4 protein-coding genes and 1 pseudogene (1 of these 5 running past the window's edge) are annotated in these 57,671 nt (G+C 77.5%); all 5 read left to right on the top strand.

Annotated features, from left to right (window positions below; all coding sequences use genetic code 11):
- Positions 1-9,452: the 3' portion of a type I polyketide synthase gene (locus tag BJP25_RS36160; RefSeq protein ID WP_075974854.1), read on the top strand. 6,088 nt of this gene lie to the left of the window's left edge; 9,452 of the gene's 15,540 nt are visible here — the last part of the coding sequence; its start codon lies off the left edge, out of view; it ends in the stop codon at positions 9,450-9,452.
- 7 nt (positions 9,453-9,459) lie between these two features.
- Positions 9,460-18,126, top strand: a complete 8,667-nt coding sequence (locus tag BJP25_RS11435) for a type I polyketide synthase (protein ID WP_075974853.1) — start codon at positions 9,460-9,462, stop codon at positions 18,124-18,126.
- A 146-nt stretch (positions 18,127-18,272) separates the two neighbouring features.
- Positions 18,273-30,578: pseudogene (locus BJP25_RS35445) on the top strand (type I polyketide synthase); the annotation flags it as partial.
- Between the two features lie 330 nt (positions 30,579-30,908).
- Complete coding sequence (locus tag BJP25_RS35440) at positions 30,909-45,083, top strand: type I polyketide synthase (RefSeq protein ID WP_143219010.1); 14,175 nt, start codon at positions 30,909-30,911, stop codon at positions 45,081-45,083.
- A 30-nt stretch (positions 45,084-45,113) separates the two neighbouring features.
- The coding region (locus tag BJP25_RS33275) for a type I polyketide synthase (RefSeq protein WP_075974851.1) at positions 45,114-57,671 on the top strand (12,558 nt) is incomplete at its 3' end.

Below are 57,671 nucleotides of genomic sequence, written 5' to 3'. Positions count from 1 at the left end.
CGACCCTGCACGCCGACCAGGCCAGCCCGCACGTGGACTGGTCGGCGGGCGCGGTGTCGCTGCTGACCGAGCCGGTCCCGTGGCCGCGCGCCGCGGTGCCGCGCCGGGCGGGCGTGTCGTCCTTCGGCGTCAGCGGCACCAACGCCCACGTCGTCATCGAGCAGGGCGACCCCGAGCCCGCGCCCGCCGCCGAGGCGCCCACCGAGGTGCCGCTGGTGCTCTCCGCCCGGTCCGAGGCCGCGCTGCGCGCCGCCGCGGCCCGGCTGGCCGAGGCGCTGCCCACCCTGCCCGTGGTCTCGGCCGCCTACTCCCTGGCCACCACCCGGGCCCGGCTCCCGCACACCGCGGTGGCGCTGAGCCCGCAGGCGCTCGACGCGCTCGCCGCGGGCGGGCAGGACCCGATGCTGGTGCGCGGGGTGGCCCGCGACCCCGGCGCGGTCGCGTTCGTCTTCCCCGGGCAGGGGTCGCAGTGGGTCGGCATGGCCCGCTGCCTGCTCGTCGACTCCCCGGTCTTCGCCGCGCGGATGGCCGAGTGCGCCGAGGCGCTGGCCCCGTTCACCGACTGGTCGCTGACCGACGCGCTCGGCGACGCCGACCTGCTCGACCGGGTCGACGTGGTGCAGCCGGCGCTGTGGGCGGTGATGGTGTCCCTCGCCGCCGTCTGGCGCTCCTGGGGCGTCGAGCCCGCTGCGGTGGTCGGCCACTCGCAGGGCGAGATCGCCGCCGCGGTGGTGGCAGGCGCGCTGTCGCTTGAGGACGGTGCCCGCGTGGTCGCGCTGCGCTCGCGGGCGCTGCGCGGGCTGGCCGGGCGCGGCGGCATGGTGTCGGTCGCGCTGGGCGAGGACGACGTGCGCGCCCGGATCGCCCCCTGGGGCGAGCGGATCTCGGTGGCCGCGGTCAACGGCGCCACCGCCGTGGTCGTCTCCGGCGAGCCCGACGCCCTCGCGGAGCTGATCGCCGCCTGCGAGGCCGACGACGTGCGCGCGCGCCGCGTCCCGGTCGACTACGCCTCGCACTCCGCCCAGGTCGACGACCTGCGCGCGGAGGTCATGGCCGCGCTGGAGCCGATCCGGCCCCGCGCGGGCGAGATCCCCGTCTACTCCACGCTCACCGGCCAGGTGGAGGACGGGTCGGGCATGGACGCGGGCTACTGGTTCGCCAACCTGCGCTCCACCGTGCAGTTCGCCGACGCCGTCGACCGGCTGCGCGCGGACGGGGTCGGGGTGTTCGTCGAGTGCTCCCCGCACCCGGTGCTCACCGTGGCCATGCCCGAGGACGTCGTGGCGGTCGGCTCGCTGCGCCGCGACGACGGCGCGCTGACCAGGATGCTGCTCTCGCTCGGGGAGGCCGTCGTCGGCGGCGTCGTCCCGGACTGGGCCGCGGTCATCCCCGGCGGGCGCCGCGTCGACCTGCCCACCTACCCCTTCCAGCGCACCCGCTACTGGTTGGAGCCCGGCCCGCAGGCCCCCGCGGGCGACACCGAGTTCTGGGCCGCCGTCGCCCGCGGCGACCTCGACGCCCTGGCCCCCGCGGGCCCCGAGCGCGACGCGCTGCGCACCGCCCTGCCCGCGCTGGCCGCCTGGCACGGCCGCAGGCAGGACCGCGAGGCCATCGACTCCTGGCGCTACCGCCTCGACTGGGAGCCCGTGCACGCCACGGGCGGGCTGCCCGCGGGCGACTGGCAGGTGCTCGTCCACGCCGAGCAGGCCGAGCACCCCTGGCCGCGCGCCGCCGCCGAGGCCCTGGGCGCCGAGGTCGTCACCGCCGACGACACCGACGACCGCGCGAGCCTGGCGGCCAGGCTGCGCGGCGACGGCGTGCTGTCCTTCCTCGCCCTCGCCGAGCACCCGCACGCCGAGCACCCCGACCTGCCCGCGGGCCTGGCCCTGACCCTGGCCGCGGTGCAAGCCCTGCACGACACCGGCGCCACCGCCCGGTTCTGGGCCGCCACCAGCGGCGCGGTCTCCACCGGCGCCGACGACCCGGTCCGCGCGCCCGCCCAGGCGCAGGTCTGGGGCCTGGGCAAGGTCGTCGCGCTGGAGCACCCCGCCCTCTGGGGCGGCCTGGTCGACCTGCCCGCCGACCCGGCCGACCCGGCCGCCGCACTGGCCGTCCTCACCGGCGAGGAAGACCAGGTCGCGGTGCGCGCTGACGGCGTGCGCGCCGCCCGGCTGCTGCGCTGCGCCCCCACCGCGGCCGACCCGTGGCGGCCCACGGGCACCGTGCTGCTCACCGGTGGCACCGGCGCGCTCGGCCCGCACGTCGCCCGCTGGCTGGTCGCCGCGGGCGCGCCCCGGGTCGTGCTCACCAGCAGGCTCGGCGCCGACGCCCCCGGCGCGGCCGAGCTGACCGCCGAGCTCGACGGCGCGGTGGAGTTCGCCCGCTGCGACGTCACCAGCGCCGCCGACGTGCGCGCGGTGGCCGACCGGCTCGCCGCCGAGGGAGCCCCGGTGCGCTCGGTGCTGCACGCCGCCGCGTTCATCAAGCTCGACCCGGTGGCGGCCACCACGCCCGCGGAGTTCGCCGCGGTCGTGCGCCCCAAGGTCGGCGGTGCCCTGGTGCTCGACGAGGTCTTCGGCGACACCGTCGAGGACTTCGTGCTGTTCTCCTCCATCGCCGCCACCTGGGGCAGCGGCGACCACGCCGCCTACGCCGCGGCCAACGCCCACCTCGACGCCCTCGCCGCCGCCCGCCGCGCCCGCGGCGCCGCGGGCACCTCGATCGCCTGGGGCGTGTGGGCCGCGGCCAACGAGTGGGACGACGGCCACGTCCACGAGGGCGTCGACCCCGAGCGCGTGCACCGGCAGGGCCTGCCCTTCCTCGACCCCGCCCGCGCGCTCACCGCGCTGGGCGAGGTCGCCGCCGGGCCCGACGCCGTGCCCGCCGTGGCGGACGTCGCCTGGGACCGGTTCGTGCCCGTGTTCACCTCGCTGCGCCCGAGCCCGCTGCTCTCGCGCCTGCCCGAGGTCGCCGCCCTCACCGAGGCCGACAGCGGCGCGGGCGGCGCGGCCGGGGGCGGGCTGCGGGCCGAGCTGGCCGGGGTCGCCCCCGCCGACCGGCTGCGCCGCCTGGTCGCCGTCGTGCGCGAGCACGCCGCCGCCGCGCTGGGCCACGGCGGTGCCGACGGGGTGGACCCGCGCACCGCCTTCCGCGACCTGGGCCTGGACTCGCTCACCGCCGTGGACCTGCGCAACCGGCTCACCGCCGCCACCGGCCTGCGCGTGCCCACCACGGTCGTGTTCGACCACCCCACCGCCACCGCGCTCGCCGAGCACCTCGACGCCGAGCTGTTCGGCCGCGCCGCGCCCGCCCAGGTCGTCGTCCGGGAGGCCGTCGACGAGCCCATCGCCATCGTCGGCATGGCCTGCCGCTTCCCCGGCGGGGTGGCCTCGCCCGCCGACCTGTGGCAGCTGCTCGACGCGGGCGGCGACGCCATCGGCCCGCTGCCCACCGACCGCGGCTGGCCCGCCGACCTGCACCACCCCGACCCCGACCACCCCGGCACCACCTACGCCGCCGCGGGCGGGTTCCTCGACCGGCTGGCCGACTTCGACCCCGCCTTCTTCGGCATCTCCCCGCGCGAGGCCGCCGCGATGGACCCGCACCAGCGGCTGCTGCTGGAGGTGTCCTGGGAGGCCCTGGAGCACGCGGGCGTCGACCCGACCACGCTGCGCGGCACCCGCGCGGGCGTGTTCGCGGGCGTCAACTACCAGGACTACGCCGCCCGCCTGACCGGCGCGGACGACCTGTCCGAGGGGCACCTGCTCGTCGGCAGCGCGGCCAGCGTCGTCACCGGCCGCGTCTCCTACACCCTGGGCCTGGAGGGGCCCGCGGTCACCGTCGACACCGCGTGCTCGTCGTCGCTGGTCGCCCTGCACCTGGCCGCACGCTCGCTGCGCTCCGGGGAGACCGACCTGGCGCTGGCGGGCGGGGTCGCGGTGATGTCCAGCCCCGGCGCGCTCATCGGCTTCTCCCGCCAGCGCGGCCTGGCCGCCGACGGCCGGTGCAAGGCCTTCGGCGCGGGCGCGGACGGCATGTCGCTGGCCGAGGGCGCGGGCATGCTGCTGGTCACCCGGCTCTCCGAGGCCCGCAGGCGCGGGCTGCCCGTGCTCGCCGTCGTGCGCGGCACCGCCACCAACCAGGACGGCGCGTCCAACGGCCTCACCGCCCCCAACGGGCGCTCGCAGCAGCGCGTCATCCGCGAGGCGCTGGCCGAGGCCGGGCTCGGCGCGGCCGAGGTCGACTACGTCGAGGCGCACGGCACCGGCACCGCCCTGGGCGACCCCATCGAGGCCGACGCCCTGCTGGCCGCGTACGGCCAGCGCCGCGACCAGCCGCTGCTGCTCGGCTCGGTGAAGTCCAACATCGGCCACACCCAGGCCGCCTCCGGCGTCGCCGGGGTGATCAAGGCGGTGCTGGCGCTGCGCCACGCCCACCTGCCGCGCACCCTGCACGCCGACGAGCCGACCCCGCACGTCGACTGGACTGCGGGCGCGGTGCGGCTGGTGCAGGAGCCGACGGCGTGGCCGCGGACCGGCCGCGCCCGCCGCGCCGCGGTGTCCTCCTTCGGCATGAGCGGCACCAACGCGCACGTGGTGCTGGAGCAGGGCGACCCGCTGCCCGAGCCCACCGCCACCCCGTCGGCGGCGCCGGTGCCGCTGCTGGTCTCGGCCCGCACCCCGGCCGCCCTGCGCGACCAGGCCGCCCGGGTCGCCGCCGCGCTGCCCGCGCTCCCGGCGGCCTCGGCCGCGTTCTCCCTGGCCACCACCCGCACCGCCTTCGACCACCGGGCCGTCGCGCTCACCCGGGACGCGCTCGCCGCGCTCGCGGGCGGCACCCCGCACCCGCTGCTGGTCGAGGGCGTCGCGGGTGACCCGGGCGGGATCGCGTTCGTCTTCCCCGGGCAGGGCTCGCAGTGGGTCGGCATGGCCCGCGCCCTGCTGGCGGGCTCGCCGGTGTTCGCCGAACGGATGGGCGAGTGCGCCGCCGCCCTGGCCGCGTTCGTCGACTGGTCGCCCGCGGCGGCCCTCGACGACGCGGAGCTGATGGGGCGCGTGGACGTCGTGCAGCCGCTGCTCTGGGCGGTCATGGTGTCGCTGGCCGAGGTGTGGCGGTCGTGGGGCGTCGAGCCCGCGGCCGTCGTCGGCCACTCCCAAGGGGAGATCGCCGCGGCCGTGGTGGCCGGTGCGTTGTCCCTGGAGGACGGTGCCCGCGTGGTCGCGCTGCGCTCGAAGGTGCTGCGCAGGCTGGCCGGGCGCGGCGGCATGGTGTCCGTCGCGCTGCCGCAAGACCAGGTCGCCGCGCGGATCGCCGCGTTCGGGGAGCGGCTGTCGATCGCGGCCATCAACGGCGCGTCGGCCGTGGTGGTCTCCGGCGAGCCGTCCGCCTTGGACGAGCTGGTCGCCGGCTGCGAGGCCGAGGGTGTGCGCGCCAAGCGGATCCCGGTGGATTACGCGTCGCATTCGGCTCAGGTGGATGAGCTGCGCGACGAGTTGATGGCGGTGCTGGAGCCGGTGCGCCCGCGTGTGGGCGAGGTTCCGGTGTACTCGACGTTGACGGGTCGGGTGGAGGACGGCTCGGTGATGGGGGCCGGGTACTGGTTCGACAACCTGCGGTCCACTGTGGAGTTCGCTGGTGCGGTGGAGCGGTTGGCGGCGGACGGGTTCGGCACGTTCGTCGAGTGCTCCCCGCACCCTGTGCTGACGATGGCCCTGCCCGAGGACGTCCTCGCGGTCGGGTCGCTCAAGCGCGACGACGGTGGGCTCTCGCGGATGCTGCTGTCCCTGGGAGAGCTGGTCGTGCGCGGTGTCCAGCCCGACTGGGCCGCCGTCGTCCCCGACGGCGAGCGCGTCGAGCTGCCCACCTACGCCTTCCAGCACGAGCGCTACTGGCTCGACGCCCCGCGCCGCACCGGCGCGACGGGCAGCCACCCGGTCCTGGGCGACGCGGTGGAGCTCGCCACCGGCGCCGGGCTCGTCCTCACCGGCCGCGTCGGTGTCGGCTCGCACCCCTGGACCGCCGACCACGCGCTCAGCGGACGCGTCCTGGTGCCCGGCACCGGCATGCTGGACCTGGCCCTGCACGCCGCCGACCAGGCCGGGTGCGCCCAGGTCGAGGAACTGCTGCTCACCGCACCGCTGGTGCTGCCCGCGCGCGGGGACCTGGACGTGCAGGCCACCGTGTCCGAGCCGGACGACGAGGGCCGCCGCGACCTGGCGATCCACTCCCGCCCCGCGGGCTCGACCGCGCCGTGGACCGAGCACGCGACCGGCGTGCTGAGCCCGCGGGCCCCGGCCGTGCCCGACGCCGACCCGGTCTGGCCGCCCGCCGGGGCCGAGCCGATCCCGGTCGACCCCGACCAGGTCTACGCCGCGTTCGCCGCCGCGGGCTTCGACTACGGGCCCGCCTTCCGCGGCCTGCGCGCCGCCTGGCGGGCGGGCGACGCGCTGTTCGCCGAGGTGGAGCTGCCGGAGGCGGCCCGCGACGGCGCGGCGGGCTTCGCCGCGCACCCCGCCCTGCTCGACGCCGGGCTGCACGCCGCGCTGCTCGACGCCCTCGACGGCCCCGGCGGCGGCCTGCCGTTCGCCTGGCGCGGCGCGGCCCTGCACGCCACCGGCGCCGTCGCCCTGCGCGTGGCCCTGCGCCCGGTCGGCCCGGACGCGATCTCGCTGGACTTCACCGACACCGCGGGCAGCCCCGTGCTGACCGTCGCGTCGCTGGTCTCGCGGAAGATGACCGCCCGGTCGCTGTCGTCCGCGCCCGACTCGCTCTACCTGACCCGGTGGACCCCGGTGCCCGCGGGCGACGACCAGACCGAGACGGTGGTCCTGCGCCGCACCGGTGCGAGGACCCAGCGCGACGCCGTCGTCGACACCATCACCGAGCTGCGCGCGCTGCTCTCCGGCGGCGACGCGCGCGTCGCCGTGGTCACCGAGCGGGCCGTGGCCGTCCGCGACGGCGAGGACGTGCTCGACCTGGCCCACGCCCCGCTGTGGGGCCTGGTCCGCTCGGTGCAGGCCGAGCAGCCGGGCCGGGTCGTGCTGGTCGACCTCGACCCGGCGGGCACCCCCGAGGCCGACCTGGCCGCCGCCCTCGCCGTGGTGGACGAGCCGCTGCTGGCCGTGCGCGACGGCGCGGTCCTGGCCCCGCGGCTGGCCAGGGTCGGCGCGAGCGCCTCGCTCGTCCCGCCCGGCCCGGTGTGGCGGGTCGAGGCCCCCGAGCCCGGCACGCTCGACGCGCTCGCCGCGGTCGACTGCGCCGAGGAGGTCGCCGAGCCCGGCCCGGGGCAGGTGCGGGTCGCGGTGCGCGCGTCCGGGCTGAACTTCCGCGACGTCATGATCGCCCTGGGCATGTACCCCGAGCGGGCGCAGCTCGGCGGCGAGGGCGCGGGCGTGGTCACCGCCGTCGGCGCGGGCGTCACCGGGTTCGCCCCCGGCGACCGCGTGCTCGGCATGTTCACCGGCGGCTTCGGCACGCACGCGCTGGCCGACGCCAGGATGCTCGCCCCGCTGCCCGCGGGCTGGGGCTTCGCGGAGGCCGCCGCCGTCCCCGTCGTGTTCCTCACCGCCTACTACGGCCTGCGCGACCTCGGTCGCCTCGCGGCGGGGGAGACCGTGCTCGTGCACGCCGCGGCGGGCGGGGTCGGCATGGCCGCCGCGCAGCTGGCCCGGCACTGGGGCGCGACCGTGCTGGCCACGGCGAGCCCGGCCAAGTGGGACGCCGTGCGCGCGCTGGGCGTCGAGCGGGTGGCGTCCTCGCGCGACCTGGCCTTCGCCGAGGAGTTCGGCGCGGGGTCGGTCGACGTGGTGCTCAACTCGCTGGCCGGGGAGTTCGTCGACGCCTCGGCGGGCCTGCTGCGCCCGGGCGGGCGGTTCGTCGAGATGGGCAAGACCGACGTCCGCGACGGCCTGCCGGGCGCCGAGTACCGGGCGTTCGACCTGCTCGCGGACGCGGGCCCGGACCGGGTCGGGGAGATCCTGCGCGAGGTGCTGGCGCTGTTCGACCAGGGCGCGCTGACCCACCTGCCGCGCACCGAGTTCGACGTGCGCCGCGCCCCCGACGCGTTCCGGTTCGTCAGCCACGCCAAGCACATCGGCAAGGTCGTGCTCACCACCCCCGCCCCGCTCGACCCCGACGGCGCGGTCCTGGTCACCGGCGGCACCGGCACGCTGGGCGCGCACGTGGCCCGCAGGCTGGTGGCCAGGCACGGCGTGCGGCACCTGGTGCTCGCCGCCCGCTCCGCGGGCACGGCCGTCGACCTCGCCGACGAGCTGCGCGCCGCCGGGGCCGAGGTCGTCCTCGCCGCCTGCGACGTCGCGGACCGGGCCGCGCTGGCCGACCTGCTGGCGGGGCTCGACCGCCCGCTGACCGCGGTGGTGCACGCGGCGGGCGCGCTCGACGACGGCACCCTCGACACGCTCACCCCCGAGCAGGTCGACGCCGTGCTGCGGGTCAAGGCGGACGCCGCCACGGCGCTGCACGAGCTGACCGGCGACCTCGCCGCGTTCGTCCTCTTCTCCGCCGCGGGCGCGACGCTGGGCAGCCCCGGGCAGGGCAACTACGCCGCCGCCAACGCCGCCCTCGACGCCCTGGCCGCCCACCGCCGCGCCCACGGCCTGCCCGCGGTGTCGCTGGCCTGGGGGCTCTGGGACGACGCCAGCGGGCTCACCGCGGGCGTCGACCGCGCCCGGCTCGGCCGCGGCGGCGTGCGCGCGCTGCCCACCGCCGAGGCGCTGGACCTGTTCGACGCCGCGCTGCTGGTCGACGAGCCCGTCCTGGTGCCCGTCGGCCTCGACCTCGCCCCGCGCGAGGTCGTGCCGCCGCTGCTGCGCGGCCTGGTCCGCACCACGGCGGCGCGGCGCGCGGCCGCCACCGCCGCGGGGGAGGTCCCGCTCGCGCAGCGGCTCGCCGCCACCGCGCCGCGGGCCCGCGCCGGGCTGGTGCTCGACGTGGTGTGCGACCACGTCGCGGCCGTCCTCGGGTTCACCCACCGGGCGTCGGTCGACCCCGAGCGGCCGTTCAAGGACGTGGGCTTCGACTCGCTGACCGCCGTCGAGCTGCGCAACCGGCTCACCGCGGCCACCGGGCTCAAGCTGCCCGCGACCCTGGTGTTCGACCACCCCACCCCCGCCGCGCTCGCCGCGCACCTCGTCGAGGGCCTGGGCGGCGAGGGCCTGGGCGCGCCTGCCCCCTCGGCACCGGCCGCCCGGGACACCGACGTCACCGCCGAGCTGGACCGGGTCGCGCTCGCGCTGGAGACCGCCGACGCGGGCGCCGCCGGGGCCCTCGCCGCCCGGTTGCGCGAGCTGCTCGACCGGGCGACCGCGGTGGCCGAGCCGTTCGACCCGTTCGAGCCCGAGGACCCCGCCTCGGCCACGGCGCTGGCCGACGTCGCCGACGAGGACATCTTCGACTTCATCGACCAGCGCTTCGGCCGCTCGGAAAGTGTGTGAGGCAGCGATGACCGACCAGCGAACGACCGACCAGCAGAAGACCGACCAGCAGAAGAAGCTGACGGACTACCTGCGCCGCGTCACCGCGGAGCTGGCGGAGACCGACGCCCGGCTGCGCGCCCACCAGGCCCGCGACGCCGAACCGATCGCCGTCGTCGCCGCCGCCTGCCGCTTCCCCGGCGGGATCGGCTCGCCCGAGCAGCTGTGGCAGTTGGTCGCCGACGGCGTCGACGCCGTCGAGCCGTTCCCCGAGGACCGGGGCTGGCCCGCCGACCTGCACCACCCCGACCCCGACCACCCCGGCACCTCCTACGCCCGGCACGGCGGCTTCCTGGCCGGGGCGGGCGAGTTCGACCCCGCCCTGTTCGGCATCTCCCCGCGCGAGGCGCTGGCCATGGACCCGCAGCAGCGCCAGCTGCTGGAGGTCACCTGGGAGCTGTTCGAGCGCGCCGGGCTCGACCCCGCCGCCCAGCGCGGCGCCGACACCGGTGTCCTGGTCGGCGCGGCGTACTCCGGCTACGGCTCGGCCGCGCACGAGGTGCCCGAGGGCGTCGAGGGGCACCTGCTCACCGGCAACGCGGGCAGCGTCATCTCCGGGCGCATCGCCTACGCCTTCGGCCTGGAGGGCCCCGCGCTCACCGTCGACACGGCCTGCTCGTCCTCGCTGGTGGCCCTGCACCTGGGGGTCAACGCGCTGCGCCGCGGCGACTGCTCGCTGGTCATCGCGGGCGGCGCGACCGTCATGCCCACCCCCGAGGTGTTCACCGCGTTCTCCCGCCAGCGCGGCCTGGCCCCGGACGGGCGCTGCAAGTCCTTCGCCGACGCCGCCGACGGCACCGGCATGGGCGAGGGGGTCGGCCTGGTCCTGCTCGAACGGCTCTCCGCCGCCCGCCGCAACGGCCACCGAGTGCTCGCCCTGGTGCGCGGCACCGCGGTCAACTCCGACGGCGCGTCCAACGGCCTGACCGCCCCCAACGGCCCGTCGCAGCGGCGGGTCATCCAGAAGGCCCTGGCCGCCGCCCGGCTCACCCCCGCCGAGGTCGACCTGGTCGAGGCGCACGGCACCGGCACCGTCCTCGGGGACCCGATCGAGGCCCAGGCGCTGCTGGCCACCTACGGCGCCGACCGCGCCGAACCGCTCTACCTGGGCTCGGTGAAGTCCAACCTGGGCCACACCCAGGCCGCCGCGGGCGTCGCCGGGGTGATCAAGCTCCTCGGCGCGCTCCAGCACGGCGTGCTGCCCAAGTCCCTGCACCTGGACCAGCCCTCCACGCACGTCGACTGGTCCGCGGGCTCGATCGAACTGCTCAGCGAGGCCCGCCCGTGGCCCGCCGTCGACCGGCCGCGGCGCGCGGCGGTGTCGTCGTTCGGCATCAGCGGCACCAACGCGCACGCGATCCTGGAGCAGGCCCCGGCCGTCGACGAGCCCGAGCGCGCCGCGGCCACCGGCGTGTTCGCCTGGCCGGTGTCCGGGCGCACGCCCGAAGCGCTGCGGGAGCAGGCTTCCCGGCTCGCGGCCCACCTGCGGGCCACCCCCGCCGACCCGCGCGACGTGGCCCGCACGCTCGTCGAGGGGCGCGCCGACCTGCCCGCGCGCGGGGTCGCCGTCGGCCGCACCGCCGAGCAGCTGATCGCGGGCCTGGACTCGCTGGCCATCCGGGGCACCGCCGCGCGCGGGCGGACCGCGTTCGTGTTCACCGGCCAGGGTTCGCAGCGCGCGGGCATGGGTGCCGGGCTCGCCGCCGAGTTCCCCGCGTTCGCCGAGGCGTGGGACGAGGTCCTGGGCCTGTTCCCCGCCGCGGTGCGGGAGGCGGTCGCGGACGGGTCGCGCATCGACGAGACCCAGTTCGCCCAGCCCGCGATCTTCGCGTTCGAGGTCGCGCTGGTGCGGCTGTTCGAGTCGTGGGGCGTGCGGCCGGACGTGGTCATCGGGCACTCGGTGGGCGAGATCGCCGCGGCGTGGGCCGCGGGCGTGTTCTCCCTGGCCGACGCCGCGCGGCTGGTCGTCGCGCGCGGCGCGCTCATGGGCTCGATCAGCGCGCGGGGTGCGATGGCCGCCCTCGACGTGCCGGAGTCGGGGTTCACCGCGCCCGCAGGTGTCGAGGTCGCCGCGGTGAACACCGCCGGGTCCGTCGTGGTGTCCGGTGACGCCGACGCCGTGGCGGCCGTGGTGGCCGAGCACAAGGCGCGCGGGGTCAAGGCGTCCCTGCTCAAGGTCAGCCACGCCTTCCACTCCGCGCACGTCGACGGGGTGCTGGCCGAGCTGCGGGCCGTGGTGGAGGGCATCGACCGCTCGCCCGCCCAGGTCGAGTTCATCGGCGTCGCAGGCGAGCAGGACCCCGCCGACGCCGGGTACTGGGTCGACAACGCCCGCCGCGCGGTCCGCTTCGCCGACGGCGCCGCCCGCCTCGACGCCGCGCACGTCCTGGAGGTCGGCCCCGACGCCGCCCTCACCCCGGCCGTCGCGGGCTGCGTCCCCGCCCAGGTCCGCGACCGCGACGAGGCCGAGACCGCCGTGCGCGCCCTCGCCGCCCTGCACGCGGGCGGGCGCGGCGTCGACTGGTCCGCCTTCACCGCCGGTGGCCGCGTGGTCGACCTGCCCACCTACGCCTTCCAGCACGAGCGCTTCTGGCTCGACCCGGCCCACCGCTCCGCCGACGACACCCCGGGCTGGCTCTACCGCACCACCTGGCAGCGCATCACCCCCGACCCCGCCGACCTGCCCGCGGACTGGGCCCCGCACAGCCCGGCCACCCCGGCCGAGGCGCTGGCCCTGCTGCAGGGCGCGACCGCGCCGCTGTGGTTCGTCCTGCCCGACGACGGCGAGCACACCGAGGCCATCGCCGCCCTCGGCCGCACCGCCGCGCTGGAGGTGCCCGAGCGCTGGGGCGGCCTGGTCCGGGTCACCGGCCCGGCCGACCTGGGGCCGGTGGTGGCCAGCGGCGAGCCCGAGACCGCGGTGCGCGACGGCGCGGTGTTCGCCCGCAGGCTCGTGCGCGTCTCCGGCCGCGAGCGCTGGCGCCCGCGCGGGACGGTGCTGATCACCGGCACCGGTGGCCTCGCCCGCGAGACCGCCCGCTGGTGCGCCGAGCAGGGCGCGGAGCGGGTCGTGCTGGTCAGCAGGCGCGGGCTCGACGCCGAGACCGCCGCCGCCCTGGGCGCCGAGGCGCGCGCCGCCGACGCCACCGACCGGGACGCCGTGGCCGCGCTCGTCAACGAGGTCCGCCCGACCGCGGTGGTGCACACCGCGGGCGTGCTCGACGACGGGGTGCTGGACCGGCTGACCCCGGACCGGCTCGCCACCGTCGCCGCGCCCAAGCTCGCCGCCGTGCGCGTGCTGGCCGAGGCCGTCGAGCGGGTCGGCGGGGTGGAGGCGTTCGTCGTCTTCTCCTCCGCCGCGGCGACCTTCGGCTCCGCCGGGCAGGGCAACTACGCCGCCGCCAACGCCGAGCTGGACGAGTTCGCCCGCCGCGCCCGCGCCGCCGGGACCCCGGTCACCTCGCTGGCCTGGGGCCCGTGGGCCGGGTCGGGCATGGCCGCCGACACCGCCGGGGCCGCCGACCGCACCGCCCGCGGCGGGTTCGCCGCGATGGACCCGGACCGCGCGCTCACCGCGCTGGCCGCCGCCGTGGGCACCGGGCTGCCCGCCGTCACCGTCGCGGACATCGACTGGGGCGTGCTCGGCGCCCGCCGGGCCCCGCTGTTCGCCGCGCTGCCCGAGGCCCGCCGCGCCGCCGCCCCCGCCCGCGAGACCTGGACCGACGAGGCGTCGGCGCTGCGCGTGGTCCGCGAGACCGCCGCCGCCGTCCTCGGCCACAGCGGGGTCGCCGCCGTGCCCGCCGACAGCGCCTTCCGCGACCTGGGCTTCGACTCGCTCACCGCCGTGGAGTTCCGCAACCTGCTCGCGGAGGTGGCGGGCAGTCCGCTGCCCGCCACGCTCGTGTTCGACCACCCGACCCCCGCCGACCTCGCCCGCCACCTCGCGGGCACCACCGCCGCCGCGGGCAGCACCGCCACCGCCGCCGGCGCCGACGAGCCGATCGCCGTCGTCGGCATGGCCTGCCGCTTCCCCGGCGGGGTCGGCAGCCCCGAGCAGCTGTGGCAGCTGCTCGTCGACGGCGGCGACGCGGTCGGCCCGTTCCCCCGCGACCGCGGCTGGGACCTCGACTCGCTGTTCCACGACGACCCCGACCACCCCGGCACGACCTACGTGCGCGAGGGCGGCTTCCTGGCCGACGCCACCGGGTTCGACGCCGACCTGTTCGGCGTGTCCCCGCGCGAGGCGCTGGCGATGGACCCGCAGCAGCGGTTGCTGCTGGAGACCTCGTGGGAGGCGCTGGAGCGCGCCGGGCTCGACCCGCGCGGGGTGCGCGGCAGCGCCACCGGGGTGTTCGTGGGCACCAACGGGCAGGACTACCTGTCGCTGATCACCAACTCCGGCGAGCCGGTCGACGGGCACATCGCCACCGGCAACGCGGCCAGCGTCGTCTCCGGTCGGGTGTCCTACGCCTTCGGCCTGCACGGCCCCTCGGTCACCGTCGACACCGCCTGCTCGGCCTCGCTGGTCGCCCTGCACCTGGCCGCCCAGGCGCTGCGCTCCGGCGAGTGCGACACCGCGCTGGCGGGCGGGGTCACCGTCATGTCGACCCCCGGCGCCTACGTGGAGTTCGCGCGCCAGCGCGGCCTGGCCGCCGACGGCCGGTGCAAGCCCTTCGCCGCCGCCGCGGACGGCACGGGCTGGGGCGAGGGCGTCGGCGTGCTGGTCGTGCGCAGGCTCTCCGACGCCCTGCGGCGCGGGGACGAGGTGCTGGCCGTGCTGCGCGGGTCGGCGGTGAACTCCGACGGCGCCTCCAACGGCCTGACCGCCCCGAACGGGCCCGCCCAGCAGCGGGTCATCCGGGCCGCGCTCGCCGCCGCGGGCCTCGACGGGTCCGATGTGGACCTGGTCGAGGCGCACGGCACCGGTACCGCGCTCGGGGACCCGATCGAGGCCCAGGCGCTGCTCGCGACCTACGGCGCAGACCGCGCCGAGCCGCTGTACCTGGGCTCGGTGAAGTCCAACCTGGGGCACACGCAGGCCGCCGCGGGCGTGGCCGGGGTGATCAAGGCGGTGCTGGCGATGCGGCACGGGGTGATGCCCGCCAGCCTGCACGTCGACGCCCCCACCCCGCACGTCGACTGGACCAGCGGGGCCGTGGAGGTGCTGGCCGAGGCCCGCCCGTGGCCCGAGCGGGACCGGCCGCGCCGGGCCGCGGTGTCCTCCTTCGGCGTCAGCGGCACCAACGCCCACGTCGTGCTGGAGCAGGGCCCCGCGCCCGAGCCCGTCGCCTCGGCGCAGCCGCCCGCGGTGCTGCTGCCGCTGTCCGCGGGGACGGCGGCGGGGGTGGCCGAGCAGGCCGCGCGGCTGCGCTCCGCCCTCGCGGGGGGCTTCTCGCCGGTCGACGTCGCCGCGACCCTGGCCGGGCGCGCCGCGCTCGCGCACCGGGCCGCCGTCGTCGGCCGCAGCGCCGAGGACCTGCTGGAGGGCTTGGCCGCGGTCAGCCGCGACGAGCCCGCCGCCGGGGTCGCGCGCGGCGAGGCGACCGAGGTCGACGGCGTCGTGTTCGTCTTCCCGGGGCAGGGTTCGCAGTGGGTGGGCATGGCCCGAGAGCTGGCTGCGGAGTCGCCGGTGTTCGCCGAGCGGCTTGCCGAGTGCGCCGCCGCGTTGTCGGAGTTCGTGGACTGGTCGTTGGACGAGGCGTTGGGCGATGCCGCGCTGTTGGAGCGCGTGGACGTCGTGCAGCCCGTCCTGTGGTCGGTGATGGTGTCGCTGGCCGAGGTGTGGCGGTCCTGGGGCATCCGGCCCGACGCGGTGGTCGGCCACTCGCAGGGGGAGATCGCGGCTGCTGTTGTGGCGGGCGCGCTGTCGCTCCAGGACGGTGCCCGGGTCGTCGCGCTGCGCTCGCAGGTGCTGCGGCGGCTGGCCGGGCGCGGCGGCATGGTGTCGGTCGCGCTGGGTGAGGCCGAGGTCCGCGAGCGGATCGCGCCGTTCGGGGAGCGGGTCTCGGTCGCCGCGGTCAACGGCGCGTCGGCGGTCGTCGTCTCCGGCGAGCCCGCCGCGCTCGACGAGCTGGTGGCCGCGTGCGAGGCCGACGACGTGCGCGCCAAGCGGGTGCCGGTCGACTACGCCTCGCACTCCGCCCAGGTCGACGAGCTGCGCGCGGAACTGCTCGACGTGCTCGCCCCGGTCCGCCCCCGCGCGGGCGCGGTCCCGGTGCGCTCCACCCTGACCGGCCGCTTCGAGGACGGCACGGCCCTCGACGCCGACTACTGGTTCGCCAACCTGCGCTCGACGGTCCAGTTCGCCGACGCCGTCACCGAGCTGGCGGGGCACGCGTTCATCGAGTGCTCCCCGCACCCGGTGCTCACCATGGCCCTGCCGGACGGGGTCGTCGCGGTGGGCTCGCTGCGCCGCGGCACCGGCGGCCTCGACCGGATGCTGCTGTCGCTCGGTGAGGGCGTCGTGCGCGGCCTGGCGCCGGACTTCGCCGCGGTGGCCCCCGGCAGGCGGGTCGACCTGCCCACCTACGCCTTCCAGCACGAGCGCTTCTGGCCGACCCCGGCCACCACCCCGGCCGCGGCGGGCTCGGCCGCCGACGCCGAGTTCTGGGCCGCGGTCGCGGGGCAGGACCCGGACGCGCTCGCCGCCACGCTGCGGGTCGACGCCGACGCCCGCCTCACCGACCTGCTGCCCGCGCTCGCCGCCTGGCGCGAGCGCGGCACCGTCCGCGACACCCTGGACTCCTGGCGCTACCGCGTCACCTGGGAGCAGCTGCCCGAGCCCACCGCCGCGCTCGGCGGCCGCTGGCTGCTCGTGGTCCCCGAGGGCGGCGCCGCCGACCCGTGGGTGGACCCGCTGACCCGCGCGCTGACCGCCCGGGGCGCGCAGGTCTCCCGGGTCGACCTCGCGGCGGGCCCGGCCGAGGTCGACCCGGCCGAGGTGGCGGGGGACTGGGACGGGGTGCTGTCGCTGCTGGCGCTCGACACCCGCCCGCTGCCCGACCACCCGGAGGTCAGCGCGGCCCTGGCCGGGACCACCGCCCTGCTGCGCGCCGGGATCGCCGCCCCGCTGTGGTGCCTGACCAGGGGCGCGGTCGCCACCCGCCCCGGCGAGGCCCCCGACGACCTCGCCGCCGCCCAGGTCTGGGGCCTGGGTCGGGTCGCCGCCCTGGAGCACCCCCGCCGCTGGGGCGGTCTGGTCGACGCCCCCGCCACGCCCACCGACCGGGCCGCCGAGCGCCTGGCGGGCGTCCTCGCGGGCACGGAGGACCAGGTGGCCGTCCGACCCTCGGGCGTCCACGCGCGCAGGCTCGTCCGCGCGCCGCTGGGCGGCGCGCCCGCCCCGGCTCAGTGGAAGCCGGAGGGCCGGGTGCTCGTCACCGGCGGCACCGGTGCGATCGGCGGCCACGTCGCCCGCTGGCTCGCCGCCCGCGGCGCGGACAGCCTGCTGCTGCTCAGCCGCCAGGGACCCGACGCCCCCGGCGCGGACGCCCTCGCCGCCGAGCTGCGGGCGACCGGTGCCGAGGTCGCGGTGGTGGCCTGCGACGCCGCCGACCGCGGCGCGCTCGCCGCCGTGCTCGCCGAGCACCCGGTCAGCGCCGTCTTCCACACCGCGGGCGTGCTCGACGACGGTGTCCTGGACGCGCTGACCCCCGCCAGCGCCGCCACCGTCCTGCGCCCCAAGACCACCGCGACGCAGAACCTGCACGACCTGGTGGGCGAGGTGTCCGCGTTCGTGCTGTTCTCCTCGCTGGCCTCGACCACCGGCGGCGCGGGTCAGGGCAACTACGCCGCGGCCAACGCCCACCTCGACGCCGTCGCCGAGCGCCGCCGCGCCACCGGGCTCCCCGCCACCTCGGTGGCCTGGGGCGCCTGGGGCGGCGGCGGGCTGGCCGAGCAGGGGACCCGGGCCGCCCGGATGCGCCAGGGCGGCCTCGCGCCGATGCCGCCCGAGCTGGCCGTCGCCGCGCTGGAGCAGGCCATCGACCACGGCGACACCGTCGTCACCGTGGCCGACGTCGACTGGGCGCGGTTCAGCGCCGGGTTCGCCGCCACCCGCCCCAGCCCGCTGATCGGCGCCATCCCCGAGGCCGCGGCCCCCGACCCGGCCGAGCGCCCGCAGGCCGCGACCGGGCTGCGCGCCCGCCTCGCCGGGCTCGACCAGCGGGCCGCCGCCGACGTGGTGCTCACCGAGGTGCGCGAGCAGATCGCCGCCGTGCTCGGCCGCTCCGGCGGCGGGGACGTCCCGGCGACCAAGCCGCTCAAGGAGCTCGGGTTCGACTCGCTGACCGCAGTGGACCTGCGCAACCGGCTCGCCGCCGCGTGCGGGCTGGACCTGCCCGCCACGCTGGTGTTCGACCACCCCACCGCCGAGGCCGTGGCCGCCCTGCTCACCGGGCGGCTGGTCGCCGGGGCCGATCCGGCCACCGACGCCCTGCGCGACCTGGCCGGGCTGGAGGCCGCGCTGGCCGCCGACGCCCTCGACGCCACCACCCGCACCCGGGTCCTGACCCGGCTGCGCGCCCTGCTCGACGACCCGGCCGAGGCCGGTCCCGGCGGTGACCCCGCCACCTTCGACGACGCGACCGACGACGAGATGTTCGACCTCCTCGGCACCAAGTTCGGCATCTCCTGAACCGGCCCAGGGCGACCGAAAGGACCACGCAGATGTCCCACCCCGGGCAGCAGCAGAGCACCGAGGCCAAGCTCCGGCACTTCCTCAAGCGCGCCACCGCGGAGCTGGAGACCGCGCACGAGCGGCTGCGCGCCGCCGAGGAGCGCGCCGGTGAGCCGATCGCGGTCGTCGGCATGGCCTGCCGCTTCCCCGGCGGCGTCGCCAGCCCCGAGGACCTGTGGGACCTGGTGGCCGCGGGCGGCGACGCCACCGGTGACCTGCCCACCGACCGCGGCTGGGACATCGACGCCCTCTACGACCCCGAGGGGGAGCGCGCGGGCACCTTCTACGCCGCGCGCGGCAGCTTCCTCGACGCCGCCGCCGAGTTCGACCCTGGCTTCTTCGGCATCTCCCCGCGCGAGGCCGTCGCCATGGACCCGCAGCAGCGGCTGCTGCTGGAGACCTCCTGGGAGGCCGTCGAGCGCGCCGGGCTGGACCCGGTGTCGCTGCGCGGCACCGAGACCGGCGTGTTCATCGGCACCAACGGGCAGGACTACACCAGCCTGGTCGTCGAGGCCGGGGACGCCGTGGACGGGCACCTGCTCACCGGCAACGCCGCCAGCGTCATCTCCGGCCGCGTCGCCTACACCCTGGGCCTGGAGGGCCCGACCGTCTCCGTCGACACCGCGTGCTCGGCGTCGCTGGTGTCGCTGCACCTGGCCGTGCAGGCGCTGCGCGCGGGGGAGTGCTCGCTGGCGCTGGCGGGCGGCGCCACCGTCATGGCCACGCCCGCGCTGTTCATCGAGTTCTCCCGCCAGCGCGGCATGTCCACCGACGGCCGCTGCCGGGCCTTCGCCGACGCCGCCGACGGCACCGGCTGGGGCGAGGGCGCGGGCATGCTGCTGCTCGAACGCCTCTCCGACGCCCAGCGCCACGGCCACCAGGTGCTCGCCGTCGTGCGCGGGTCGGCGGTCAACCAGGACGGCGCGTCCAACGGGCTCACCGCCCCCAACGGGCCCGCCCAGCAGCGCGTCGTGCTCAAGGCCCTGGACAACGCCCGCCTGGCCCCCGCCGACGTCGACGCCGTCGAGGCGCACGGCACCGGCACCCGCCTCGGCGACCCGATCGAGGCCCAGGCCCTGCTGGCCACCTACGGCCAGGACCGGCAGACCCCGCTGCTGCTGGGGTCGATCAAGTCCAACATCGGCCACACCCAGGCCGCCGCTGGCGTCGCCGGTGTGATCAAGATGGTGATGGCCCTGCGCCACGGCGTGCTGCCCGAGACGCTGCACGTCGACGCCCCGACGACGCAGGTGGACTGGTCGGCGGGCGCGGTGGAGCTGCTGACCGCTTCCCGCCCCTGGCCCGCGGTCGACCGCCCCCGCCGCGCGGGCGTGTCCGCCTTCGGCGTGAGCGGGACCAACGCGCACGTCGTGCTGGAGCAGGCCCCGCAGACCCCCGAGGTCGCCACGGCAGGCACCCCCTCGGCGCCCGCTGGCCTCGCGGTGTGGCCGTTGTCGGCGCGGTCGGAGAAGGCCCTGCGCGGGCAGGCCGCGGCGTTGGCCGAGCGCCTGGGCGCCGGGTTCTCGCCTGCCGACGTCGCCGTGTCGCTGGCGGGGCGCGCCGCGTTCGAGGAGCGGGCGGTCGTCGTCGGGTCGGCCGACGAGCTGGTGTCCGGGCTCGGGTCGCTGAGTGTGCGGGGAACCGCCACGTCCGGCCGGACGGCGTTCGTGTTCACCGGTCAGGGGTCGCAGCGCGCCGGTATGGGGCGTGAGCTGGCTGCCGCGTTCCCGGCTTTCCGTGCCGCGTGGGACGAGGTCGTGGGCTTGTTCCCGGCTGAGGTTCGCGATGCGATCGTTGAGGGTTCGCGGATTGATGAGACGCAGTTCGCCCAGCCTGCGATCTTCGCTTTCGAGGTCGCGATGGTGCGGCTGTTCGCGTCGTGGGGTGTGCGGCCGGATGTGGTGATCGGGCATTCGGTGGGGGAGATCGCCGCGGCGTGGGCTGCTGGGGTGTTCTCGTTGGAGGATGCTGCGGCGCTGGTGGTCAAGCGCGGCGCGCTGATGGGGGCGGTGAGTGCGCGCGGCGCGATGGCGGCCATCGGACTGCCGGAGTCGGCGGTCGAACTGCCGGAGGGCGTCGAGCTGGGCGCGGTCAACAGCTCGGATTCCGTTGTGGTGTCTGGTGACGCCGATGCGGTCGCGGCGATGGTGGACGAGCACAAGGCGCGCGGGGTGAAGGCATCGCTGCTGAAGGTGAGCCACGCCTTCCACTCCGCGCACATGGACGAGGTGCTGGCCGAGTTCGAGACCTTTGTGGACGGTGTGGAGCGCGGGCGGGCCCAGGTCGGGTTCATCGGCGTCGCAGGGGAGCAGGACCCGGGCGACACCGCCTACTGGGTCCGCAACGTCCGCCGCGCGGTCCGCTTCGCCGACGGCGCGGCCCGCCTGGACGCCGCGCACGTGCTGGAGGTCGGACCCGTCGCCGCGCTGACCCCGGTCGTCGAGGGCTGCGTCCCCGCCCAGCGCAAGGACACCGACGAGGTCCGCGCCGCCCTCCGGGCCGCGGGCGAGCTGTGGACGCGCGGGCGCACCGTGGACTGGGCCGCCCTCACCGGCCCCGGCACCCGCGTCGACCTGCCCACGTACGCCTTCCAGCGCAGCCGCTACTGGGTCAAGCAGACCCCCAAGGACATCACCGACAGCTGGCGCTACCGGGTCGACTGGACCCCCGTCGGCCTCTCCGCGGGTGACCCGGCGGGCGACTGGGCGGTCGTCGGTGACGACCCGATCGGCCTCGGCACCGTCGCGGTCGAGGACGCCACCGGCGTGCTCGCGGTCGACCCGACCCTGGACGAGCTGCTGGCCCTCGTGCAGCGGCTCGTCGCCGCGGGCAGCACCGCCCGGCTCTGGCTGGCCACCACCACCCCGGCCGCCGACGTGCACGGCTTCGGCCGCGCCGTCGCCCTGGAGCAGCCCGGCCTCTGGGGCGGCGGCATCGAGCTGCGCCCCGGCTACCGCGTCGCCGACCTGCGCGCCGCGCTCGCCCAGACCGCGGAGGACCAGCTCACCCTCGGCCCGGACGGCGCCAAGGCCCGCCGGGTCGTGCGCGCCGCCCCGCCCCGGTCCACGTGGAAGCCGCGCGGCACCGTCCTGATCACCGGCGGGCTCGGCGCCGCGGGCGCGGCCACCGCCCGGTGGTGCGCGGAGAACGGCGCGGACCACCTGCTGCTGCTCGGCAGGCGCGGCCTCGACACCCCCGGCGCCCCCGAGCTGCGCGACGAGCTGACCGCCCTGGGCACCCGCGTCACCGTCGCCGCCTGCGACGCCGCCGACCGCGCCGCCCTCACCGCCCTGTTCGACGAGCACGACGTGCGCGCGGTCATCCACACCGCGGGCGTGCTCGACGACGGGGTCGTCACCGCGCTCACGCCCGAGCGCGTCGCCGCCGTCCTGGCGCCCAAGGTCGACGCGGCCAGGCTGCTGGACGAGCTGGCGGGCGAGCTGGACGCGTTCATCCTGTTCACCTCGCTGTCCGGGGTCACCGGCAGCGCCGCGCAGGCGCACTACGCCGCCGCCAACGCCGCCCTCGACGCGCTCGCCGACGACCGCCGCGCCCGCGGCCTGCCCGCCACGGCGATCGCCTGGGGCGCCTGGGCCGGGGGCGGCATGGCCGCCGAGGGCCCCGCCGCGGGCCGGGTGGACCGGGGCGGGTTGACCCCGATGCCGCCCGCGCTGGCCGTCCGCGCGCTGGGCAAGGCCGTGGGCGACGGGCGGGTCATCCTCGCCGACCTCGACCTCGACCGGTTCGTGCCCGCGTTCACCGCGTCGCGCCCGAGCGCGCTGTTCTCCGAGCTGCACACCCCCGCCGCCGCGGACCCCGGCACCCCCGACGAGGTCGGGGACCTGGGCGAGCTGGTCCGCGCCTGCACCGCGGGCGTGCTGGCCTACCCCTCGGCCGCCGACGTCGCCCCCGGCAAGGCCTTCCGCGACCTGGGCATCGACTCGCTCACCGCGCTGGAGCTGCGCAACGCCCTGGCCCGCGCCACGGGGCTGGCGCTGCCCGCGACCCTCGTCTTCGACTTCCCCACCCCCGCCGCCCTGGCCGACCACCTCACCGGGCTCCTCGGCGGCACCGCGAAGACCGAGCGGACCAGGGCCGTCGCCGTGGCCGACGACCCCATCGCCATCGTATCGATGGCCTGCCGCTTCCCCGGCGGCGTCGCGTCCCCGGAGGACTTCTGGGCGCTGCTCACCGAGGGCCGCGACGCCCTGGGCGGCTTCCCCGCCGACCGCGGCTGGGACCTCGACGCCCTGTTCGACACCGACCCCGACCGCCCAGGCACCTCGCACACCGCCGAGGGCGGCTTCCTGGCGGACGTGGCCGGGTTCGACGCCGACCTGTTCGGCGTGTCCCCGCGCGAGGCGCTGGCGATGGACCCGCAGCAGCGGCTGCTGCTGCACACCGCCTGGGAGGCGTTCGAGCGCGCCGGGCTCGACCCGACCGCCGTGCGGGGGTCCGCGACCGGGGTGTTCGTCGGCACCAACGGGCAGGACTACGCGACCGCCCTGGGCGCCGACCTGTCCGAGCACGGCGGCTACCTCGCCACCGGCAACGCCGCCAGCGTCGTCTCCGGCAGGCTGTCCTACTCCTTCGGCCTGGAGGGCCCGGCGCTGACGGTCGACACCGCCTGCTCGGCGTCGCTGGTCGCGCTGCACCTGGCCGCCCAGTCGCTGCGCTCGGGGGAGTGCGACCTGGCGCTGGCGGGTGGGGTCACCGTCATGTCCACGCCCGCGGTGTTCATCGAGTTCTCCCGCCAGCGCGGCCTGGCGGGCGACGGCCGGTGCAAGGCGTTCTCCGCCGACGCCGACGGCACCGGCTGGGGTGAGGGCGTCGGCCTGCTGCTCGTGGAGCGGCTGTCCGACGCCGAGCGCAACGGCCACCCCGTGCTGGCCGTGCTGCGCGGGTCGGCGGTGAACCAGGACGGCGCGTCCAACGGCCTCACCGCCCCGAACGGGCCCGCCCAGCAGCGCGTCATCCGCTCCGCCCTCGCCTCCGGCGGGCTCGTCGCGTCCGATGTGGACGCCGTCGAGGCGCACGGCACCGGCACCGTCCTCGGTGACCCCATCGAGGCCCAGGCGTTGCTGGCCACCTACGGCCAGGACCGGGAGCGGCCGCTGTGGCTGGGGTCGGTGAAGTCCAACATCGGCCACACCCAGGCCGCCGCGGGCGCCGCCGGGGTCATCAAGTCCGTGCTGGCCCTGCGCCACGGCGTGCTGCCGCGCACCCTGCACGTCTCCGGCCCCAACGAGCACGTCGACTGGACCACCGGGTCGGTCTCCCTGCTCACCGAGCCGCAGCCCCTGCCCGCGGTCGAGCGGCCGTGGCGGATCGGCGTGTCCTCCTTCGGCGTCAGCGGCACCAACGCCCACCTGGTCGTCGAGCAGGTGCCCGCCCCGGCCCCCGCCGCCCCGCGCGAGCGGGCGCGGGTGGTGCCGCTGGTCGTGTCCGGGCACACCGCTGAGGCCGTCCGGGACCAGGCGGCGCGGCTTGCCCACGTCGAGGCCGACCCGGTCGACATCGCGTTCACGCTGCTCACGGCCCGCGCGGCGCTGGCGCACAGCGGGGTGGCCGTGGGCGACCGCACCTTCCTCCCCGTGGCCGCGGCGAGCGGTCGCGTGGCCTTCGCGTTCACCGGTCAGGGGTCGCAGCGCGCGGGCATGGGTCGTGAGCTGGCGGCGGTGTTCCCGGCGTTTGAGGCCGCGTGGGATGAGGTCATGGGCCTGTTCCCCGTCGAGGTGCGGGACGCGATCACCGAAGGCACGCGGATTGATGAGACGCAGTTCGCCCAGCCCGCGATCTTGGCTTTCGAGGTCGCGATGGTGCGGTTGCTCGCCTCCTGGGGCGTGCGCCCGGATGTGGTGATCGGGCATTCGGTGGGGGAGATCGCCGCTGCGTGGGCCGCTGGTGTCTTCTCGCTGGAGGATGCTGCGGCGTTGGTGGTCAAGCGTGGGGCGTTGATGGGGGCGGTGACTGCGCGCGGTGCCATGGCTGCCATCGCGCTGTCCGAGGACGAGGTGCAACTGCCCGCCGGGGTCGAGTTGGGCGCGGTCAACGGCCCGGATTCCGTTGTGGTGTCGGGTGACGCGGACGCGGTCGCGGCGATGGTGGACGAGCACAAGGCGCGCGGGGTGAAGGCGTCGTTGTTGAAGGTGAGCCACGCGTTCCACTCCGCGCACATGGACGAGGTGCTGGCCGAGTTCACCGCGTTCGTGGCGGGCATCGAGCGCGGCCCGGCCCGGGTCGAGTTCGTCGGCGCCGCCGGGGACGACGACCCGACCACCACCGCCTACTGGACGGCGAACCTGCGCGGCACCGTGCGCTTCGGCGCCGGGGCCGCCCGCCTCGCCGCCGGGCACGTGCTGGAGGTCGGGCCGGACGCCGCCCTCACCCCGTGGCTCGACGGCGCCGTCCCCGCCCAGCGCGGCGGCGACGAGGAGACCGCCGCCGTCCGCGCCCTGGCCACCCTGCACGCCCGCGGCGTGGCCGTGGACTGGGCCGAGTTCTTCGCCGGCCTCGACGCCCGCGTCATCGACCTGCCCACCTACCCCTTCCAGCAGCGCCGGTTCTGGCCCGCCGCCCGTGACACCGGCACGCGCGCGCTGCACTACGTCGAGGACTGGGCGCCGATCCCCGTCCCCGCCGCAACCGCAACCGACAGTGGGTGGCTGCTGGTGCACCCCGAGGGCGTCGAACCGCCGCTGCCGGGGATGCCCGCGCTCGCCGTACCCACCGGGACCGACCGCCACGGGCTCGCCGCCCTGCTGGCGGGCGCGGCCCAGCCGCTCGGCGCCCTGTCGGTCCTCGACGACGCCGCCGACGTCCTGGTCCTGTTGCAGGCCATGGGCGACGCCGACGTGCCCGGACGGCTGTGGGCCGTGGCCACCGACGCCGGGACCGCCGGGCTGGCCCGCACCGCCGCCCTGGAGCAGCCCGACCGGTGGGGTGGCGTCGTCCACCACGACGGCTCCGACTGGCACCTCGTCGCCCGCGCCCTCGGCGGTGCGGAGGACGAGGTCGCCGTGCGCGACGGCGTGCTGCTGGGCCGCCGCGTCACCCGCCCCGCCCCCACCGCGGGCGCGTGGCGGCCGACCGGCACCGTCCTGGTCACCGGCGGTACCGGGGCGCTCGGTGCGCACGTCGCCCGCTGGTTGCGCGACAACGGCGCCGACCGCATCGTCCTCGCCGGGCGCCGCGGCCTCGACGCCCCGGGCGCGGCCGCGCTGGCCGAGGAGACCGGCGCCGTCGTGCGCGCGGTCGACGTCACCGACCGCGCCGCGCTCGCCGCGCTGCTCACCGAGTTCCCGCCGAACGCCGTCGTGCACGCGGCCGGGCTGCTCGACGACGGCGTCGTCGACGGCCTGACCCCCGAGCGGATGCGCGCGGTCGACGGCCCCAAGGTCGACGCCGCCCGCCTGCTCGACGAGCTGACCGGCGACCTCGACGCGTTCGTGCTGTTCTCCTCGGCGGCGGCCACCTTCGGCGCCGCCGGGCAGGCCAACTACGCCGCCGCCAACGCCCGCCTCGACGCCCTCGCCCGCGCCCGGCACGCCGCGGGCAAGCCCGCCACCGCGCTGGCCTGGGGCCCCTGGGCCGAGGACGGCATGGCCGCCGACCTGGGCGAGCGCGCCGGGATGCGCAGGCTGCGCACCGGGCCCGCGCTGGCGGCGATGGCCACCGCCGTCGCCTCCGGCCACCCCGTCGTCACCATCGCCGACCTGGACTGGGCCACCTTCGCCCCGGCGCTGTCGGCGCTGCGGCCCAAGCCCGCCCTCGACGGCGTCGCGGAGGCCCGCGAGGCCCTGCGCGCCGCCGCCGAGCGGGCCCGCCCCGCCGACCTGGGCGGCAAGGAGCTGCTGGCGCTGGTCCGCGAGACCGCCGCCGCCGTGCTCGGCCACACCGGGGTGTCGGCGGTCCCCGCCGACAAGGCGTTCCGCGACCTCGGGGCCGACTCGCTGACCGCGGTGGAGATCCGCAACCTGCTCGGCGCGGCCACCGGCCTGCCGCTGCCCGCCGGGCTGGTCTTCGACCACCCGACCCCCGCCCGCCTGGCCGCCGAGCTGGCCCGCCTGCTCGGCCACGGCGAGGTCGAGCAGGCCTCGGGCCCGGCCAGGGCCACCGACGAGCCGATCGCCATCGTCGCCATGGCCTGCCGCTTCCCCGGCGGCGCCGACACCCCCGAACGCCTCTGGGACCTGCTGCGCGCGGGCGGCGACGCGGTCGGCCCGTTCCCGGCCGACCGCGGCTGGGACACCACCCTGCTGCACGGCGAGGGCGGCCTGTCGCACACCCGCGAGGGCGGGTTCCTGCACGACGTCCCCGACTTCGACGCCGACCTGTTCGGCATCTCCCCGCGCGAGGCGCTGGCGATGGACCCCCAGCAGCGGTTGCTGCTGGAGACCACGTGGGAGGCCTTCGAGCGGGCCGGGCTCGACCCCCGCTCGCTGCGCGGCTCGGCCACCGGGGTGTTCGTCGGCACCAACGGTCAGGACTACGCCTCGCTGCTGATGGACGCCGCCCACGACGTCGGCGGGCACATCGCCACCGGCAACGCCGCCAGCGTCGTCTCCGGGCGTCTGTCGTACGTGTTCGGGCTGGAGGGCCCGGCGGTCACCGTCGACACCGCGTGCTCGTCGTCGCTGGTCGCGCTGCACTGGGCCGTGCAGGCCCTGCGCTCGGGCGAGTGCGACCTGGCGGTGGCGGGCGGGGTGACCGTCATGTCCACCCCGGGCGCGTTCATCGAGTTCTCCCGGCAGGGCGGGCTCGCGGGCGACGGCCGGTGCAAGGCGTTCTCCGCCGAGGCCGACGGCACCGGCTGGGGCGAGGGCGCGGGCGTGCTGCTCGTCGAGCGGCTGTCCGACGCGCGGCGCCACGGCCACGAGGTGCTGGCCGTCGTGCGCGGGTCGGCGGTCAACCAGGACGGCGCGTCCAACGGGCTCACCGCCCCCAACGGGCCCGCCCAGCAGCGGGTGATCCGCGCCGCGCTGGCCGCCGCCGGGCTCGCCCCGTCCGATGTGGACGCCGTCGAGGCGCACGGCACCGGCACCGTCCTGGGCGACCCGATCGAGGCGGAGGCGCTGCTCGCCGCCTACGGGCAGGACCGGGAGCGGCCGCTGTGGCTGGGGTCGGTGAAGTCCAACATCGGCCACACCCAGGCCGCCGCGGGCGTCGCCGGGGTCATGAAGGTGGTGCTGGCCCTGCGCAACGGGCTGCTGCCCAAGACCCTGCACGCCGCCGAGGCGTCCCCGCACGTGGACTGGTCGCGCGGGCCGGTGCGGCTGCTGTCCGAGCCCGTCGAGTGGGACGGCGGCGACCGGCCCCGGCGCGCGGGCGTGTCCTCGTTCGGGTTCAGCGGCACCAACGCCCACGTCATCGTCGAGCAGGCCCCGCCCGCGCCGGAACCGCAGGAGGGCGCGGGGCTCGACGTCCCGGTGCCGTGGGTCGTCTCGGGCGCGTCCGCCGACGCCCTGCGCGCGCAGGTCGAGCGGCTGCGCGCGGTCGAGGCCGACCCCGCCGCCGTGGGCGCCGCGCTCGCGCTGCACCGCGCCGACCTCGACCACCGCGCCGTCGCCGTCGGGACCAGCGCCGAGGACCTGCGCGCCGCGCTGGACCGGGCCGCCGGGGTCGTCGCGGGCGCGGGTTCGACGGCGTTCCTGTTCTCCGGCCAGGGCGCCCAGCGCGCCGGGATGGGCCTGGACCTGGCCGCGGCGTTCCCCGCCTTCGCCCAGGCGTGGGAGGAGGTGCTCGCGCACTACCCCGACACCGTCCGCGAGGTCCTGACCAGCGGCGACGCCCGGGTCGACCGCACCGAGTACACCCAGCCCGGCCTGTTCGCCGTGGAGGTCGCGCTGGCCAGGCTGTTCGAGTCCTGGGACGTGCTGCCCGACGCCGTGGCCGGGCACTCGGTGGGCGAGATCGCCGCCGCGCACGTCGCGGGCGTGCTGTCGCTGGCCGACGCGTGCCGCATGGTCGTGGCCCGCGGCGCGCTCATGGGGGCGCTGCCCGAGGGCGGGGCGATGGTCGCCCTCGCGCTCGCGGAGGACGAGCTGGACCTGCCGCCGGGGGTCGACCTCGCCGCGGTCAACGGGCCCCGGTCGGTCGTGGTCTCCGGGCCCGCCGAGCCGGTGCTCGCCTTCGCCGAGCGGCACGCCGCCCAGGGCGTGCGGACCAAGCGCCTGACTGTCAGCCACGCCTTCCACTCGTCGCTGATGGACCCCGTGCTCGACGCCTTCGCCGAGGTCGTGCGCGGCCTCACCTTCGCCGAGCCCACCATCGCCGCCGTCAGCGCGGTGACCGGGGGACCCGCCGAGCAGGTGTGGACCGACCCCGAGCACTGGGTGCGGCAGGTGCGCGAGCCGGTCCGCTTCGGCGCGGCCGTGCGCGCCCTCGACGCCACCGCGCTCCTGGAGATCGGCCCCGACAGCGTGCTGCTCGCGATGGCCGAGGCCGCCGGGTCGAGCGCCGCGCTCGTCGCGGCCCAGCGGTCGGGGGTCGACCAGGCGCACGCCGCGGTGTCCGCCCTGGCGGCGCTGCACGCGCACGGCGTGGCGGTCGACTGGTCGGTCTTCTTCGCGGGCGTGCGGCCCGCGCAGCTGCCCACCTACGCCTTCCAGCGCCGCCGCTACTGGCCGCAGCAGGCCACCCCGGCCGTGGACCCGGTGCACTACGCCGACGCGTGGCAGCCGGTCACGCCCGGCGCGGGCGGCACCGACCCCGCCGACATCGCCGTCCTGGGGGAGGGCTGGCCCGTCGCGGACGCGCTGGCCGCCCGCGGCGCGGCCGTGGTGCCGCACCCGGCCGGGACGACCGCCCCCGTCCTGGTCGTGCGCGCCGACGACGCCGCCGACCTGCTGACCGCCCTGCACAACGCCCCGGCGGGCACCCGCGTGTGGGGAGTGACCACGCGCGCCGTCGCCGCCGGGTCCACCGACCCCGCCCCGGTCCCCGCGCACGCCGCGGCCTGGGGCCTGGGCCGGGTCGCCGCGCTGGAGCTGCCCGACCGCTGGGGTGGGCTGGTCGACCTGCCCGAGGACCCCGACTGGGACACCCTGCTCGGCGTCCTGGCTGGCCCGGACGACGAGGTGGCGCTGCGCCGGGGCGCGGTGCTGTCCCGCCGGGTCGTGCGCGCCGAGCCGACCGGCGACTGGCGCCCCGCGGGCACCGTGCTGATCACCGGCGGCACCGGCGCCCTCGGCGCGCGCGTCGCCCGCTGGGCCGCCGCGCACGGCGCCGACCGGCTCGTGCTGCTCAGCCGCGGCGGGCCGGACGCCCCCGGGGCCGCCGAGCTGGTCGCCGAGCTGCCGGTGCCCGCGCACGTGGTCGCCGCCGACGCCGCCGACCGCGACGCGGTGGCCGCGGTGCTCGACCGGTTCCCGGTGGACGCGGTGGTGCACGCCGCGGGCGTGCTCGACGACGGCGTGCTCGACGGGCTGACCGCCGACCGGCTCGCCGCCGTGGCCCGGCCCAAGTCCGGCGCCGCCGCGGTGCTCGACGAGCTGACCCGCGACCGCGAGCTGTCGGCGTTCGTGCTGTTCTCCTCGGCCTCGGCCACCTTCGGCGCGGCGGGCCAGGGCAACTACGCCGCGGCCAACGCCGAGCTCGACGCGCTGGCCCGCGCCCGCCGCCAGGCCGGGCTGCCCGCCACCTCGATCGCCTGGGGCCCGTGGGCCGAGGACGGCATGGCCGCGGGCCTCGACGGCCGCTTCGGCCGCGGCGGGCTGGCCGCGCTCGACCCCGACCGGGCCCTGGCCGCCCTGGCCCGCTGCGCCACCGGGGCGGACCCGGTGGTCACCGTGGCCGACGTGGACTGGCCGCGCTTCGCCGCGGCGTTCACCGCGGTGCGGCGGGGCAGGCTGCTCGACGCCCTGCCCGAGGCGCGCGCGACCCAGGCCGCCGCGCCCGCCCGGGTCCCCGACCTCGCCGCCCGGCTCGCCGGGGCCGCCGACCGCGAGCACGTGGCGCTGGAGGCCGTGCGCGAGGCCGCCGCCGCCGTGCTGGGCCACCCGTCGGTCGACGCCGTGCCCGCGGACAAGTCCTTCCGGGACCTCGGGTTCGACTCGCTGACCGCGGTGGAGTTCCGCAACGTGCTCGGCGCGGCCGGGCTGGCCCTGCCCGCCACGGCGGTGTTCGACCACCCCACCCCGCGCGCGCTCGCCGCCTTCGCGGTGGGGCAGCTCAGCTCCGCGGGCCTGCCCGCGCTGCTGGCCGAGCTGGACCGCATCGAGCGCGACCTCGGCGCCGCCGCCGCCGACGCCCTCGACCGGGCCAGGGTCGCGGTCCGGCTGCGCGGCCTGCTCGACGCGTGGACCGGGGCGGGCGCGACCGACGAGGGGGACGAGGACGAGGCCGTCCTGTCCCTGGACTCCGACGACGAGCTGTTCGCCCTCATCGAGCGCAACCTCGGCCAGGAGTGAGCGGGCGGACGAGGCGGACCCGCGGGCCCCGGCCCTGGCGCGAAGCACTGTGGACGCTCGCGCCAGGGCGTCGGGGCCCGTCCTGACGGGGTGGCGCCAGCCCGTCCGCCGTGGTGCCGGGGGTGGGTGTCGGGGTTCGCGGAACAGGGCCTAGGGGTGCCCTCGGGGCAGGTAGGGGTGGGTACCCCACAGGGGTCGGACAAGGGTGGGCGCCTAGGGGTTGTCGGTGCATGTCGCCGTCCATAGTGTTGGCGGCGGCTGGGATCCAACGATGTGGTCGTGTCGAGCCGTAGTGCGTGATCCGGCTGTTCCGCGGAGGTGTCGCCAGTCTTGTCGAGCGAGAACAAGCTCCGTGACTACTTGAAGTTGGTCACGGCAGACCTGCAGCGTGCGCGCAAGCAGTTGCGCGACCAGCGCGACGCGCTCACCGAGCCGATCGCCGTCGTCGCGGCGGCGTGCCGGTTCCCCGGCGGCGTGCGGTCCGCGGAGGACCTGTGGGACCTGGTCGCCGCGGGGTCGGACGCGCTGCGCCCGTTCCCGGCCGACCGCGGCTGGGACCTCGACGCGCTGCGCACCACCTCGCTCGCCCACGAGGGCGGTTTCCTCGACGCGGCAAGCGCCTTCGACGCCGACCTGTTCGGCATCTCCCCGCGCGAGGCCGTCGCGATGGACCCCCAGCAGCGGCTGATGCTGCAGGTCTGCTGGGAGGCCTTCGAGCGGGCCGGGCTCGACCCGCGCGGTCAGCGCGGCGAGCGCGTGGGCGTGTTCGCGGGCACCAACGGACAGGACTACGCGACGCTGGTGCTCGACTCGCCCGCGGAGTCCTCGGGCTACCTGGCCACCGGCAACGCCGCGAGCGTGCTCTCCGGGCGCATCTCCTACTCGTTCGGCCTCGAAGGCCCCGCGGTCACCGTGGACACCGCGTGCTCGTCGTCGCTGGTCACGCTGCACCTGGCGGTGCGCGCGCTGCGGGCGGGCGAGTGCTCCCTGGCGCTGGCGGGCGGCGTCACGGTCATGGCCACCCCCAACGGCTTCGTCGAGTTCTCCCGCCAGCGCGGGCTGGCGGCCGATGGCCGCTGCAAGGCCTTCGCCGAGGCCGCCGACGGCACCGGCTGGGGCGAGGGCGCGGGCGTCCTCCTGCTGGAGCGGCTGTCCGACGCCCGGCGCAACGGGCACCCCGTGCTGGCGCTCGTGCGGGGTTCGGCGGTCAACCAGGACGGCGCGTCCAACGGCCTCACCGCCCCGAATGGACCGTCCCAGCAGCGCGTCGTGCTCCAGGCGTTGGAGGACGCGCGACTCGGCGTGGCCGATGTGGACATGCTGGAGGCGCACGGCACGGGCACCTCGCTGGGTGACCCGATCGAGGCGCAGGCATTGCTGGCGACCTACGGCCAGGGCCGCACCGAGCCGCTGTACCTGGGGTCGGTGAAGTCGAACATCGGTCACACCCAGGCCGCCGCGGGTGTCGCCGGGTTGATCAAGGCGATCGGCGCGCTGCGCCACGGCGTCCTGCCCAAGACCCTGCACGTGGACGCGCCGTCGTCGCACGTGGACTGGTCCGCGGGCGCGGTCGAGCTGCTGACGGAGTCGCGGCCCTGGCCCGAGGTCGACCGGAGCAGGCGCGCCGCGGTGTCGTCCTTCGGCGTGAGCGGCACGAACGCGCACGTCATCCTCGAACAGGCCCCCGAAGCCGAGCCCGCCACGACCGCGGTGCCCGCCGGAGTCGTGCCGTGGGTGCTGTCGGGGCGCACCGAGGCCGCTCTCGTCGCCCAAGCCCAGCGGTTGCTCCCGCACACCGACCTAGGCGCCGCGGACATCGCGCACACACTCGCAGGCCGCGCGGCGCTCAACCAGCGGGCCGTCCTCGTCGGTGACCACGAACAGCTGACCGCCGCGCTGTCCGCGCTGGCCGAAGGTGGAACGCACCCCGCGCTCGTGCGCGGCGTGGCGGGCGACCCCGGTCGGACCGTGTTCGTCTTCCCCGGCCAGGGTTCGCAGTGGGTCGGCATGGCCCGCGATCTGGCCGAGCAATCTTCGGTGTTCGCCGACCGGCTCGCGGAGTGTGAGACCGCGCTGAGCGCCTTCGCCGACTGGACGCTGTCGGCTGCCCTGGGCGACCCGGAGCTGATGGCGCGGGTCGACGTGGTGCAGCCCGCGTTGTGGGCGGTCATGGTGTCGTTGGCGGAGGTGTGGCGCTCGTGGGGCGTCGAGCCGTCTGCTGTGGTGGGTCACTCGCAGGGTGAGATCGCGGCTGCGGTGGTGGCGGGTGCGCTGTCGTTGGAGGATGGCGCCCGGGTTGTGGCGCTGCGGTCGCAGGTGTTGCGCCGGTTGGCCGGTCGCGGCGGCATGGTGTCGGTGGCGCTGCCGCACGACCAGGTGGTCGAACGGATCGCGGCTTTCGGTGAGCGCGTCTCCGTCGCCGCCGTGAACGGGCACTCGGCCGTGGTCGTGTCGGGTGAGCCCGCGGCACTGGACGAGCTGGTCGCCGCGTGCGAGGCCGACGGCGTGCGGGCCAAGCGCGTGCCGGTCGATTACGCGTCGCACTCGGCGCAGGTCGACGAGTTGCGCGATGAGTTGCTGGCGGTGTTGGAGCCGGTTCGGCCGCAGGTCGGTTCTGTGCCGGTGTACTCGACGCTGACCGGTGCTGTCGAGGATGGCTCGGTGATGGGTGCCGGGTACTGGTTCGACAACCTTCGTTCCACTGTGGAATTCGCGGCCGCTGTCGATCGTCTGGTGGCGGATGGTTTCGGGACTTTCGTGGAATGTTCCCCGCACCCCGTGCTGACGATGGCGCTGCCCGAGGACGTCATTGCTGTCGGATCGCTGAAGCGGGATGACGGCGGCCTGGAGCGGATGCTGCTCTCGCTGAGTGAGGCCGTGGTGCGCGGGGTCAAGCCCGACTGGACCGCGGTGGCGCCCGGCAGGCTGGTCGACCTGCCCACCTACGCCTTCCAGGAGCGCAGCTTCTGGCTGCCCACCGGTAGGCGCGGCGCCGACGTCACCGCCGCGGGTCTGGCCGCCGCCGACCACCCCCTCCTCGGCGCCGCCCTGGCCCTCGCCCACGACGACGGGGCAGTGCTCACCGGCAGGCTCTCCGCGCACGCCCACCCCTGGCTCACCGACCACGTCGTGTCCGGGCGCGTCGTCGTCCCCGGCACCGCCCTGCTCGACCTCGCCCTGCGCGCCGCCCGCCAGGTCGGCTGCGACACCGTGGCGGACCTGGCGTTCGCCGCGCCGCTGGTGCTGCCCGACGGCGGCGTCGACATCCAGGTCTCGGTGGGCGCGCTGACCGGCGGCGACCGCCCCGTCCGCATCCACTCCCGCCCCACCGCCGACGACCCGTGGACCGAGCACGCCGAGGGCACCGTCACCACCGCGGCGGCCACCGCGCCGGACGCGCTGGGGGAGTGGCCGCCCGCCGGTGCCGAGGCCGTCGACGTCAGCGGCGCCTACGACGACTTCGCCGCCGCGGGCATCACCTACGGGCCCGCCTTCCAGGGCCTGCGCGCGGCCTGGCGGCGCGGCGACGAGGTGTTCGCGGAGGTCGCGCTGCCCGACGCGGCGGCGGACGGCTTCGGCGTCCACCCCGCCCTGCTCGACGCCGCCCTGCACGCCACCGCCTTCGGCGCGTTCGTCAGCGACGCGGGCACCAGCTGGCTCCCGTTCTCCTGCGCGGGCGCGCGCCTGTTCGCCGCGGGCGCCACGGCGCTGCGCGTCCGGCTCGCCCCGGCCGGGCAGGACGCGGTCAACATCCTCGCCGCCGACGGCACCGGCGCCCCCGTCGCGGAGGTCGCCGCCCTGGCGATGCGGCCGCTGCCTACCCTGGCCGACCCCGTCGACAACGCCCTGTTCCGCCTGGAGTGGGTCCCCGTCACCGGCACGCGGACCTTCCCGGCCCAGCGGGTCGACGACCCGCGTGACGCCCTCGACGCCCTGCACCGCGTCCTCGCGGACAGCGACCCGGACAGCGGGCCCGTCGCCCTGCTCGTCGGCGCCGACCCGGCCTCGGCCGCCGCGGGCGGGCTCATCCGCTCCGCCCAGGCCGAGAACCCCGGCCGGGTCGTGCTGGTCGAGACCACCGCGGACGACCCCGGCCCGCTGCCCGAGGACGAGCCGCACATCCGCGTCACCGCCGCGGGTCTGCTCGCCCCCCGCCTCGCCCGCGCCGACCAGACCACCAACACCGCCGAGACAGCCCCGGGCGCGGCGTTCGGGCCGGACAGCCGCGTGCTCATCACCGGTGGCACCGGCGTCCTCGGCACGGCGCTCGCCCGCCACCTCGTCGAGCGGCACGGCGTGCGGCACCTGGTGCTGGCCAGCCGCTCCGGCGGCCCGGCCCCCGACCTCGGCCCCGACGCCGACCCGGACATCGACGCGCGCGTGGTGGTCTGCGACGTGGCCGACCGCGCCGCCGTCGCCGCCCTGCTGGCCGAGCACCCCGTCACCGCCGTCGTGCACGCCGCGGGGGTCCTCGACGACGCCACCACCGCCACCCTCGACGGCGACCGCCTCGACGCCGTGCTCGCCCCCAAGCTCACCGCCGCCGAGCACCTGGACGAGCTGGCGGGCGAGCTGACCGCGTTCGTCGCCTTCTCCTCGGCCGCCGGGGTCTTCGGCGGCGCCGGGCAGGGCGCCTACGCCGCGGCCAACGCGGGCCTCGACGCCCTCGTCGCCCGCCGCCGGGCGGCGGGCAAGCCCGGGGTGTCGCTGGCCTGGGGGCTCTGGGAGCAGGCCAGCGGCATGACCGCCCACCTCGACGAGCAGCAGCACGACCGGCTGCGCCGGGGCGGGATGGCGCTGCTGACCACCGCCGACGGCCTGGCTCTGTTCGACCGCGCCCTGGGCTCGCCCGAGGCGCTGCTGCTGCCCATCCGGCTCGACCTCGCGGGCGTGCGCGCCCGCGCCGACCAGGGCGTGCCGCCGCTGCTGCGCGGCCTCGTGCGCGCCCCGCTGCCGCGCGCGGCGGCCGCCGCGCCCGCCGAGGGCTTGGCCGCCACCCTGGCCGCGCTGCCCGCGGCCGAGCGCGAGGCCCACCTGCTCGACCTCGTCCGCGCCCACGTCGGCGCCGTCCTCGGCCACGGCGGCGGCGACGGCGTCGAACCCGGCCGCGCCTTCTCCGAGCTGGGCTTCGACTCGCTGACCGCGGTGGAGCTGCGCAACCGGCTCGCCGCGGCCACCGGCCTGCGGCTGCCCGCGACCCTGGTCTTCGACCACCCCACCTCCGCCGCGGTCGCCCGCCACCTGCTCGCCGGGCTGTCCGGGGCCGAGCGCCCCGCGGCCGCCCGGGCCACCGCGACCGCCCGCGACGGCGAGCCGATCGCGATCGTGTCGATGGCCTGCCGCTTCCCCGGCGGCGTCCGCACCCCCGAGCAGCTCTGGCAGCTGGTGCTCGACGGCCGCGACGCCATCGGCGCGTTCCCCGCCGACCGCGGCTGGGACACCGCGCGGCTGTTCGCGGGCGAGGGCCCCGGCACCAGCGCCACCCGCGAAGGCGGCTTCCTCTACGACGCCGCCGACTTCGACGCGGCGTTCTTCGGCGTGTCCCCGCGCGAGGCCCTGGCCACCGACCCGCAGCAGCGGTTGCTGCTGGAGGTCGCCTGGGAGGCCCTGGAGCGCGCCGGGCTGGAGCCCTCCGGGCTGCGCGGCAGCCGCACCGGCGTCTTCGCCGGGCTCATGGGCCAGGACTACACCGCCCGCCTGCTCGGCAGCCCCGACACCCTCGCCGAGGTGGAGGGCCACCTGGGGGCGAGCGCGGGCAGCGTGGCCTCCGGCCGGGTCAACTACGTCTTCGGCTTCGAGGGCCCCGCCGTCACCGTCGACACCGCCTGCTCCTCCTCACTGGTGGCCCTGCACCTGGCGGCGCGGGCGCTGCGCGGCGGCGAGTGCGACCTGGCCCTGGCGGGCGGCGCGACCGTGCTGTCCACCCCGGGGCTGTTCATCGACTTCACCCGGCAGGGCGGCTTGGCCCCCGACGGCCGGGCCAAGGCCTTCTCCGCGGCCGCCGACGGCACCGGCTTCGGTGAGGGCGCGGGCGTGCTGCTGCTTGAACGCCTCTCCGACGCGCGCGCCAACGGCCACCCCGTGCTGGCGGTGCTGCGCGGCTCGGCGGTGAACTCCGACGGCGCGTCCAACGGCATGACCGCCCCCAACGGGCCCTCGCAGCAGCGGGTCATCCGCGCCGCCCTCGCCGACGCCCGCCTGGAGCCCACCGACGTCGACGTCATCGAGGCGCACGGCACCGGCACCGCCCTCGGTGACCCCATCGAGGCCCAGGCCCTGCTGGCCACCTACGGCCAGGACCGCGCCGAACCCGCCTGGCTCGGGTCGGTCAAGTCGAACATCGGCCACACCCAGGCCGCCGCGGGCGTCGCCGGGGTGATCAAGTCGGTGTTCGCGCTGCGCCACGGCGTGCTCCCGCCGACGCTGCACGCCGCCGAGCCGACCCCGCACGTCGACTGGGACAGCGGGCGGGTCCGCCTGCTCACCGAGGCCCGCGAGTGGGCGGCCGACCGGCCGCGGCGCGCGGCGGTGTCCTCGTTCGGCATCAGCGGCACCAACGCCCACGTCGTCCTGGAGCAGGCTGAGCAGCTCCCGACAGATCAGCTCCCGACAGAGCAGCCCCACGGCGAGCCCACCGCGCTCGCTGGGCCGGTGGCGCTGCCGCTGAGCGCGTCCAGCCCGGCCGCGCTGCGCGCCCAGGCCGCCCAGCTCGCCGCGCACCTGCGCGCGGTCCCCACCGCCGACCTGGCCGACGTCGCCTGGACCCTGGCCACCACCCGCGCCCGCCTCGACCACCGGGCGGTCCCCGTCGTCGCGGACCGGGACGAGGCCCTGACCGCGCTGGACGAGGTCGCGCTGGGGGAGGTCGCGCAGTCCGCCGCAACCGCGACCGGCACCGGCGGCGCGGTGTTCCTGTTCACCGGGCAGGGCAGCCAGCGCGCGGGCGCGGGCCGCGACCTGCACGCGACCCTGCCCGTCTTCGCCGCCGCCTACGACGAGGTTTGCGCCCGGTTCGACCTGCCCCTGCGCGAGGTCGCCCTGGGCGATGACCCCGAGGGGCTGCTGGACGGCACCGGTTACGCGCAGCCCGCCCTGTTCGCCCTGGAGGTCGCGCTCGCCCGCCAGCTCCAGCACTGGGGCGTGCGACCCGCCGCCCTGCTCGGCCACTCCATCGGGGAACTGGCCGCCGCCCACGTCGCCGGGGTGTTCGACCTCGACGACGCCTGCCGCCTGGTCGCCGCCCGCGCCCGGCTCATGGCCGCGCTGCCAGTGGGCGGCGCGATGCTCGCCGTCGAGGCCACCGAGGAGCGGGTGCGGGCCGCGCTCGTGCCGGGGGCGGACGTCGCCGCGGTCAACGGCCCCACCGCCGTGGTCGTCTCCGGCGACGAGGACGCCGTGCTGGCGGTCGGCGCCGCGCTCGACGGCTGCCGCACCAAGCGGCTCGCGGTCAGCCACGCCTTCCACTCCGCGCACATGGACCCGGTGCTCGACGAGTTCCGCGCGGTGGCGCAGACCGTGTCCTACCACCCGCCGCGCGTGCCGCTGGTGTCGAACCTGACCGGCGGCTTCGCGGACGAGTCCATCGCCACCGCCGACTACTGGGTGCGCCACGTGCGCGAGGCCGTCCGGTTCGGCGACGGCGCCGCCGCCCTCGCCGGGCGCGGCCTCACCCGGTTCGTCGAGCTGGGCCCGGACGGCGTGCTGCTCGGCGCGGTCCCCGACCCCGTCGTGGCCGCCGCGACCCTGCGCCGCGACCGCGACGAGGCCACGACCCTGCTCACCGCCGTGGCCGACCTGAGCGCGCACGGCGTCGACGTCGACTGGGCGGCGGTGCTCGGGTCGGGCAAGCTCACCGCGCTGCCGACCTACCCGTTCCAGCGCGAGCGCTTCTGGCCCAGCGAGCCCACCGCCGCCACCGCCGTCAAGTCCCCTGTGGACGGTCTGCTCTACCAGGCGGGTTGGACCCCGGTCACCACGACCACCCCGGTCGACCTCGCGGACTGGTCGGTCGTCCTGCCCGCGGACCCCGAGCCGTGGCAGCGCACCGTCCACACCGAACTCACCGCGCGCGGCGCGGGCTCCGGGGAGGGTGTCCTCGCCCCGGTGGCCGACGCCGCCCAGCTGCTCGACGTGCTGCACCGGACGCCCGAGGGCGTGCGGGTCTGGGCGTTGACCAGGCAGGCCGTGCCCGCGGGCGGCACCACCCCCGACGCCACCGCCGCGTCCGCCTGGGGCCTGGGCCGGGTCGCCGCGCTGGAGGCCCCCGACCGGTGGGCCGGGCTGCTCGACCTGCCCGCCGAGCCGGACTGGGACGCCGTCACCGCCGCGCTCGCGGCCGGGGAGGCCGAGGTCGCCGTCCGACCCGGGGGCGTGTTCGCCCGCAGGCTGCGCCGCGTGGCCGCGCCCGCCGAGGCGTGGACCCCGCGCGGCACCGTCCTCGTCACCGGCGCCACCGGCGCCCTGGGCCGCGAGGTCGCCCGCTGGGCCGCCCGCGCCGGGGCCGACCGGCTCGTCCTGGCGGGCAGGCGCGGTGAGCGGGCACCCGGCATGGCCGAGCTGGCCGCCGAGCTGGCGCCGCTGGCCGAGGTCGCCGTGCGCGCCGTCGACGTCTCCGACCGCGCCGCGCTCGCCGCGCTGCTCGCGGAGTTCCCGCCGGACGCGGTCGTGCACGCCGCCGGGGTCGTCGACGACGGCGTCCTCGACGGCCTCACCGCCGCCGGGCTGGCCGCGGCCGCGGCCGCCAAGGGCGACGCCGTCCGGCTCCTGGACGAGCTGACCGGCGACCTGGACGCGTTCGTCGTCTTCTCCTCCTCCGCCGCCACCTTCGGCGCCGCGGGCCAGGGCGCCTACGCCGCGGCCAACGCCGAGCTGGACGCGCTCGCCGAGGCCCGCAGCGCCGCGGGCAAGCCCGCCACCTCGATCGCCTGGGGCCCGTGGGCCGGGGCCGGGATGGCCGCGGGTGACAAGGCCGCCGCCCGCCTGGCCCGCGGCGGCCTCGCCCCGCTGCACCCGGCGGCGGGCACCGCCGCGCTGGCCGCCGCCGTGGCCACCGGGCTGCCGGTGGTCACCGCCGCCGACGTCGACTGGTCCGCCTTCGCCCTCGGCGCGACCAAGCTCCTCGACCACCTGCCCGAGGCCCGCCGCGCCGCGCCCGCCCCGGCCACCGCCGAGCTGGGCAGCCCCGCCGACGTGCTCGCCCTCGTCCGCGCCACCGCCGCCGCCGTGCTGGGCCACCGCGACGCCGCCGCCGTGCCCTCGGGCAAGCCGTTCCGCGACCTCGGCGTCGACTCGCTGACCGCCGTCGAGCTGCGCAACCTGCTCGGCGCAGCCACCGGGCTCACCCTGCCCGCGGGCGTCGTCTTCGACTTCCCGACCGCGGCCGACCTCGCCCGCGAGGTCTTCGACCGGCTCACCGGTGCCGGGCGCGCCGTCACCGCCGAGCGCGTGCGGCCGGTCGACGAGCCGGTGGCGATCGTCGGCATGGCCTGCCGGTTCCCCGGTGGCGTCGCGGGTCCCGAGGACCTGTGGGAGCTGCTGGTGCGGGGCCGCGACGCCGTCGGCCCGTTCCCCGACGACCGCAACTGGGACCTCGCCGCGCTGTCCGGCGACGGCGGTTCCGACACCGGCCTGGGCGCGTTCCTGCGCGACGCGTCCGGCTTCGACGCCGACTTCTTCGGCATCTCCCCGCGCGAGGCGCTGGCGATGGACCCCCAGCAGCGGTTGCTGCTGGAGACCACCTGGGAGGCCTTCGAGCGCTCCGGGATCGCCCCGGACGGGCTCCGGGGCAGCGCGACCGGGGTGTTCATGGGCACGAACGGCCAGGACTACGCGAACCTGTTCGTCGGCTCGACCGAGGACGTCGCCGGGCACCTGGTCACCGGCAACGCCGCCAGCGTCGTCTCCGGCAGGCTGTCCTACGCCTTCGGGCTGGAGGGCCCCTCGGTCACCGTCGACACCGCGTGCTCGGCGTCGCTGGTGTCGCTGCACCTGGCCGCCCAGGCGCTGCGGTCGGGGGAGTGCGACCTGGCCGTGGCAGGCGGCGCGACGGTGATGTCCACCCCCGCCGCGTTCATCGAGTTCTCCCGCCAGCGCGGCCTGGCCGGTGACGGCCGGTGCAAGGCGTTCTCCGCCGACGCCGACGGCACCGGCTGGGGCGAGGGCGTCGGCGTGCTGGTCGTCGAGCGGTTGTCCGACGCCCGCCGCCACGGGCACACGGTGCTCGCCGTCGTCCGCGGGTCCGCGGTGAACCAGGACGGCGCCTCCAACGGGCTCACCGCCCCGAACGGGCCCGCCCAGCAGCGGGTCATCCGCGCCGCGCTCGCCGCCGCCGACCTGGACCCGTCCGATGTGGACGTGGTGGAGGCGCACGGCACCGGCACCGCGCTCGGGGACCCGATCGAGGCCGAGGCGCTGCTGGCGACCTACGGCGCCGACCGGGCGCACCCGCTGCTGCTGGGCTCGGTCAAGTCCAACATCGGCCACACCCAGGCCGCCGCGGGCGTCGCCGGGATCATCAAGTCCGTGCTGGCCCTGCGCGCCGGGACCGTCCCCGCGACGCTGCACGCTGACACCCCGACCCCGCACGTCGACTGGACCACCGGGGCCGTCGAGCTGGCCACCACCGCCCGCCCCTGGCCCGAGACCGGTCGCGCCCGCCGCGCCGCGGTGTCCTCCTTCGGCGTCAGCGGCACCAACGCCCACGTCGTCATCGAACAGGGCGACGTCATCGAGCAGGGCGACCCCGACCCGGTCGTCGAGCACAGTTCGGGCCAGGTCCCGTTCGTGCTCTCGGCGCGCTCCGCCGAGGCACTGCGGGCGCGGGCCGCGCAGCTCACCGACCTCTCGGTGCCCGTCGCGCGGTCCCTGGCGACCACGCGGGCCCTGCACGAGCACCGCGCCGTCGCGGTCTCCGCGGCGGGCGTCCAGGCGTTGGCGGCGGGGGAGCAGCACCCCGACCTGGTGCGCGGCACGGCGGGAGAGCCGGGCCGGGTGGTCTTCGTCTTCCCCGGCCAGGGTTCGCAGTGGGCGGGCATGGCCCGGCAGTTGGCCGCCGAGTCACCTGTCTTCGCCGCCAGGTTCGCCGAATGCGCCGCCGCCGTCGACCGGTACGCGGACTGGGCGCTCGACGACGTGCTCGACGACCCCGCGCTGCTCGACCGCGACGACGTGGTGCAGCCCGCGCTCTGGGCCGTGATGGTGTCGCTGGCCGCGGTGTGGCGGTCGTGGGGGATCGAGCCCGAGGCCGTCGTGGGCCACTCCCAGGGCGAGATCGCCGCCGCGGTCGTCGCGGGCGCGCTGTCGCTGGAGGACGGCGCTCGCATCGTGGTGCGGCGGTCGCAGGTGCTGCGCAGGCTCGCCGGGCGCGGCGGGATGCTCTCGGTCGCGCTGCCCGAGGACGAGGTGCGCGAGCGGATCGCCCACCTCGACGGGATCTCCGTCGCGGCGGTGAACGGGCCCGGCGCGGCCGTGGTCTCCGGTGAGCTGCCCGCCCTGGAGGAGCTGGCCGCCGCGTGCGCCGCCGAGGGCGTGCGGACCCGACGCGTCCCGATCGACTACGCCTCGCACTCCGCGGTGGTCGACGAGCTGCGCGACGAGCTGATGGCCGTGCTCGACGTCGAGCCGCGCGCGGGCGGGGTGCCGCTGCACTCCACCTCGTCCGGCCGGGTCGAGGACGGCTCCGGCCTCGACGCCGACTTCTGGTACGGCAACCTGCGCAACGCCGTGCAGTTCCACGCCACCGTCGAGCGCCTCGCCGCCGACGGGTTCACCACCTTCGTCGAGTGCTCCCCGCACCCCGTGCTCACGATGGGCCTGCCGCAGTCCGCGACCGCCGTGGGCTCGCTGCGCCGCGACGACGGCGGGCTGCGCCGGGTGCAGCTGTCCCTCGGGGAGCTGGTCGTCGCGGGCGTCACCCCCGACTGGACGGCGGTGCTCGGTGACGGGCAGCGCGCCGACCTGCCCACCTACCCCTTCCAGCACAGCCGCTTCTGGCCCGCCCGGGTCGCCCCGACCGGCTCCCTCGCCCACGCCGGGCTCGCCGCCGCGGGCCACCCGCTGCTCGCCGCGGCCACCGCGCTGCCCGACGACCAGGGCTTCCTGCTCACCGGGCGGCTCAGCACCGACACCCACCCCTGGCTGGCCGACCACGTCGTCGCCGGTCAGGTCGTCTTCCCCGGCACCGGCGTCCTCGAACTGGCCCTGCACGCCGCCGACCACGCGGGCCTGCCCGGGGTGGACGAGCTGGCGCTGCACGCCCCGCTGGTCGTCCCCGACGGCGGCGTGGACGTCCAGGTCGCCGTGGGCCCGGCGGTCGACGGCCGCGCCACCCTGACCGTGCACACCCGGCTCGGGGAGACCTGGACCCGCAACGCCACCGGCGTCGTGGCCGAGGTCGCCGCCCCCGCGGTGGAGGCCGAGTGGCCGCCCGCCGGTGCCGAGCAGGTCGACATCGGGTCCACCTACGCCGACCTGACCGAGGTCGGGCTGGTCTACGGGCCGCTGTTCCGCGGGCTGCGCGCCGCCTGGCGGGCGGGCGAGGCGGTCTACGCCGAGGTCGTGCTGCCCGAGGACGCCGCGGCCGGGTACGGCGCGCACCCCGCGCTCATCGACGCCGCGCTGCACGCCACCGGCTTCGGCGCGTTCGTCGCCGACCCGGCGAAGGCGTGGCTGCCCTTCGCCTGGCAGGGCGTCGCGCTGGGTGCGGCGGGCGCCGGGCACGTCCTGGTGCGCCTGGCCCCCGCCGGGGAGAACACGCTGTCGGTGACCGCCGTCGACCCGGCGGGCGCGCTGGTCCTGCACGCGGAGTCGCTGGCCCTGCGCCCGCTGGCCGCCCTCGCCCCGGCGAGCACCGCGGCCCTGCACGGCGTGGAACTCGTCGAGACCACCCTCGACGGGCAGGCCGCGGCCATGGAGTGCACCGTGCTCAGCGTGGCGCCCGGCGACACCGAGCCCGCCGCCCGCGCCGCCCTCGACCGCGCGTTCACCGCCGTGCAGGCCGCCTGTGCCGACGACCGGGTGGTGGTCCTGCACGCCACCGCCGACGACCTCGTGGCGGGCGCGCTGCGCGGCCTGGTCCGGGCGGCCAACACCGAGCACCCCGGCCGCGCCACGCTGCTCATCAGCGACACCGCGGGCTCCGCGTCGGCGGCCGCCGCCTCCGACGAGCCCGAGGTCATCGTCCGCGGCGGCACCGCCTTCGCGCCTCGCCTGACCCGCGCGACCGGCCCCGGCACCAGCCCCTTCACCGCCGAGAGCCGGGTGCTGATCACCGGTGGTACCGGCACCTTGGGCCTGCTGGTGGCCCGTCACCTGGTGGCGGAGCACGGTGTGCGACATCTGGTGTTGGCGAGCCGTTCGGGTGGTTCGGTGCCGGAGATCGACGCGGATGTTCGGGTCGTGGCGTGTGATGTGTCCGATCGGGACGCTGTGGCCGCGTTGTTGGCCGAGCACCCGGTGACCGCGATCGTGCATGCTGCGGGTGTCCTCGACGACGGCGTGGTCACCGCGCTGACCCCCGACCGGGTCGACACCGTCTGGGGCCCCAAGGCCGCGGGCGCGATCCACCTCGACGAACTGGCGGGCGAGCTGGAGGCGTTCATCGTCTTCTCCTCCGCCTCCGGCGTCTTCGGCAACGCGGGCCAGGCCAACTACGCCGCCGCCAACACCGCCGCCGACGCCGTCGTCGCCCGCCGCCTGGCCGCGGGCAAGCCCGGCCTGTCGCTGGCCTGGGGGCTGTGGGCCGAGGCCAGCGGGCTCACCGGCCACCTCGACGACGGCCACCTGCGCCGCGCGGGCCGCGGCGGCGGGCGCGCCCTGGCCACGGACGAGGCGCTGGCCCTGTTCGACGCCGCCCTGGGCGCCGACGCCGCGCTGCTCGCGCCCGTGGACCTCGACCTCGCCGCCGCCAAGGCAGCAGCCGCCGCCGCGGGCACCGCGCCGCCGCTGCTGCGCGGGCTGGTCCGCGTCCGCGCCCAGGCCGCGCAGGCCCCGGCCGCCGGACCCGACCCGGCCGGGCTCGACGCCGCCGGGCTGCTGGAACTGGTGTGCGGGCACGTCGCCGCCGTCCTCGGGCACGCCTCGGCGCGCGCGGTCGACCCCGAGCGCGGCTTCGTCGACCTGGGCTTCGACTCGCTGACCGCGGTGGAGCTGCGCAACCGGCTCGGCGCGGCCACCGGCCTGCGGCTGCCCACCACCCTGGTGTTCGACCACGCCTCGCCCACCGCGCTCGCCGGGTACCTCGGTGACCGGCTCGGCGGGGCCGCCGCGGGCGCGGGCAAGCGGGCGCTGGCGGACCTGGCCGCGCTCGGCCCGGTGCTCGCGGGCATCGCCGCCGATGACGCCGACCGCGCCCGCGTCGCGGCCAAGCTGCGCGCGCTGCTCGCCGACCTCGGTGACAGCGCCCCCGCCCCGGCCGCCGCCGCGGCGCCCCGCGCGGGGGAGGACCTGAGCGAGGCGTCGGCCGAGGAGCTGTTCGACTTGCTGGACAACGAGATCGGGATCGCATGAACCGCGTGACCGACCGGGAGGTGGCCGCTCGTGGCCGATGACGCGAAGGTCCTCGACTACCTCAAGCGGGCGACCGCCGACCTGCGGGAGACCCGCAGGCGGCTGGCCGAGGCGGAGGGCAAGCGGCACGAGCCCATCGCCGTGGTCGGCATGAGCTGCCAGTACCCCGGGGGCGTGCGCTCCCCGGAGGACCTGTGGCGGCTGGTGTCGGAGGGCCGCGACGGCATCGGCGGCTTCCCCACCGACCGCGGCTGGGCCGAGGACGCGCTGCGCGACGTCGACGGCTCCGGCGCGCTCACCGTGGCCCAGGGCGGGTTCCTCGCCGACGCGGGCCTGTTCGACGCCGGGTTCTTCGGCATCTCCCCGCGTGAGGCGCTGGCGATGGACCCGCAGCAGCGCCTGCTGCTGGAGCACGCCTGGACCGCCGTCGAGCGCGCGGGCATCGACCCCCGCTCGCTGCGCGGCACCCGCACCGGCGTGTTCGCGGGCGTGATGTACCACGACTACGCCGTGCGCCTGCACGGCGCGGCCGACGACGTCGCCGGCTACGTCGGCACCGGCAGCGCCGCCTCGGTCGTCTCCGGCCGGGTCGCCTACGCGATGGGGTTGCAGGGCCCGACGCTGACCGTCGACACCGCCTGCTCGTCCTCCCTGGTCGCCCTGCACCTGGCCGCGTCGGCGCTGCGCCAGGACGAGTGCCAGTTCGCCCTCGCGGGCGGGGTCACCGTCATGTCCAACGCGGGCAGCTTCGTCGAGTTCTCCCGCGCGGGCGGGCTCTCGGCCGACGGCCGGTGCAAGTCCTTCGCCGAGGGCGCGGACGGCACCGGCTTCGGCGAGGGCGTCGGCTTGCTGCTGCTGGAGAAGCTGTCCGACGCCCAGCGCAACGGCCACCGCGTGCTGGCCGTGCTGCGCGGCTCCGCGGTGAACTCCGACGGCGCCAGCAGCGGCCTGACCGCGCCCAACGGCGCCTCCCAGCAGCGGGTGATCCGGCAGGCCCTGGCCAACGCCCGGCTGGAGACCACCGACATCGACCTGGTCGAGGCGCACGGCACCGGCACGCCGCTGGGCGACCCGATCGAGGCCCAGGCCGTCATCGCCACCTACGGCCAGGACCGCGAGGAGCCGCTCTACCTCGGCTCGATCAAGTCCAACATCGGCCACACCCAGGCCGCCGCGGGCGTCTCCGGCGTGATCAAGGCGATCCTGGCGCTGCGCCACGGCGTGATGCCCCGCTCGCTGCACCTGGGCACCCCGACCTCGCAGGTGGACTGGGAGTCCGGCGCGGTCTCCCTGCTGACCGAGGCCCGCGACTGGCCCGAGGTCGACCGGCCGCGGCGCGCGGCGGTGTCCTCGTTCGGCATCAGCGGCACCAACGCCCACATCATCGTCGAGCAGGCCGTCGAGCAGGCCGTCGAGCAGGCCGTCGAGGCGGGCACCGCCGACCCCGACGGGACCGGCGACACCGGCAGCCCGGCCCCCGCCGCCGGGCCGACGGCGTGGCCGCTGGCCGGGCGCACCGAGGACGCGCTGCGCGCCCAGGCCGCCCAGCTCAAGGCCGCGCTCGTCGCCGCACCGGACTGGGTGGCCGCGGACATCGGTCACTCGCTGGCCACCACCCGCACCGCCTTCGAGCACCGGGCCGTGGTCGTCGGGTCCACCCGCGAGGAACTGCTCGCCGGGCTCGACGCCATCACCCCCGCCTCGGTCACCCGCGGGCGCACCGCGTTCGCCTTCACCGGCCAGGGCTCGCAGCGCGCGGGCATGGGCCGCGGCCTCGCCGCGGCGTTCCCGGTCTTCGCCGCGGCCTGGGACGAGGTCGTCGCGCTGTTCCCGGCCCCGGTGCGGCACGTGCTGGTCGAGGACCAGTCGCGGCTCGACGACACCGAGTTCGCCCAACCGGCGATCTTCGCCTTCGAGGTCGCCCTGGTGCGGCTGTTCGCCTCCTGGGGCGTGCGGCCCGACGTGGTGATCGGGCACTCCGTCGGGGAGATCGCCGCCGCGCACGTGGCGGGCGTGTTCACCCTGGCCGACGCGGCGGCGCTGGTCGTCGAGCGCGGCAGGCTCATGGGCGCGGTCACCGCGCGCGGGGCGATGGCCGTGATCGGCCTGCCCGAGCGGGAGATCGCCCTGCCCGCGGGCGTGGAGGTCGCCGCGGTCAACTCCGCGGACTCCACCGTGGTCTCCGGCGACGCCGACGCCGTGGCCGCCCTGGCCGACGAGCACGCCGCGCGCGGCGTGCGCGTCAAGCGGCTCGCGGTCAGCCACGCCTTCCACTCCGCGCACATGGACGAGGCCGTCGCGCCGCTGGCCGCGCTGGTCCGCTCGCTGCCCCGGTCGGCGCCCGCGATCGAGTTCGTCCCCGCCGCGGGCCCCGGCGACCCCGCCGACGCCGACTACTGGACCCGCAACCTGCGCGGCGCGGTCCGCTTCGCCGACGGCGCCGCCCGCCTCGACGCCGCCCGCGTCGTCGAGATCGGCCCGGACGCCGCCCTGGCCCCGCTGCTGGCCGCGTGCGCCCCGGCCCAGCGCCGCGACCGCGACGAGGCGCTGACGGCGCTGCGCGCCCTCGGCCACGTCCACGCCACCGGCGGCGAGGTCGACTGGTCCGCCCTGCACACCGGCGGCCGGGTCGTCGACCTGCCCACCTACCCCTTCCAGCGCGAGCGCTACTGGCCCGCCACCGAGGCCCCCACCAGCACGCCCTGGCACTACCGCGACCACTGGACCCCGGTCCCGGAGAACCCGCCCGTCGCGCTCGGGAGCTGGCTCGTCGTCGGCGACCCCGACTCCCCGCTGGCCGCCGACCTCGCCGCGCGGGGCGCCCGCGTGGTCGACGCCGCCGAGGTGCCGGGCGCCGCCGGGTCCGCCGAGGGCGTGCTCGCCCTGCACCCCACCGCGGCGAGCCTGCTCGCGCTGCTCCAGTCCTTGGTGGACACCCCGGTCCCGGTCTGGGCCGTGACCACCGGCGCGCTGGCCGACGCCCCCGAGCAGGCCGCGGTGTGGGGCCTGGGCCGCACCGCCGCGCTGGAGATCCCCGAGCGCTGGGGCGGGCTGGTCGACGCCCCCGCCGACACCACCGCCGACCGGCTCGCCCTGGTGCTCGGCGGCGGCGAGACCGAGGTCCTGCTCACCCCCGACGGCAACCGCGCCCGCCGCCTCGCCCGCGCCGAGACCGCCGCGTCGTGGACCCCGCGCGGCACCGTGCTCATCACCGGCGGCACCGGCGCGCTGGGCGTGCGGGTGGCGCACTGGGCCGCGGCCACCGCCGACCGGCTCGTGCTCACCAGCCGCCGCGGCGGCGCGGTCCCCGACGGCCTGCCCGAGGGCACCGCGGTCGTGGCCGTCGACGCCGCCGACCGGGAGGCGATGGCCGCGCTGCTCGCCGACGTCGAGCCGGACGCGGTCATCCACGCCGCGGGGGTGCTCGACGACGGCGTGCTCGACCGGCTCACCCCCGAGCGGCTGGCCTCGGTCGCCGCGGCCAAGCCCGTCGCCGTGCGCGTGCTCGACGAGCTGACCCGCGACCGCGACCTCGACGCGTTCGTGGTCTTCTCCTCGGCCGCGGCCACCTTCGGCGCGCCCGGCCAGGGCAACTACGCCGCCGCCAACGCCGAGCTCGACGCCCTCGTCCGCGCCCGGCACGCCGCCGGGCTGCCCGGCACCAGCATCGCCTGGGGCCCGTGGGCCGAGGACGGCATGGCCACCGGCGACAAGGCCGCCGCCCGCACCGCCCGCTCCGGGCTGGCCGCGCTCACCGCCGACCGCGCCGTGACCGCGCTGGCGCTGGCCGTGGGTTCCGGGCTGCCCGCGCTGACCGTGGTCGACATCGACTGGTCGGTCTTCGCCCTGCCCGGCCGCCTGCTCTCCGACCTCGCCCCGGCCCGCGCCGCCGCGCCCGCCCCCGACCTCGGCGCCCAGGCCGAGCGCTTCCGCGCGCTGCCCGCCGACCGCCGCGGCCAGGCGCTGCTGGACCTGGTGCGGGAGACCGCAGCGGCCGTGCTCGGCTTCGCCTCCGCGCGCGCCGTGCCCGCCGACCGCGCCTTCCGCGAGCTGGGCTTCGACTCGCTGACCGCGGTGGAGCTGCGCACCGCGCTCAACGCCGCCACCGGCCTGTCCCTGCCCGCCACCGCGGTGTTCGACCACCCCACCGCCGCGGACCTGGCCCGCCACGTCGACGGCCTGCTCGACGGGGTCGCCGCCACCCGGGTGCCCTCGGTCGTGGCCGCCGCCGGGTCCGACGAGCCGATCGCGATCGTGGGCATGGCCTGCCGCTTCCCCGGCGGGGTCGCGGCGCCGGAGGACCTGTGGGACCTGCTCGTCGCCGGGCGCGACGGCCTCGGCCCGTTCCCCGACGACCGCAACTGGGACCTCGCCGCCCTGTTCGACCCCGACCCGGACAACCCCGGCACCAGCTACACCGCCACCGGCGGGTTCCTGCGCGACGTGCCCGGCTTCGACGCGGACTTCTTCGGCATCTCCCCGCGCGAGGCGCTGGCGATGGACCCCCAGCAGCGGTTGCTGCTGGAGACCACGTGGGAGGCCTTCGAGCGCGCGGGCATCGCCGCCCCGACCCTGCGCGGCAGCGCCACCGGCGTGTTCGTGGGCACCAACGGCCAGGACTACGCGCCGCTGTTCACCGGCTCCACCGAGGGCGTCGAGGGCCACCTGGCCACCGGCAACTCCGCCAGCGTCGTCTCCGGGCGCCTGTCCTACGTCTTCGGGCTGGAGGGCCCGGCGGTCACTGTCGACACGGCGTGCTCGGCGTCGCTGGTCGCGCTGCACCTGGCCGTGCAGGCGCTGCGGTCGGGGGAGTGCACGCTGGCCCTGGCCGGCGGCGTGACGGTCATGTCGACCCCCACGGCGTTCATCGAGTTCTCCCGCCAGCGCGGCCTGTCCGGCGACGGCCGCTGCAAGGCGTTCTCCGCCGACGCCGACGGCACCGGGTGGGGCGAGGGCGTCGGCATGCTCGTCGTCGAGCGGCTGTCCGACGCGCGCCGCCACGGCCACCGCGTCCTGGCGCTCGTGCGCGGCTCGGCGGTCAACCAGGACGGCGCGTCCAACGGGCTCACCGCCCCCAACGGGCCGTCGCAGGAGCGGGTGATCCGGCAGGCGCTGGCCAACGCGCGCCTGGAGCCGTCCGATGTGGACATGCTGGAGGCGCACGGCACCGGCACCTCCCTCGGAGACCCGATCGAGGCGCAGGCGTTGCTGGCCACGTACGGCCAGGGGCGCTCGGTGCCGCTGTACCTCGGTTCGGTGAAGTCGAACATCGGCCACACCCAGGCCGCCGCGGGCGTCGCCGGGATCATCAAGTCCGTCCTGGCACTCAACCACCGCACCCTGCCCAAGACCTTGCACGTCGACGCGCCGACCCCGCACGTGGACTGGACCGCGGGCAGCGTCGAGCTGCTGACCGAGGCCCGCCCGTGGCCCGAGGCCGACCGGCCCGGCCGCGCCGCGGTCTCCTCCTTCGGCGTCAGCGGCACCAACGCCCACGTCATCCTGGAGCAGGGCGACCCCGCCCCGGAGCTGGCCCCGGACACCGCTCTCACCCCCCTCGTCCTGACCGCCCGCTCCGCCGCGGCGCTGCGTGCCCAGGCCCAGCGCCTCGCCGACGCGCTGCCGTCGTTGCCCGCCACCCGCGCCGCGTTCGCCCTGGCCACCACGCGCGCCCACCTCGGCCACCGGGCGGTCGCCCTGGGCGTCGACGCGGTGCGCGCGCTGGCGGCGGGGGAGCAGCACCCCGCGCTGGTGCAGGGGACCGCGGGTGAGCCGGGCCGGGTCGTGTTCGTGTTCCCGGGTCAGGGTTCGCAGTGGGTCGGGATGGCGCGTGAGTTGGCCGCGTCGTCGGAGGTGTTCGCGGCTCGCCTGGCCGAGTGCGATGCGGCTTTGAGCGAGTTCAAGGACTGGTCGCTCGACGAGGCCCTGGGCGATGCCGCGCTGCTGGAGCGCGTGGACGTCGTGCAGCCGGTCCTGTGGGCCGTGATGGTGTCGTTGGCCGAGGTGTGGCGGTCGTGGGGCGTCGAGCCTGCCGCCGTCGTGGGTCACTCGCAGGGTGAGATCGCCGCTGCTGTCGTGGCGGGCGCGCTGTCGCTGGAGGACGGTGCCCGCGTCGTGGCGCTGCGGTCGCAGGTGCTGCGGCGGCTGGCCGGGCGCGGCGGGATGGTGTCGGTCGCACTGGGCGAGACCGAGGTGCGGGCGCGGATCGCGCCGTTCGGGGACCGGGTCTCCGTGGCCGCGGTGAACGGGCCCGCCGCCGTCGTGGTGTCGGGTGAGCCCGCCGCGCTGGACGAGCTGGTCGCCGCGTGCGAGGCCGATGGCGTGCGGGCCAAGCGGGTGCCGGTGGACTACGCCTCCCACTCCGCCCAGGTCGACGAGCTGCGCGAGGAGCTGCTGGCCGCGCTCGCGCCGGTGCGGCCGCGCGTCGGGCTCGTGCCGGTGCACTCCACCCTCACCGGGCGGGTCGAGGACGGCTCGGGCATGGACGCCGGGTACTGGTTCGACAACCTGCGCTCCACCGTCGAGTTCGCCGCCGCGGTGACGCGGCTGGTCGACGACGGGTTCGGCACGTTCATCGAGTGCTCCCCGCACCCGGTGCTCACCATGGCCCTGCCCGACGACGTGGTCGCGGTCGGCTCGCTCAAGCGCGACCACGGCGGGCTCGACCGGATGCTGCTGTCCCTGGGCGAGGCCGTCGTCGCGGGCATCACCCCGGACTGGGTGCTGGTGCTGCCCGGCGCCGAGCCCGTCGACCTGCCCACCTACCCCTTCCAGCACGAGCGCTTCTGGCCGCAGCGCGTCACCGCCGCCGCGGGCGCGCCCAGCGGCTTCGGCCAGGGCGCGGCCGGGCACCCCTTCCTCGGCGCGCTGGTCTCGCTGGCCGACGGCGACGGGGCCGTGCTCACCGGCCGCCTCGCCCTCGACGACCACCCCTGGCTGGCCGACCACGTCGTCGCCGGGCGGCTCATCGTCCCCGGCACCGCGCTGGTCGAGCTGGCGCTGTGCGCGGGCGAGCACACCGGGGCCCCGCACGTGGAGGAGCTGACCCTCCACCAGCCGCTCACCCTGCCCGAGCAGGGCGCGCTGCGCCTCCAGGTCTCCGTGGGCGCCGACCAGGGCGGCCGCCGCCCCGTGTCGGTCCACTCCCGACCCGACGCCGACGACGCCCCGTGGACCCGCCACGCCGACGGCCACCTCACCGCCACCGCGCCCGAGGCCCCCGCCGTCACCGAGTGGCCCGCGCCCGGCGCGGTCGAGGTCGACATCGACGGCCTCTACGCCGACCTCGCCACCCGCGACCTCGGCTACGGCCCCGCCTTCCGCGGGCTGCGCCGGGTGTGGCGCGACGGTGACGACGTCCTGGCCGAGGTCCGCCTCGACGACGCCGAGCACGCCGCCGCCCAGCGCTTCGGGCTGCACCCCGCCGTCTTCGACGCCGCCCTGCACGCCATCGCCCTCGGCGGGTTCGTCGACGCGGGCGTCCGCGCCGCCCTGCCGTTCTCCTTCTCCGACGTCCGGCTCTCGGCCACCGGAGCCACCGCCCTGCGGGTGCGCGTGTCCGCCGCGGGCCCGAACGCGGTGACCGTCACGGCCGCCGACGCCGACGGCGCCCCCGTCGTCCGGGTCGGCGCGCTTGCCCTGCGCCCCCTCGACACCGCCGCGCTGGCCCCCGCCACCGGCGCCGCCCTGTACGCGCTCGACCGCGTGGAGGTCGCGCACGAGCCCGCAGATGCCGTGCTCGACATCGACGGCATGTCCCTGGCCGACGTGCTCGCCGCCGTCCAGGCCCACCTGGCCGACGAGGCCGCGGGCCTGCTCGCCGTCCGCACCACCGACACCGTGGACGGCGCCGCCGCGCGCGGCCTGGTCCGCACCGCGGCCAACGAGAATCCCGGCCGCCTCGCGCTGGTCGACACCGATGGGTCCCTGGGCGCCACCCCGGTCAACGCCGACGAGCCCGAACTCGTGGTGCGCGACGGCCGAGTCCTCGCCCCGCGCCTGGTCCGCGCCGAGACCACCGCCGTCACCGAGCCGTTCACCGCCGAGAGCCGGGTGCTGATCACCGGTGGTACCGGCACCTTGGGCCTGCTGGTGGCCCGTCACCTGGTGGCGGAGCACGGTGTTCGCCACGTGGTGCTGGCCAGCCGTTCCGGTGGTGCCGTTCCGGACATCGACGCGGACGTCCAGGTCGTGGCGTGCGATGTGTCCGATCGGGACGCTGTGGCGGCGTTGTTGGCCGAGCACCCGGTGACCGCGATCGTGCACGCCGCGGGTGTCCTCGACGACGGCGTGGTCACCGCACTGACCCCCGACCGGCTCGACGCGCTGCTGGCCCCCAAGCTGACCGCGGCGCGGCACCTGGCCGAGCTGGCGGGAGAGCTGACCGCCTTCGTCCTGTTCTCCTCGGCCGCGGGCGTGTTCGGCAACCCCGGCCAGTCCGGCTACGCCGCCGCCAACAGCGCCCTCGACGCCCTCGCCGTCGAGCTGCGCGCCGCCGGGGTCCCGGCGACCTCGCTGCCGTGGGGCCTGTGGGCCAGCGCCAGCGGCATGACCGGGCACCTCGACGGCACGCAGCTGCGCCGCACCGCCCGCGGCGGTGCCCGCGCCCTCACCGACGACGACGCGCTGGCCCTGTTCAGCACCGCCGTGCGCACCGGCGCCGCCGTCCTGGCGCCGCTCGACCTCGACCTGGCCGCGGTGCGGGCCGCGGGCGAGGTGCCGCCGCTGCTGCGCGCCCTGGTCCCGGCGCGCCGCCGCCGGGCCGCCGCCGCGACGGCCGCCCCGACCGCCGACCTGACCCCGGCCGCCGCGCTCGACCTGGTCCGCGCCACCACCGCCGCCGTGCTCGGCCACGCCTCCGCGGCCTCGGTCGACCCCGACCGCGCCTTCGCCGACCTGGGCTTCGACTCGCTCACCGCCGTGGAGCTGCGCAACCGGCTCGCCGCCGCCACCGGTCTGCGGCTGCCCGCCACGCTCGTCTTCGACCACCCCACGCCCGCGGCCCTGGCCGCCCGCGTCGTGGGCGAGGCCCCCGCGCGCCGCGCCACCACCACCGCGCCCGCGCGCCCGGTCGACGAGCCGATCGCGATCGTGTCGATGGCCTGCCGCTACCCCGGCGGCATCGCCACCCCCGAGGACCTGTGGGAGCTGGTGGCGGGCAACCGCGACGTCATCGGCCCGTTCCCCGGCGACCGCGGCTGGGACGTCGCCGCGCTCACCGGCGGCCGCCCCGGCGCCCCCGCGGGCGCGTTCCTCCACGACGCCGCCGACTTCGACGCGGGCCTGTTCGGCATCTCCCCGCGCGAGGCGCTGGCGATGGACCCGCAGCAGCGCATCCTGCTGGAGGTCTCCTGGGAGACCTTCGAGCGCGCGGGCCTGGACCCGCACGGCCTGCGCGGCAGCCGCACCGGCGTGTTCGCGGGCGTGATGTACCAGGACTACGCCTCGCGGCTGGTCGCGGTGCCCGAGGGCGTCGAGGGGCACCTGGGCACCGGCAACTCCGCCAGCGTCGTCTCCGGCCGGGTCGCCTACGCCTTCGGCCTGGAGGGCCCGGCGATCACCGTCGACACCGCGTGCTCGTCGTCGCTGGTGGCCGTCCACCTGGCCGCGCAGGCGCTGCGCACCGGGGAGTGCGACCTGGCCCTGGCGGGCGGGGTCACCGTCATGTCCACGCCCGGGGTCTTCGTCGAGTTCACCCGCCAGCAGGGCCTGTCCGGCGACGGCCGCTGCCGGTCGTTCGCCGAGGGCGCCAACGGCACCGGCTTCGCCGAGGGCGCGGGCCTGGTGCTGCTGGAGCGGCTGTCCGACGCGCGCCGCAACGGCCACCACGTGCTCGCCGTCGTGCGCGGCAGCGCGGTCAACTCCGACGGCGCGTCCAACGGCCTCACCGCCCCCAACGGCCCGTCGCAGCAGCGGGTGATCTCCGCCGCGCTGACCGCCGCCCGCCTCGACCCCGCCGAGGTCGACCTGGTCGAGGCGCACGGCACCGGAACCGTGCTGGGCGACCCGATCGAGGCCCAGGCGCTCATGGCCGCCTACGGCCAGGACCGCGAGCAGCCGCTGTACCTCGGCTCGGTCAAGTCCAACCTGGGCCACACCCAGGCCGCCGCAGGCGTCGCCGGGATCATCAAGGCCGTGCAGGCCATGCGCCACGGCGTGCTGCCCGCCTCGCTGCACGTCGACGCCCCCAGCGGGCGCATCGACTGGTCCGAGGGCGCGGTGGAGCTGCTGACCGCCAACCGCGACTGGCCCGCCGTCGACCGGCCGCGCCGGGCCGGGGTGTCCTCGTTCGGCATCAGCGGCACCAACGCCCACGTCGTCCTGGAGCAGGTCACCACCGCGCCCGCGCCCGCCGTCGAGACCGGTGGCCCGCACGCCTGGGTGCTGTCCGCGCACGACGACGCGGCGCTGACCGCCCAGGCCGCCCGGCTCGCCGCGCACCTGACCGACGAGCCCGCCGCCGAGGTCGCCGCCGCCCTCGCCACCCGCGCCGACCTGCCGCACCGCGCGGTCGTCGTCGGCGACCGCGCGGAGCTGGTCGCCCGCCTGGCCACCCTGACCGGGCCCGGCGTCTTCCGCGGCACTGCCGCGCGCGGGCGCACCGCGTTCGTCTTCACCGGCCAGGGCGCGCAACGCGTCGGCATGGGCCGGGGCCTGGCCGCCGCCCACCCCGAGTTCGCCCGGGCGTGGGACGCCGTGCTCGCCCTCTACCCCGAGCACGTGCGCGCCGAGCTGGCCGGGGAGCAGACCCGGATCACCGAGACCGAGTTCGCCCAGCCCGCCCTGTTCGCCTTCGAGGTCGCCCTGGCCCGGCTGCTGGAGTCGTGGGGGGTGACCCCGGACGTCGTCATCGGCCACTCGGTCGGGGAGATCGCCGCCGCGCACGTCGCGGGCGTGCTCACCCTGGCCGACGCCGCCCGCCTCGTCGTCGCCCGCGGCGCGCTGATGGGCTCGGTGGCCGCGCGCGGGGCGATGGCCGCCATCGGCGCCGCTCCCGAGGACATCGACCTCCCGGCGGGCGTGGAGGTCGCGGCCGTCAACGGCCCGCAGTCCACTGTGGTCACCGGGGACGAGGACGCGGTGCTCGCGGTGCTCGACGCCGCGCGGGCGCGTGGGCTCAAGGCCACGAGCCTGGAGGTCAGCCACGCCTTCCATTCCGCGCACATGGACGAGGTGCTGCCGGAACTGCGCGCCCTGCTCGACACCGTCGAGCTGGCCGAGCCCCGGATCGATTTCATCCGGGTGGCGGGTGAGCGCACGGGCGCGGACTACTGGGTCGACAACGTGCGCGGCACCGTGCGCTTCGCCGACGGTGTCTCCCGGCTCAACGCCGCCCACGTGCTCGAAGTGGGCCCGGACGCCGCGCTGACCCCGCTGGTCGCGGGCTGCGTCCCCGCCCAGCGCCGCGACCGCGACGAAGCCGCGGCGCTGCTGGAGGCCCTGGCCCGGCTGCACGTCGCGGGCCGCACCGTCGACTGGGCGCGCCTGACCCCGACCACCCGGCCCCTGACCCTGCCCACCTACGCCTTCCAGCGCACCCGCTACTGGCTCGACGCCGCCCCCACCCCGGTCGACCCGTGGCTCTACCGGGTCGAGTGGGACGGGATCACCCTGGGCGAGACCGCCGCCGAGCCGGTCGTGGCCCTCGGGGACGCCCCCGCGCCGCTGCGCCGCATCACCGACCTCGACGAGCTGGCCGACGAGACCCTGCTGCTGGTCGACCCCGACCCGGCGCTGCTGGTGGAGGCGCTGGGCCGGGCGCGCACCACCTGGGTGGTCAGCGCCGACCCCGCCGTGCTCGCCGTGGCGCGCGTCGCCGCCCTGGAGCAGCCCGCCCGCTTCGGCGGCGCGGTCACCATCACCGACCCCGCGGGCTGGGCCGCCCTCCCGCGCGCCATCGCGGGCCGCGAGGACCAGCTCGCTTTGGGCGAGCACGCCCGCGCCCGCCGCATCGCCCCCGCCTCGCCGCCGCGGGCCTGGCGCCCGCGCGGCACCGTCCTGATCACCGGGGGCGGCGGCGCGCTCGGCGCCGAGGCCGCCCGCTGGGTCGCCGCCGAGGGCGCGGACCGCGTGGTGCTGGTCAGCCGCCGCGGCGCCGACGAGGCCCTGCTCGCGCAGCTGCGCGCCACCGGGTCGGTCGAGGCCGTCACCGTCGCCGCCGACGTGACCGACCGGGCCGCCATGGCCGAGGTCGTCGCCCGGTACGCCCCCACCGCCGTCATCCACACCGCGGGCGTCGCGCACACCGCGCCGCTGGCGGCCACCACGGCCGAGGACTACGCGCGCGTCGCCGCCGCCAAGGTCGAGGGCGCGCGCGTGCTGCACGAGGTCGTGGGCGAGGTCGACGCGTTCATCGTCTACTCCTCCATCGCCGGGGTCTGGGGCAGCGGCGAGCAAGCCGCCTACGCCGCCGCCAACGCCGCCCTGGAGGCTCTGGTCGCCGAGCGGCGCGCCGCCGGGCTGCCCGCGACCGCCATCGCCTGGGGCCCGTGGGCGGGCGAGGGCATGGCGGGCGGCCGGGCCGGGGCCGACCTGGCCCGCAGCGGCCTGCGCCCGATGGAGCCCCGCCGCGCCGTCGAGGCGCTGGCC

It is taken from the genome of Actinokineospora bangkokensis (genome assembly GCF_001940455.1).
Lineage (GTDB): Bacteria > Actinomycetota > Actinomycetes > Mycobacteriales > Pseudonocardiaceae > Actinokineospora > Actinokineospora bangkokensis.
This window is presented reverse-complemented; position numbering and strand designations above follow the sequence as displayed.

What these genes read in the sequence shown, in the direction of transcription:
- BJP25_RS11435 (WP_075974853.1), top strand. Translation starts at nt 9,460, where the DNA reads ATGACCGACCAGCGAACGACCGACCAGCAGAAGACCGACCAGCAGAAG.